The sequence below is a fragment of the Sphingomonas sp. P2_B6 genome, from assembly GCF_056404755.1.
In genome coordinates this window covers 171032-227828 of record NZ_JBFUDK010000005.1, presented here as the reverse complement: position 1 = coordinate 227828, position 56797 = coordinate 171032, and the positions used below count along the sequence as shown (strand labels likewise).

At 67.0% G+C, this 56797-nt stretch carries 53 protein-coding genes (1 of these 53 only partly in view); 28 read left to right on the top strand and 25 right to left on the bottom strand.

Translation table 11 applies throughout. The features are described 5' to 3' along the window. Positions 1–280: 280 nt before the first annotated feature. The 7 genes from AC1DX5_RS09855 to AC1DX5_RS09825 form a co-directional block, all read right to left on the bottom strand. On the bottom strand, positions 281–937 hold the full coding sequence (locus AC1DX5_RS09855; RefSeq protein ID WP_478015147.1) for a peptidylprolyl isomerase: 657 nt from the start codon (positions 935–937) through the stop codon (positions 281–283). A gap of 71 nt (positions 938–1008) precedes the next feature. Then, a complete protein-coding gene (locus tag AC1DX5_RS09850; protein ID WP_465170718.1) occupies positions 1009–1341 on the bottom strand; it encodes a GIY-YIG nuclease family protein in 333 nt (110 codons plus the stop codon). 72 nt (positions 1342–1413) lie between these two features. After that, positions 1414–2832 (bottom strand): efflux transporter outer membrane subunit, encoded by a 1419-nt coding sequence (locus AC1DX5_RS09845; protein ID WP_465174882.1) that lies wholly within the window; start codon positions 2830–2832, stop codon positions 1414–1416. A gap of 12 nt (positions 2833–2844) precedes the next feature. Continuing rightward, a complete protein-coding gene (locus tag AC1DX5_RS09840; protein ID WP_478015145.1) occupies positions 2845–6021 on the bottom strand; it encodes an efflux RND transporter permease subunit in 3177 nt (1058 codons plus the stop codon). 133 nt (positions 6022–6154) lie between these two features. Then, positions 6155–7423 (bottom strand): efflux RND transporter periplasmic adaptor subunit, encoded by a 1269-nt coding sequence (locus AC1DX5_RS09835; RefSeq protein WP_465170715.1) that lies wholly within the window; start codon positions 7421–7423, stop codon positions 6155–6157. Further along, positions 7420–7836: a hypothetical protein gene (locus AC1DX5_RS09830; protein WP_478015144.1), complete on the bottom strand. Its 417-nt coding sequence runs from the start codon at positions 7834–7836 to the stop codon at positions 7420–7422. Before AC1DX5_RS09830 ends, AC1DX5_RS09835 begins: the two co-directional genes overlap by 4 nt. Before the next feature lie 313 nt (positions 7837–8149). After that, positions 8150–8764 (bottom strand): TetR/AcrR family transcriptional regulator, encoded by a 615-nt coding sequence (locus tag AC1DX5_RS09825; RefSeq protein WP_465170713.1) that lies wholly within the window; start codon positions 8762–8764, stop codon positions 8150–8152. A gap of 184 nt (positions 8765–8948) precedes the next feature. On the opposite strand from AC1DX5_RS09825, the gene AC1DX5_RS09820 reads away from it, so the two are divergent. Together AC1DX5_RS09820 and AC1DX5_RS09815 are read left to right on the top strand one after the other, a co-directional pair. Then, a complete protein-coding gene (locus AC1DX5_RS09820) occupies positions 8949–11183 on the top strand; it encodes a TonB-dependent hemoglobin/transferrin/lactoferrin family receptor (protein ID WP_478015142.1) in 2235 nt (744 codons plus the stop codon). 121 nt (positions 11184–11304) lie between these two features. Continuing rightward, complete coding sequence (locus AC1DX5_RS09815) at positions 11305–12291, top strand: DUF6607 family protein (protein ID WP_478015140.1); 987 nt, start codon at positions 11305–11307, stop codon at positions 12289–12291. A gap of 141 nt (positions 12292–12432) precedes the next feature. Here AC1DX5_RS09815 and AC1DX5_RS09810 read toward each other — a convergent pair whose 3' ends face one another. From AC1DX5_RS09810 to epsC, 3 genes are all read right to left on the bottom strand, one after another. Beyond that, positions 12433–12738: a ribosomal protein L7/L12 gene (locus AC1DX5_RS09810; protein ID WP_465170710.1), complete on the bottom strand. Its 306-nt coding sequence runs from the start codon at positions 12736–12738 to the stop codon at positions 12433–12435. Position 12739: 1 nt separating this feature from the next. Next, positions 12740–13636, bottom strand: a complete 897-nt coding sequence (locus AC1DX5_RS09805) for a TauD/TfdA dioxygenase family protein (protein ID WP_465170709.1) — start codon at positions 13634–13636, stop codon at positions 12740–12742. A gap of 163 nt (positions 13637–13799) precedes the next feature. Continuing rightward, positions 13800–14720 (bottom strand): serine O-acetyltransferase EpsC, encoded by a 921-nt coding sequence (epsC, locus tag AC1DX5_RS09800; protein ID WP_465170708.1) that lies wholly within the window; start codon positions 14718–14720, stop codon positions 13800–13802. A 257-nt stretch (positions 14721–14977) separates the two neighbouring features. Between epsC and AC1DX5_RS09795 the strand changes: the two genes are divergently transcribed. The 4 genes from AC1DX5_RS09795 (at position 14978) to AC1DX5_RS09780 (ending at position 19132) form a co-directional block, all read left to right on the top strand. After that, positions 14978–15742 (top strand): AcvB/VirJ family lysyl-phosphatidylglycerol hydrolase, encoded by a 765-nt coding sequence (locus AC1DX5_RS09795; RefSeq protein ID WP_465170707.1) that lies wholly within the window; start codon positions 14978–14980, stop codon positions 15740–15742. Next, positions 15739–16140 carry a DUF2147 domain-containing protein gene (locus tag AC1DX5_RS09790; protein ID WP_478015138.1) on the top strand — a complete coding sequence of 134 codons (402 nt, stop codon included), beginning with the start codon at positions 15739–15741 and terminating at the stop codon, positions 16138–16140. Before AC1DX5_RS09795 ends, AC1DX5_RS09790 begins: the two co-directional genes overlap by 4 nt. Then, positions 16110–18698 carry a bifunctional lysylphosphatidylglycerol flippase/synthetase MprF gene (mprF, locus tag AC1DX5_RS09785; RefSeq protein WP_478015136.1) on the top strand — a complete coding sequence of 863 codons (2589 nt, stop codon included), beginning with the start codon at positions 16110–16112 and terminating at the stop codon, positions 18696–18698. Before AC1DX5_RS09790 ends, mprF begins: the two co-directional genes overlap by 31 nt. 224 nt (positions 18699–18922) lie before the next feature. Continuing rightward, positions 18923–19132: a hypothetical protein gene (locus AC1DX5_RS09780; RefSeq protein ID WP_465170704.1), complete on the top strand. Its 210-nt coding sequence runs from the start codon at positions 18923–18925 to the stop codon at positions 19130–19132. Between the two features lie 37 nt (positions 19133–19169). Here AC1DX5_RS09780 and AC1DX5_RS09775 read toward each other — a convergent pair whose 3' ends face one another. From AC1DX5_RS09775 to AC1DX5_RS09765, 3 genes are read right to left on the bottom strand one after another with little or no spacing between them, the layout of a single operon-like run. Further along, the gene (locus AC1DX5_RS09775; RefSeq protein ID WP_478015134.1) at positions 19170–20093 is read right to left on the bottom strand and encodes an alpha/beta hydrolase family protein; all 924 of its coding nucleotides are present in this window, start codon (positions 20091–20093) and stop codon (positions 19170–19172) included. A 40-nt stretch (positions 20094–20133) separates the two neighbouring features. Continuing rightward, positions 20134–20577: an EF-hand domain-containing protein gene (locus AC1DX5_RS09770; RefSeq protein ID WP_478015132.1), complete on the bottom strand. Its 444-nt coding sequence runs from the start codon at positions 20575–20577 to the stop codon at positions 20134–20136. A gap of 54 nt (positions 20578–20631) precedes the next feature. Continuing rightward, positions 20632–21114, bottom strand: a complete 483-nt coding sequence (locus AC1DX5_RS09765) for a hypothetical protein (protein ID WP_478015130.1) — start codon at positions 21112–21114, stop codon at positions 20632–20634. A 158-nt stretch (positions 21115–21272) separates the two neighbouring features. On the opposite strand from AC1DX5_RS09765, the gene AC1DX5_RS09760 reads away from it, so the two are divergent. Together AC1DX5_RS09760 and AC1DX5_RS09755 are read left to right on the top strand one after the other, a co-directional pair. After that, positions 21273–21989 carry a response regulator gene (locus AC1DX5_RS09760; RefSeq protein ID WP_465173994.1) on the top strand — a complete coding sequence of 239 codons (717 nt, stop codon included), beginning with the start codon at positions 21273–21275 and terminating at the stop codon, positions 21987–21989. Continuing rightward, positions 21986–23323, top strand: a complete 1338-nt coding sequence (locus AC1DX5_RS09755; protein WP_478015129.1) for an ATP-binding protein — start codon at positions 21986–21988, stop codon at positions 23321–23323. Before AC1DX5_RS09760 ends, AC1DX5_RS09755 begins: the two co-directional genes overlap by 4 nt. A 229-nt stretch (positions 23324–23552) precedes the next feature. On the opposite strand, the gene AC1DX5_RS09750 is transcribed toward AC1DX5_RS09755, so the two are convergent. After that, entirely contained in the window at positions 23553–24008 is a 456-nt protein-coding gene (locus AC1DX5_RS09750; RefSeq protein WP_478015127.1) for a hypothetical protein, read from the bottom strand. Between the two features lie 149 nt (positions 24009–24157). On the opposite strand from AC1DX5_RS09750, the gene AC1DX5_RS09745 reads away from it, so the two are divergent. Together AC1DX5_RS09745 and AC1DX5_RS09740 are read left to right on the top strand one after the other, a co-directional pair. After that, positions 24158–25246 (top strand): sensor histidine kinase, encoded by a 1089-nt coding sequence (locus AC1DX5_RS09745; protein WP_465174868.1) that lies wholly within the window; start codon positions 24158–24160, stop codon positions 25244–25246. 4 nt (positions 25247–25250) lie between these two features. Further along, positions 25251–26048 carry a LytR/AlgR family response regulator transcription factor gene (locus AC1DX5_RS09740; protein ID WP_465174867.1) on the top strand — a complete coding sequence of 266 codons (798 nt, stop codon included), beginning with the start codon at positions 25251–25253 and terminating at the stop codon, positions 26046–26048. A 157-nt stretch (positions 26049–26205) separates the two neighbouring features. On the opposite strand, the gene AC1DX5_RS09735 is transcribed toward AC1DX5_RS09740, so the two are convergent. The 4 genes from AC1DX5_RS09735 to AC1DX5_RS09720 all read right to left on the bottom strand — a co-directional run bounded on the left by AC1DX5_RS09735 (position 26206) and on the right by AC1DX5_RS09720 (position 30446). Next, positions 26206–26757, bottom strand: coding sequence for a hypothetical protein (locus AC1DX5_RS09735; protein WP_478015125.1), 552 nt, complete (start codon positions 26755–26757; stop codon positions 26206–26208). A gap of 123 nt (positions 26758–26880) precedes the next feature. Next, positions 26881–28245 (bottom strand): MFS transporter, encoded by a 1365-nt coding sequence (locus AC1DX5_RS09730; protein ID WP_478015223.1) that lies wholly within the window; start codon positions 28243–28245, stop codon positions 26881–26883. 2 nt (positions 28246–28247) lie between these two features. Continuing rightward, positions 28248–29438, bottom strand: coding sequence for a mandelate racemase/muconate lactonizing enzyme family protein (locus AC1DX5_RS09725; RefSeq protein WP_465170694.1), 1191 nt, complete (start codon positions 29436–29438; stop codon positions 28248–28250). Between the two features lie 72 nt (positions 29439–29510). After that, complete coding sequence (locus tag AC1DX5_RS09720) at positions 29511–30446, bottom strand: dihydrodipicolinate synthase family protein (RefSeq protein WP_478015123.1); 936 nt, start codon at positions 30444–30446, stop codon at positions 29511–29513. 125 nt (positions 30447–30571) lie between these two features. On the opposite strand from AC1DX5_RS09720, the gene AC1DX5_RS09715 reads away from it, so the two are divergent. The 6 genes from AC1DX5_RS09715 to AC1DX5_RS09690 all read left to right on the top strand — a co-directional run bounded on the left by AC1DX5_RS09715 (position 30572) and on the right by AC1DX5_RS09690 (position 40012). Further along, positions 30572–31288 carry a FadR/GntR family transcriptional regulator gene (locus AC1DX5_RS09715; RefSeq protein ID WP_465170692.1) on the top strand — a complete coding sequence of 239 codons (717 nt, stop codon included), beginning with the start codon at positions 30572–30574 and terminating at the stop codon, positions 31286–31288. Between the two features lie 211 nt (positions 31289–31499). Continuing rightward, entirely contained in the window at positions 31500–34394 is a 2895-nt protein-coding gene (locus tag AC1DX5_RS09710; protein WP_478015121.1) for a TonB-dependent receptor domain-containing protein, read from the top strand. Between the two features lie 884 nt (positions 34395–35278). After that, on the top strand, positions 35279–38272 hold the full coding sequence (locus AC1DX5_RS09705) for a TonB-dependent receptor domain-containing protein (RefSeq protein WP_478015119.1): 2994 nt from the start codon (positions 35279–35281) through the stop codon (positions 38270–38272). Positions 38273–38364: 92 nt separating this feature from the next. After that, on the top strand, positions 38365–38814 hold the full coding sequence (locus AC1DX5_RS09700) for a VOC family protein (RefSeq protein ID WP_478015117.1): 450 nt from the start codon (positions 38365–38367) through the stop codon (positions 38812–38814). Positions 38815–38938: 124 nt separating this feature from the next. Further along, positions 38939–39307, top strand: coding sequence for a YciI family protein (locus tag AC1DX5_RS09695; protein ID WP_465170688.1), 369 nt, complete (start codon positions 38939–38941; stop codon positions 39305–39307). A 54-nt stretch (positions 39308–39361) separates the two neighbouring features. Beyond that, positions 39362–40012 carry a glutathione S-transferase family protein gene (locus AC1DX5_RS09690; protein ID WP_478015115.1) on the top strand — a complete coding sequence of 217 codons (651 nt, stop codon included), beginning with the start codon at positions 39362–39364 and terminating at the stop codon, positions 40010–40012. Positions 40013–40028: 16 nt separating this feature from the next. Here the strand turns inward: AC1DX5_RS09690 and AC1DX5_RS09685 are convergent, their stop codons facing one another. The 3 genes from AC1DX5_RS09685 to AC1DX5_RS09675 form a co-directional block, all read right to left on the bottom strand. Then, positions 40029–40970: a 3-keto-disaccharide hydrolase gene (locus AC1DX5_RS09685; RefSeq protein WP_478015113.1), complete on the bottom strand. Its 942-nt coding sequence runs from the start codon at positions 40968–40970 to the stop codon at positions 40029–40031. Positions 40971–41098: 128 nt separating this feature from the next. Further along, complete coding sequence (locus tag AC1DX5_RS09680; RefSeq protein WP_478015111.1) at positions 41099–41881, bottom strand: carbonic anhydrase; 783 nt, start codon at positions 41879–41881, stop codon at positions 41099–41101. Between the two features lie 222 nt (positions 41882–42103). Next, entirely contained in the window at positions 42104–42286 is a 183-nt protein-coding gene (locus AC1DX5_RS09675; protein WP_478015109.1) for an alpha/beta fold hydrolase, read from the bottom strand. A gap of 321 nt (positions 42287–42607) precedes the next feature. On the opposite strand from AC1DX5_RS09675, the gene AC1DX5_RS09670 reads away from it, so the two are divergent. The 3 genes from AC1DX5_RS09670 to AC1DX5_RS09660 are packed head-to-tail and all read left to right on the top strand — an operon-like array spanning position 42608 to position 44562. Beyond that, positions 42608–43405, top strand: coding sequence for a type 1 glutamine amidotransferase domain-containing protein (locus AC1DX5_RS09670; RefSeq protein WP_478015107.1), 798 nt, complete (start codon positions 42608–42610; stop codon positions 43403–43405). 49 nt (positions 43406–43454) lie between these two features. Continuing rightward, a complete protein-coding gene (locus AC1DX5_RS09665) occupies positions 43455–43751 on the top strand; it encodes a putative quinol monooxygenase (protein ID WP_465170683.1) in 297 nt (98 codons plus the stop codon). A 49-nt stretch (positions 43752–43800) separates the two neighbouring features. Beyond that, positions 43801–44562 (top strand): alpha/beta hydrolase, encoded by a 762-nt coding sequence (locus AC1DX5_RS09660; protein WP_465174854.1) that lies wholly within the window; start codon positions 43801–43803, stop codon positions 44560–44562. A gap of 78 nt (positions 44563–44640) precedes the next feature. Here the strand turns inward: AC1DX5_RS09660 and AC1DX5_RS09655 are convergent, their stop codons facing one another. After that, the gene (locus AC1DX5_RS09655; protein WP_478015105.1) at positions 44641–45363 is read right to left on the bottom strand and encodes an SDR family oxidoreductase; all 723 of its coding nucleotides are present in this window, start codon (positions 45361–45363) and stop codon (positions 44641–44643) included. Positions 45364–45513: 150 nt separating this feature from the next. On the opposite strand from AC1DX5_RS09655, the gene AC1DX5_RS09650 reads away from it, so the two are divergent. The 6 genes from AC1DX5_RS09650 (at position 45514) to AC1DX5_RS09625 (ending at position 52331) form a co-directional block, all read left to right on the top strand. Further along, the gene (locus tag AC1DX5_RS09650; RefSeq protein WP_478015103.1) at positions 45514–46410 is read left to right on the top strand and encodes an AraC family transcriptional regulator; all 897 of its coding nucleotides are present in this window, start codon (positions 45514–45516) and stop codon (positions 46408–46410) included. 92 nt (positions 46411–46502) lie between these two features. Then, positions 46503–46889, top strand: a complete 387-nt coding sequence (locus AC1DX5_RS09645) for a BlaI/MecI/CopY family transcriptional regulator (protein WP_465170679.1) — start codon at positions 46503–46505, stop codon at positions 46887–46889. Next, positions 46886–48538 (top strand): M56 family metallopeptidase, encoded by a 1653-nt coding sequence (locus AC1DX5_RS09640; RefSeq protein ID WP_478015102.1) that lies wholly within the window; start codon positions 46886–46888, stop codon positions 48536–48538. The genes AC1DX5_RS09645 and AC1DX5_RS09640 overlap by 4 nt, the downstream gene beginning before the upstream one ends. A 121-nt stretch (positions 48539–48659) precedes the next feature. Continuing rightward, positions 48660–49094, top strand: coding sequence for an excisionase family DNA-binding protein (locus AC1DX5_RS09635; RefSeq protein WP_478015100.1), 435 nt, complete (start codon positions 48660–48662; stop codon positions 49092–49094). Between the two features lie 222 nt (positions 49095–49316). After that, positions 49317–50606, top strand: coding sequence for a glycerate kinase type-2 family protein (locus AC1DX5_RS09630; protein ID WP_478015098.1), 1290 nt, complete (start codon positions 49317–49319; stop codon positions 50604–50606). Between the two features lie 33 nt (positions 50607–50639). Continuing rightward, positions 50640–52331: an L-lactate permease gene (locus tag AC1DX5_RS09625; protein WP_478015096.1), complete on the top strand. Its 1692-nt coding sequence runs from the start codon at positions 50640–50642 to the stop codon at positions 52329–52331. On the opposite strand, the gene AC1DX5_RS09620 is transcribed toward AC1DX5_RS09625, so the two are convergent. The 3 genes from AC1DX5_RS09620 to AC1DX5_RS09610 are packed head-to-tail and all read right to left on the bottom strand — an operon-like array spanning position 52312 to position 54672. Further along, on the bottom strand, positions 52312–53679 hold the full coding sequence (locus AC1DX5_RS09620; protein WP_478015094.1) for a HAMP domain-containing sensor histidine kinase: 1368 nt from the start codon (positions 53677–53679) through the stop codon (positions 52312–52314). The two genes, AC1DX5_RS09625 and AC1DX5_RS09620, sit on opposite strands and share 20 nt — an antisense overlap. Continuing rightward, positions 53672–54349: a response regulator transcription factor gene (locus AC1DX5_RS09615; RefSeq protein WP_478015092.1), complete on the bottom strand. Its 678-nt coding sequence runs from the start codon at positions 54347–54349 to the stop codon at positions 53672–53674. The genes AC1DX5_RS09620 and AC1DX5_RS09615 overlap by 8 nt, the downstream gene beginning before the upstream one ends. A gap of 35 nt (positions 54350–54384) precedes the next feature. Beyond that, positions 54385–54672: a PepSY domain-containing protein gene (locus tag AC1DX5_RS09610; RefSeq protein ID WP_478015091.1), complete on the bottom strand. Its 288-nt coding sequence runs from the start codon at positions 54670–54672 to the stop codon at positions 54385–54387. A 249-nt stretch (positions 54673–54921) separates the two neighbouring features. Between AC1DX5_RS09610 and AC1DX5_RS09605 the strand changes: the two genes are divergently transcribed. The 3 genes from AC1DX5_RS09605 to AC1DX5_RS09595 form a co-directional block, all read left to right on the top strand. Further along, entirely contained in the window at positions 54922–55926 is a 1005-nt protein-coding gene (locus tag AC1DX5_RS09605) for a YncE family protein (protein WP_465174845.1), read from the top strand. Between the two features lie 266 nt (positions 55927–56192). Continuing rightward, positions 56193–56687 carry a hypothetical protein gene (locus AC1DX5_RS09600; RefSeq protein WP_465174844.1) on the top strand — a complete coding sequence of 165 codons (495 nt, stop codon included), beginning with the start codon at positions 56193–56195 and terminating at the stop codon, positions 56685–56687. Positions 56688–56713: 26 nt separating this feature from the next. Beyond that, positions 56714–56797: the 5' end (the start) of a RiPP maturation radical SAM C-methyltransferase gene (locus AC1DX5_RS09595; RefSeq protein WP_478015089.1), read on the top strand. 1836 nt of this gene lie beyond the right edge of the window; the window shows 84 of its 1920 coding nt (coding positions 1–84); its start codon is at positions 56714–56716; the stop codon falls past the right edge of the window.

Below are 56797 nucleotides of genomic sequence, written 5' to 3'. Positions count from 1 at the left end.
AGTCGTCATTCGAGCAAAGAACCTTGTGTCCCCGCGAAGGCGGGGACCCAGCCTGGGCTCCCGCCTTCGCGGGAGCACAATAAGGCGCGAGGCGCTCTATCGTCGATTCAACTATTCGCTGGTCTGGGACAGTGTACCGATCAGGCGCGTGAAACCCGCCCCGCTGTTTCTCATAATGGCCGATTGCTTACGCTTCGATCCGTCCCCGTTCCCCGACCGAGCCGCCCTGGTCCGCGGGAAATTCACCCTGTTATGAGCACGGAACAGGGAGGCGCCGCCGCTATTTCACCCCGATCAGCCAGGGCTGCACCACGCCGGTGGGCCTGGGTGTGCCGTCGATCCGTTCGGCGCGGATCAGCGGGATCGGCTTCAGGATCATCTGCCCCTTCATCGGGCCCGATCCGCCGCCGATGGGCTGGGCGAGGATCTTGCGCACCACGTCCATGCCCTCCACGACATGGCCGAACGCGGCATAGCCTGTGTAACCCGCCTTCGCGTCCATGCTCGGATGCGCGCCGAGCATGATCGCGAAATTGCCGGTCGCGCCATTCTCGTCGCGACCATGCGCCATCGAGATCACCGTATCGACATGGCGGATGCCGGTGCGGCTGGTCGGCTCCAGCGGCACCGGCGACGGCAGCATGCGCCGCGCATCGGTGCCGATCCCGCCCTGGACGAAGCCGTAAGTCGGGTCAGCCTTGCTCCGCGCCGACCGGTAGAAGCTGGTATTGTCCAGCCGCTTGTCGTCGACATAAGCGAGGAAGTTCGCGGTGGTCTTCGGCGCGCGCCTCGCGTCGAGCGCAATCACGATCGGGCCGAGCGCGGTGACGATCCGCACGCGCACCAGGCCGGGTGCGGGCCTGCTGTGCTGCTGCGCCGTGGCGGGTGCCGCCAGCGCGAGGAAGGCGAGGGCGAGGAAGGAGAGAATCGGGCGCATCGGGCTCGCTCGAAGGGGGTGAAGCCCCTGCGCGCTAGGGGCTGGGCGAGGGGGACGCAAGCGGCGCAACGTTAGAGTTGGGGCGGATCCCACTCCTCCGTTCGTCCTGAGCTTGTCGAAGGACTGTTCTTCCCTTTCGCCAGTCGTGAAATGAGATCCCAATCGCCACGGATCAGCGCCAGCTTCTTGGCACGGCTCCACCCTTTGATCCGCCGTTCGGCCTCAAGTGCCTCGATCCGGCTCGGAAATTCCTGCGACCACACAAGCGTCACCGGACCATAGTCTCGCGTGTAACCAGGGATCAGTCCGCTTTGATGCTGACCGATTCTGGCTTCAAGATTGTCGGTGTGGCCGACGTACAATCGGCCGGCCCGGCAGTGCAGCATATAGGCCCAGAAGCTCATTGGGCGAGCCTAAGGGGAAGAACAGCCCTTCGACAAGCTCAGGGCGAACGGATGGTGGGGGGTTCCCTCCCCCTACCGCGCCGCGATCACCGGCCTTTGCCACCCGCCGCCGAGCGAGCGGAACAGGTCGATCTGCGCGCCGGCGATCCGCGCGTCCGACGCCGCCAGATCGGCGTCCGCATCGGCGAAGGTGCGCTCGGCATCCAGTACTTCGAGGAAGTCGATCTGTCCCTCGCGCTGGCGGGCGCGGGTGATACGGGCGGCCGCTTCCGCCCCGTCGCGCGCGGCCTGCAGGGCGGCGCGGCGCTTCAGTTCGCCCTGATAGGTGGCCAGCGCGGTCTCGGTCTCTTCCAGCGCCTGGAGCACCGTCCCGTCGAACTGGGCAAGCGCCTCGCGGCTGCCTGCTTCGCTCTCGGCGATGCGCGCCCGCGCCGCTTCCTGGTTGGGGAAGGACCAGCTGATCAGCGGCCCGAGCAGGAAGCGCAGCGCGCCGCCGCCGAACAGATCGCCGATGCTCGCGCTGCTCGACCCGACCGATCCGCCCAGCGTGATGCGCGGATAGAGCTCTGCCGTCGCCACGCCGATGCGCGCCGTCGCCGCCGCCAGCCGCTGCTCGGCCGCGCGCACGTCCGGCCGCCGCGCCAGCAGCGCCTGGCCGTCGCCGACCGGGATCGGCTGGTCGAGATGCGGCGTGTCGGTCCGCGCCGCGGCGATCTCGGGCAGTTCCTGCGGCGTCCGCCCGGTCAGGGTCGCCAGCCGGAACAACGCCGCCTGGCGCTCCGCCTCGATCGCGGGGACGAGCGCAGCGCGCTGGTCGCGCAGGGTGGTGATGCGCACCTGGTCGAGCTTGGCCGCGCGACCCGCTTCGACCCGCTTGCCGGTCAGGGTCGCGGACTTGTCGAGCAGCTCGACGATGCGCTTCGCCACGCCCAGCCGTTCGGCCGAGGACGCGGCATCGACATAGGCGCGGGTGGTCGCGGCGACCACCGCGACGCGCACCGCATCGGCATCGGCATCCGCCGCCCGGACATCGCCGCGCGCTGCCTCGATGTTGCGGCGGACGCGACCGGCCAGGTCTACCTCATAGGAGACGCTCAGCCCGACATCATAGGATTCGCCCTCGGCGGCCGAGCCCGGCAGGCGCTGGCTGTCGGGGGTGCGGCCATAGCCGCCGGTCGCGCCGATCGAGGTCTGGGGCAGCCGGTCGGAGCGAACGCCGCGCAGCGACGCGCGCGCCTTGTCGAGCCGCGCCACCGCCACGCGGATGTCGGTGTTGGCGGCGAGCGCCTCGGCGACGAACTGGTCGAGCGCGGGGTCGCGGTAGAGCTGCCACCAATGGTCGTCCGCCGGGGCGGTCGAGACGCTGGGGCTGGCGCTGCCGATGAACTGCCCCGCCGCCTTGGGCGGGGCGACCGGCGCGACGAAGTCGGGGCCGGCGGCGCAGGCTGACAGCGCCAGCGCTGAGATCGAGGCAAGCAATAGCTGTTTCATGACGGCCGCTCCTTATTCGGCGGGCTGAAGAGTCGCCGGCAGCTGGTGCTCGCGACGGCGGGTGAACCGCATCGCGAGCGCCCGGCAGACGACATAGAAGGTCGGCGTGAAGAGCAGGCCGAAGCCGGTGACGCCGATCATCCCGAAGAACACCGCGGTGCCCAGCGCCTGGCGGAGCTCGGCGCCCGCGCCGGTCGCGATCACCAGCGGCACCGAGCCGAGGATGAAGGCGAAGCTGGTCATCAGGATCGGGCGGAGACGCGTCTGCGCCGCCCGCACCGCCGCCTCGATTGGCGACAGGCCTTCCTGCTCCTCGGCCTGCTTGGCGAACTCGACCACGAGGATCGCGTTCTTCGCGGCCAGCGCGATCAGCACGACCAGACCGATCTGGGTCAGGACGTTATTGTCCATGCCGCGCAGGTTCACGCCGGTCATCGCCGCGAGCAGACACATCGGCACGATCAGCACGATCGCCAGCGGCAGGGTGACGCTCTCGTATTGCGCTGCCAGCACCAGGAAGACGAACACCACCGCCATCAGGAAGACGAGGCCGGCCGTGCTGCCCGCTGCCTTTTGCTGATAGGCGATGCCGGTCCACTCATGGGAATAGCCGGCGGGCAGGGTCTTGTCGGCGAGCTTCTCCATCGTCACCAGCGACTGGCCCGAGGAGAATCCGGGTGCCGTGTCGCCGTCCACCTCGACCGCGGGGAAGAGGTTGTAGCGGACGACGCGGTACGGCCCGGTCTTGTCCTGGAAGGTCGCGACCGACCCGATCGGTACCATCTGGCCCGAATTGGAGCGGGTCTTCAGGTTGGCGATATCGGCGGTGGTGTTGCGGAACGGCGCATCGGCCTGGGCGGTGACGCGATAGGTGCGCCCGAGCAGGTTGAAGTCGTTCACGAATGCCGAGCCGAGATAGACTTGCAGCGCCTCGAACACCCGCTCGGGCGGCACGCCGAGCATGTTCGCCTTGGTCCGGTCGACATCGGTGAAGATGCGCGGCGTCGCGGTGTCGAAGAAGGTGTAGATCTGGGCGAGGCCGCTGGTCTGGTTGGCCTTGCCGATCAGGTCATAGGAATTCTTGCCCAGATCGGCGTAACCGCGTCCCTCGGTATCCTGCACCATCATCCGGTATCCGCCGGCCGAGCCGATGCCCTGGATCAGCGGCGGCGGCACGATCAGCAGCCGCGCCTCGTTCACGTCGGCGGTCGCCTTGCGTGCCTCGGCCATGATGCCCTGGAAGGTGACGCCGAGCTTCCTGCGTTCCTCGAAGCTCTGCAGCGGGAAATAGGCCGCCGCCGAATTGGGCGCGAGCGTCTGGGATGGGCCGTCGAAGCCGGCCAGCATGACCGAGCCCTTGATGCCCTTGAGCGGCAGGATCTTGGCCGCGACCTTGCGCATCACCGCGTCGGTCCGCTCGATCGAGGAGCCTGGCGGCAGCTGGATCACGGTCAGGAAGTAACCCTGGTCCTGCGCCGGCACGAAGCCGGTCGGCGTGATCCAGAACACCCCGCCGGTCAGCGCGATGAGGCCCGCATAAGCGAACATCATCTTCTTCGGCGCGCTGACCAGCCGGCGGGTCAGCGCGGCATAGCCAAGGCTCATCCGCTCGAAGCCGCGGTTGAACGCGTCGCCGGCGCGGTTGACGATCCGCTGGAAGCGGTTCTCGCTCCCGGTCGTCTCCTTGTGGCGGAGCAGCAGGGCGGCGAGCGCGGGCGACAGGGTCAGCGACAGGACGAGCGAGATGATCGTCGCGGTCGAGATGGTCACCGCGAACTGGCGGTAGAAGGCGCCCGACAGGCCGGTCAGGAACACCGTCGGCACGAACACCGCGCAGAGCACGAGCACGATCGCGACCAGCGCGCCCGACACTTCGTCCATCGAGGTACGCGCCGCCTCGAGCGGGGAGAGCCCGCGCTCGAGGTTGCGCTCGACATTCTCGACGACGACGATCGCGTCGTCGACGACCACGCCGATCGCCAGCACCAGCCCGAACAGCGACAGGTTGTTGAGCGAATATCCGAATGCCGCCAGCACCGCGAAGGTACCGATCAGCGACACGGGAATCGCGACCACCGGGATGATCGCCGCGCGCCACTTCTGCAGGAACACCAGGATGACGAGCACGACGAGCACGATCGCCTCGAGCAAGGTGTCCTTCACCGCGTCGATCGACTGCGCGATGAACTCGGTCGGGTTGTAGATGACCTTGTATTCGAGCCCCTTGGGGAAGCGGGCGGACATGGACTTCATCTCGGCGGAGACGCCCTCCGCCGCGGCGAGCGCGTTGGAGCCGGGGCGCTGGAACACCGCGACGATCACGGTCGGCTTGCCCGAGAGATAGGTGTTGGAGCCGTAATCCTGCGCGCCGAGCTCGACCCGGGCGACGTCCGACACCTTGACCTGGCGGCCATCGGGATCGGTACGGATCACCACGTCGGCGAACTGTTTGGGGTCGGTCAGGCGGCCCTGAGTCTCGACGTTGAGCTGGAAGGCGTTGCCGCTGGCATAAGGCGGCTGGCCCAGGGTGCCGGCGGCGACCTGCACGTTCTGCGCGCGCAGCGCCGCGACGATCTCGCCGGCGGTCAGGTCGAGCGCGGCGGCGCGGCCGGGATCGATCCAGACGCGCATCGAATAGTCGCGCGACCCGAACAGCTGCACGTCGCCCACGCCGTCGATGCGGCTGAGGCGGTCGCGCACCTGGGTCAGCGCGTAATTGGAGATATAGCCGCGATCGAGCGAGTTGTCGGGCGAGATCAGGTTCACGACCATCAGGAAGTCGGGCGAGGTCTTGCGCGTCACCACGCCGAGCCGCTGCACTTCCTCAGGCAGGCGCGGCACCGCGATGGCGACGCGGTTCTGCACCAGCACCTGCGCGGCATCGAGATCGGTGCCCTGCTTGAAGGTGACGGTGATGACGACCTTGCCGTCACCGGTCGATTGCGACGACTGGTAAAGCATGTTGTCGACGCCGTTGATCTCCTGCTCGATCGGCGCGGCCACGGTCTCCGCGACCGTCTCGGCCGAGGCGCCCGGATAGGCAGCGCTGACCGTCACGGTCGGCGGCACGATGTCGGGATATTGCGACACCGGCAGGGTCATATAGGCGATCGCACCGACAAGCGTGATGACGACCGCGATCACCGCGGCGAAGATCGGCCGCGTGATGAAGAAGCGCGAAAAGCGCATGGATTTCGTCCTTCAGAGAGGAAATATCTTCACCACCGTTCGTGCTGAGCTTGTCGAAGCACTGTTCTTCCTTCTCACCGTCGAGAAGAAGAGCAGCCCTTCGACAAGCTCAGGGCGAACGGGGTGGTTGGTATCAGTTCGCGATGGTCGCCTCGCCGGCGACGGGCAGCGACACCGCCGGTGCGGCCGACGCCGTCGTCGCGGCGGCGATGCGGCCTGCCGTGGGGGCGACCTTGGCGCCGGGCATCGCCATCTGGTTGCCGGCGATGATCACCCGGTCCTTCGGCCCGATGCCCGAGCGGATCACGCGCAGGCCGTCGACCACCGGACCCAGTTCGACCGGCTTGGCCGAAACCTGGTTCTGCGCGTCGACCGTCAACACGATCTTGCGCGCCTGGTCGGTCTGGATGGCCGTGTCGGGCACCAGCAGGGCCGGGGCCTTGCCGCCGCTCGCCAGCCGCATGTTGCCGAACATGCCGGGCGTCAGGAAATAGCCCGGGTTGGACAGCACCGCGCGACCGCGGATCGTGCCGCTGCGCTGGTCCAGGCCATTGTCGGTGAAGTCGAGGCGGCCCTTCCAGCGATGCTCGGTCTCGTCCTGCAGCTGGATCTCGACCGCCGCCGGCTCGGCGCCGGGCTGACGGGCGCGCTGCGTCTTCAGGTACAGCGCCTCCGACCCGTCGAAGGTGAAGTAGATCGGGTCGAGCGCGTTGATCGTGGTCAGCACCGTGCCGTTGGTGCCCTCGCCGCCCGCGACCTGGTTGCCGGCATCGACCTTGCGGTCGGAGATGCGGCCGGCGATCGGCGCGCGGACCTGGGTGAACTCGATGTCGAGCGCCCGGACCCGGACGCGCGCATCGGCGGCGGCAAGTGCGGCCTGCGCTGCCTGCACCTTGGCACGCAGCGAATCCACTTCACCCGCCGACACCGCCTCATCGGCGATCAGCCGGGTCGCGCGGCCGAGATCGGCCTGGGCCAGCGCCAGCGCGCTGCGCGCGCTCGCCGCATTGGCACGCGCCTCGGCCAGAGCCGCGGCGAACGGGCGGGGATCGATGGTGAAGAGCAGCTGGCCCTTCTGCACGATCTCGCCGTCGCGGAAATGGATGCCGGTCACTTCGCCCGCCACGCGCGGACGGATCTCGACCGTGCGGCTCGGCGCGAAGCGGCCGACATAGTCGTCCCACTCGTTGACCTCGCGCACCAGAGGTGCCGCGACCGTTACCGCCGCCGGGGGAGGAGCGGCGGCAACGGCCGGGGACTCACCGGCCAGCTTGGTGCCGGCCGCGGCGACGATCGCCAGGGGGATGAGGACGATCGCCGCACGCCGCGTTCGCGACATGCGGTTGAAACCGTCGACCAGCGGTCGCGCGGTCGTGCTCTCGATGGGGGTGATCATGTTCATGCGGCGATCCTTGGATTGGCGTAGATCTGGACGAGGCCGACCCGGTCGCCGGTGACGCTGGCCACCAGGGTCTCGGCCTGGGAAAGGGTGAAGCCGGCGTCGAGGAACCGGTCGATCTCGGCCTGGGCGATGGCATAGCCGCGGCGCCAGGCATGGACGGCGAGCCGGCGCAGCGCCTCGAGCCTGGTGTCGGCCAGCCGCGAGCGGGTGCCGATGCCGAACAGGCCGCCCAGCGCGCGGGAGACCCGGCCGGGCTCCTCCAGGCTGGACAAGGTGTCGCGGCGCGAGACCGCGATCACGCTCCATTCGAGCGCCGAGAAGCTGCCGGTCTCGCCGTCCGGCGCGACCGAGACCTCCATCGCGCGGCTGCGGACGGGGGCGGCGAACATATTGTCGATGTCGAGATAGGCCATGGCTATTCCCCTTGAAGTGATTGGCCACGGGGCGCCGAGCGCGACGACACCATGTCTCGCGGGCGGATGCGCTCGGGGCGTAAAAAGACCAGCACGGACGGCCTCATGCCATCCGCTCCCCGATCCTCGAAAATGATGATGCGCGAGTGGCCTCAGGCCGCTCGCAGGTGGTTCAGCAGTCCGACTTGGTCATGGGCGTTTCCCTCCGCCATGGCGAGCCGGTGAAGGACCCGCATTCAATACCAATCGGTATATAACGCCATGCTGCGGCGCGTCAAGCGCCTTTCATACCGGTGGGTACAATTAATTTCAATCATCGAGTGGGCCAGACCGAGAGGCTGGTTTCGACCAGCTGGCTCAGCTCCTGGCAGGTCGCGCCCGAACCCGCCTGAACCGATAGTCCCTGCAGCAGCGCGGTGAGATAGCGCACCAGTGCGACCGGCTCGATCGTCTCGGGCAAGTCGCCCTCTTCCCTGGCACGCTCGAAGCGCGCGATCATCGCGGCTTCGGAGGAGGCGCGGCGCTTGACCACCTCGGCCTTGATCGATTCGGCCTCGAGGCCGCACGCGCTCATGCTGATCACGCCGAGGCAGCCCTTGGGGTCGCAATTGCTCATCTGGATTTCGAGCGCGCCGCGCAGCAGCTTCTCCGCCACCCCGCGCGCGGTCGGCGCGTCGAGTGCGTAGCGCATATAAGCGAGCTTTTCGCGCTCATAGAGGTCGAGCGCCTTGTGGAACAACGCTTCCTTGTTACCGAACGCGGCGTAGAGACTCGGCTTGGTGATGCCCATCTCGGCGGTCAGCTCGGACATGGACGCGCCTTCATAGCCACGGCTCCAGAAAACCCGGAGGGCGGAGGCGAGCGCGCTTTCCACGCAGAATTCCCGGGGCCGTCCCTTGGTGGGTGCCGGGGCAAGATCCTGTTCCATACCGATCGGTATATAGCGCGCTTTCCGTAAACGTCCAGTACCCGCAATTTCCGTCCTAGTTCCTCCCCGTGCCGGGGAGGAATGCGAGCTTCTTCGTCGGCGAATTGACACCCGCCCCCATCACTCCTAGCAGATGCAAACGCGAATCACTCGCATTAGCATTACGTGTCACTTCGGGGGTATCATGATCGACCACATCACCACGCCGCGCGCGCCCATCCGCACCGGCGCCGCCGCGCTCGCGATCGCCTGGGCGCTGGCCGTCGGCGTCGCGCACGCCGACGAGGCTCGCCCCGCCGACGAGGACAAGGACCTCGTCACGGTCACCGCGACGCGCACGCCGCTGCTGATCTCCGACGTGCCCGCCACCGTCACCGTGATCACCGCCGAGACGATCGCCGACCAGCTCGCGAGCGACATCAAGGATCTGGTCCGCTTCGAACCCGGCGTCAGCGTTCGCCGTGCGCCGACCCGTTTCGGCGCGGCGCAGGGCGTCACCGGACGCGACGGTAATGCCGGCTTCAACATCCGCGGGCTCGAGGGCAATCGCGTGCTGATCCAGGTCGATGGCGTGCGCGTGCCCGACGGGTTCGAATTCGGCGCTCAGTCGGCCGGGCGCGGCGACTATGTCGATCTCGGCGTGGTCAAGTCGGTCGAGATTCTGCGCGGCCCGGCCTCGGCGCTCTATGGCAGCGACGGCCTGGCCGGGGCGGTCAGCTTCGTGACCAGCGATCCGCAGGATTTCCTCACCGGCGGCAAGAGCTTTGGCGGCATCGCCCGTGCAGGCTTCGATTCGGCTGACGACCAGTTCTCCGAAACGGGCATCGTCGCCGGGGCGATCGGCAACTGGTCGGCGATGATCGCCTATACCGGCCGCGACGGGCATGAGCTCGAGAACATGGGCACCAACGGATCGCCCAACGCGAACCGCACCGCGCCCAACCCGCAGGACACCAGCTCGAATTCGGTGCTGGCCAAGCTCGTCTGGTCGCCCGATGACCATAACCGTGTCCGCCTGACCTATGATCATCTCGATGGCCATGTGCGCACGACCGTGTTGAGCGGCATCTCCGCCGCCGTGCCGGTCCCGGCGACCGGCGTGATCGGCCTCACCGCAAGCGACCGCACCAAGCGCGACCGCGTGGCGCTCGACTGGCTCTATACCGGCACCGGCGCGATCGCCTCGGCGCATGTGACGGGCTGGTACCAGGACGGCGAGAACCGCCAGTTCACCGCCGAGGATCGCAACACCGCGGCGGACCGCACGCGCCTCAACACCTTCGCGAATCGCGTCTATGGCGCAAGCGTCGAACTGCGCAGCGACTTCGCGACCGGCGCGTTGACGCACAAGCTGGTCTATGGCGGCGATGTCAGCGTCACCCGGCAGGAGGGCATCCGCGGCGGCACCGTGCCGACCGCGCCCGACGTCTTCCCGACCCGCGCCTTCCCGATCACTGATTATACCCTGGTCGGCGGCTATATCTCGGATGAGATCGGCCTTGCCGATGGGGCCTTCACCTTGTTCCCGGCGCTGCGCTTCGATCATTATGCGCTGACGCCCAAGCCCGACGCGCTCGTCCCCACGGCCTCGGCGCCCCCCGGCAAGCAGAGCGGGTCGCGGGTCTCGCCCAAGCTCGCCGCGCTGGCGACCTTTGGCCCGATCCGGCTGTTCGCCAATTATGCGCGCGGCTTCAAGGCGCCGTCGCCGACTCAGGTCAACCAGTTCTTCGACAACCCGACCTCGCCGCAATTCGCCTATCGCTCGATCCCCAATCCCGATCTCCGGCCCGAGACCAGCGAAAGCTTCGAGGGCGGCGCGCGCATCGTCACGCCCGTGGTGAGCGCCGGCGTGACTGGCTTCACCGGCAAGTACCGCAACTTCATCAGCCAGGAGATGGTCGGCACTCATGCGGGCACTCCCGCCGATCCGATCATCTTCCAGTTCATCAACCTTGCCCGTGCCCGCATCAGCGGCGTGGAAGGCAAGATCGACGTGACCCCGGTCGCGGGCGTCACCGCGCGGTTCGCGGCCAGCTATACCAAGGGCACCAGCACGGGCGCCAATGGCGTGAAATCGCCGCTGGTGACGGTCGATCCGGTCAAGCTGGTCGGCGGTATCGGGTATGACGCGCCCGACCGGCGCTTCGGCGGCCAGATCGTCGCGACCTATTCGGCGCGCAAGCCCAAGTCCGACGCTGCGTCCACTGCCTATCGCCCGGACAGCTTCACCATCGTCGATGCGACCGCCTATGTCCGGGTCGCCGATGTGCTCACCCTGCGGGCGGGCATCTTCAACGTCTTCGACCGCAAATATGCCTGGTGGAGCGATGTGCGCGGGCTCGCCGCCAGCTCGACCGTCACGGACGCCTATACCCAGCCCGGCCGCAACGCGAGCGTGTCGCTGACCGCGAAGTTCTGACCGTTTCCCCTCCCTACCTCTCCGGGAGGGGCTGGGGAGGGAAGCAGTCGCACCCACCGGATTTGCCCCCCGGGACTGTTTCTCTCCCCCTCTTGTCCGATCATCACGAGGAACCATGCTTATGAAGACATTCCCGTTCCGTCTGGCGCTCGTCGCAGGCCTGCTCACTCTTCCGCTCGCGGCGCCCGTACTCGCCGACGGTCCTGTCGCGCCGCGCAGCGCCGCCGAGGAAAGGGCGGCGTTCGAAGCGGATCGCGCCGCGATCCTCGCCATGGCGGGCAATTACAAGGTGACCTTCGACATGAAGGAAACCACGCCCTGGCGCGCCGACTATACCCCGATCCCGGCCAAGATCTCGGGCGGTCATGAAAGCGTCCGCGTGATCGAAGATACGGGCCGCCACATCGTGCTGCAGCATATGCTCGTCGTCACCGGCGAAGGCGGCAAGACCATGGTGATCAAGCACTGGCGCCAGGACTGGAGCTTCGAGCCGGCGTCGTTCCTCGCTTATGCCGGCAATGGCCGCTGGAATGTCGAAGCGATCCCGGAGCGGATGCGCAAGAGCCGCTGGTCGCAGACCGTGTGGCAGACCGACGATTCCCCGCGTTACGGTGGCTGGGGCGAATGGACTGACGATGGCGGCGTCCGGCGCTGGCGCAGCAGCTGGACCTGGCGTCCGCTCGCCCGCCGCGATGCGGTGCGGCATCCGCGCTACGATCGCTATCTCGGCATCAACCGCCACTCGCCCTCGCCCGCGGGCTGGATCCACTGGCAGGACAATATCAAGATGGGCCCGGTCGACGGGAAGATCGTGCCCTTCGTCCAGGAATCGGTGCTCAACACCTATGCCAGGGACGACGCCTATGACGTGAAGGCGGCCGACGATTACTGGACCGCGACGAAGGACTATTGGGCAGCGATCCGCGCCGCCTGGGACGCGGCGATCGCGAAGGACAAGGGCGTCTCGGTCGCCGAAGTCGCCGAGACCGGCTCGGCCTCGGGCGAGCGGCTGATGGATTATGCCGATCAGGTGCAGGCAGGAAAGCTGACCACCGCGGCGGCGATCGACCAGGGCAAGGCAGTGATCGCCGAGGTGACGAAGCGCTGAGGCAGGCGCGACATCTCAACCGTCATGCCGGACTTGTTCCGGCATCCATCGTTCCGCAAGAGCTGCGGCGTTCGGTTTGCGGCACGATGGACCCCGGAACAAGTCCGGGGTGACGGGGGCGATTGATCCGCTCGACCCGCCTCACTCCAGCGATTCCACCAGATCCTTGGTTTCCTTCAGCCCCAGATGCGTCGCATCCCGCGCCAGCTTGATCGCGTCGATCTTCCGCCCCGCCGCGAGCAGCGCGCGAACCTGTTCCTCCACCTCGGGCGGCAGGGAGGTAGCAAGTGCCTCGGCCGGAAGGCGAGGCGCAGCCGGCGCGCGATAGACCGGCGCCTGTCCGCCCCCCATCAACGGATCGCGGCTGCGCGCCGACCGCAGGGCCAATGCAAGCAGCACCAGAAAGACGACGCCGGCCGCGATCAGCACCGGGACGGGAACGAACATTCTAGCGCGTCACCACGTCGCCGGAGACCGTCACCCGCTCCAGCACACGGTCGGCGGGCCAGTAATCGCCGACGGCATAATGCTGAGTCGATCGATTGTCCCAGATGCCGATCGCGTTTGGGGTCCAGCGGAAGCGGACCTGATATTCGGGCACCTTGATCCGATCGTAGAGCAGGCGCAGCAGCTCCTTGCTCTCCGCCTCGGGGATGCCGAGGATCCGCGTCGTGAAAGTGTAGTTGACGTAGAGGATCTTCTCGCCGGTCTCGGGATGGGTGCGTACCACCGGATGCGCCACCGCCGGGAAATCGCGGGCGAGCTGCGCCTTTTTCTCCTCGCTCACGCGCCCGCCGAAGCTGGCGACGATGTCATGCTCGGCATCGAGGTTCGCGATGCGGTCCTTCACCGGCTGGGGCAGGCCCTCATAGGCCGCCGCCGTATCCGACCAGATCGTGTCGCCGCCCAGCGCCGGCAACAGCCGGGCGCGCAGCACCGAAGCGATCGACGGCCGCTCGCGGAAGGTCACGTCGGTGTGCCATTTGTTATAGGCCTTGAATGGGGTGAAGGCGTCGGCGGTGAGCTGCACGCCCTCGACGCCGCGGATCACCAGCACTTCCGGATAGCCCTCGACATGCGGGATGACCGGATGGCCCTCCAGCTCGCCGAACAGCCGGCCGAGGCGGAGATGGCTTTCATAATCCACGTCCTGGTCGCGGAAGAAGATCACCTTGTGGGTGAGCCAGGCCTCGCGGACGATCTCGGCCACGCTGTCGTCGAGCGGCTGGTTCAGGCCGATGCCCGATATCTCGGCGCCGATCGTCGGGGTCGAGGGCATGATGACGATCCCGCGCGAGGCGGCGCGTTCCTGCAGGTCGGTCCGGATGTTCAAAGCGGTCGCCATGGCGATCTCCTCTCCATGCTCAATGTCTGCCCTTGCACAAGGTTGCGCAACCTTTGCCGTTCGGCCCCGGATTCGATCCGGGGTTGTCGAAGCCCTGTTCTTCTCTTCGCAGGCAGAAAGAACAGCCCTTCGACGAGCTCAGGGCGAACGGGAGAGGGGGCGCTTAAGTCTCCGGAAACAGCGCCGGCCCTTCTCCCTCGGCGAAGGACAAGGCCGGCGGCTGCATCACCAGCGCGCCGGGGGCGACATCCCCGGTCACCCATACATTGCCGCCGATCGTCGCACCGCGCCCGATCCTGACCCGGCCGAGGATCGTCGCCCCGGCATAGACCACTACATCGTCCTCGACGATCGGGTGGCGGGCGAAGCGCTCGCGCACGCTGTGCCCGTCCTCGGGCGGCAGGCGCCGCGCGCCGAGCGTGACATGCTGGTACAGCCGCACGCGCGCGCCGATGATCGCGGTCTCGCCGATCACCACGCCGGTGCCATGGTCGATGAAGAAGCTCGGCCCGATCGTCGCGCCCGGATGGATGTCGATGCCGGTGCGGGTATTGGCGATCTCGGAGATGACGCGCGCGACGAGCGGCGCGCCCAGTTCGAACAGCTGGTGCGCCAGCCGGTGGTACATCACCGCCACCGCGCAGGGGTAGCAGATCAATATCTCGTCGACGCTGCGCGCGGCGGGGTCGCCCTGAAAGGCAGCGGCGACATCGCTGTCGATCAGCCGGCGGATCTCGGGCAGGGCGGCGGCGAACAGGCGGACGATGGTGTCGCCATGGTCGCAATCGAACCGGTCGCCGGTTTCTGCTTCCCAGTAACGCAGCTCGCGCCCAATCTCCGCCTCGAGCAGGCCGAGTGCCTGATCGAGGCGGAGCCGGACGAAGACGTCCTCGGTCGTGCCCTCGAAATGGCCGAGCCGCTGCGGGAACAGTGCCGCTTCGAGATGCTCGAGCATGAACTCCAGCGCCACGCGCGACGGGAAGCGCGCGGTGCCGGCATTGGCGTGGCGCTGGTGCGCGGCGCGCCAGTCCCGCCGCGCCGCAGCGAGGCCCAGGACCACGCCGTCGATCGAATCATTGGCCATCAACATGTCGCACCTTACCTGCTTTCGCGGATATTCCTATCATTTGGATAGGATATAAAAAGGCAAGTTCGGCTTGCCGACCCGAAAGCGCGACTAACGGCACCGGCAGGCCACCTCCCCGGAGATAAACCTTAGTCTGTGTTATCGTCCCCACCGCTCGGCACTATCTCAGGACAACGAGCGGCAAGGCGCCTGGATGACGGGTTTTTCATGTTCCATCCATCACGGCGTCAGGCGGCCCGGCATAGGAGCGGGCGATGAAAATGACCTTCCAGGACCGCGCGAGGCGGCGCGGTTCCTCTTCCAGGGCGCTGCACTGGGCTGGCGGCATCGCGCTCGCGATTGCTGCCGCGCTGTTGGCTTTGGCAGCGATGGCCGGCTTCTTCGATCGCGATCCGATCCGCCTGTTCGGCGATTTCGGTCGCGGACGCGTGCCGGTCGTCGCCTTGTTCTTCTCGGGTGATCTCGGCCTGCGCTTCGGCATGGGGCCGCATGTCACGCAAGCGCTGGCGGTGCGCGGCATCCCGGTGATGGGGGTGAATTCCCCCACGGTCTTCGGCCGGCACCGCAGCCGGGCCGAGGTCGACGGGCTGGTCGCCGATGCCGTGCGCGGCGCGCTCGCGCGGGCGCATGCCGACCGGGTCGTGCTGATCGGCCAGTCCTTCGGGTCGGATGTGCTCGGCACCGGTGCTGCCCGCCTGCCGGCCGACCTGCGCACGAAGGTCGCGGCGATCGTGCTGGTGGTGCCGGGCCAGACCGTGTTCTTCCGCGCCGACCCGACCGATCTTTCCTATCGCGGCACACCCGACGCCCGCGCGCTCGATGCGGCGCGTACTCTCTCCTGGGCGCCGCTGACCTGCATCTATGGCGTCCGCGAGACCGACAGCCTGTGTCCGTTGCTCCCCGCACCAGTGACGCGGATCGCATTGCCGGGCGGGCATTTCCTGAACAACGACCCGCACCGGCTGATCGCGACGATCGTCGCAGCGCTTCGTCCCGTGCTGCCGGGAATCCACGCATGATCGCCGCGCTCCTGTTGATGCTCGCCGGCGCTCCGGCCGGGGGCGGCGGCATGACCGCGACCCGCGACCTGCCGGTCGGCCTGTGGCAGAATCCGAAGGCGACGCTGCGGGTGCGGACCGCGCCGTGCGGCGATGCGCTGTGCGGCGCGATTGCCGCCGCGACCCCGACGGCCGAGGCCGATGCGCGCGATGCCGGGATCGACCATCTCATCGGTATCGAGCTGCTCAAGGACTATCGCCGGGTCGGGCGCGATCGCTGGGCCGGCACCGTCTATGTGCCCGACATGGGGCATAGCTTCTCCTCGCGGATCGAGCGGCTTTCGCCCGATACGCTGAAGATCTCCGGCTGCCTGATCGGAGGGTTTCTGTGCAAGTCGCAGATCTGGAAACGCGTCTGATCCGGTCCCCGGCGCGGTCGGGCGCGGCGCAGTGGATGCTGCGCCGCCGCCGCTGGCTGGTCGCGCTGGCCGTGCTGGTCGTCGCCCTGCTCGGCTTCGCAGCGCTCCATGCCCTGCTCGCCGAGGTGCGGCTGAAGGATGTGCGCGCCGCGTTGCACGCCATTCCGGACGCACGGATCGGGCTGGCGCTGGCGCTGACCATCGGCAGCTATCTCTGCCTGACGCTCTACGACCTGCTGGCGCTTCGGGCGATCGGCCGGCCGCTGCCGTGGCGGACGGCGGCGCTCGCCTCGTTCACCAGCTACACCGTCAGCCATAATCTCGGCCTGTCGCTGCTGACCGGCGGATCGGCGCGCTACCGCGTCTACGCCAATGCCGGGCTGGAGCTGGGCGATGTCGCGCGCGTCACTCTGCTCGCCTCGGCGACGTTCTGGGGCGGGGTGGCAGTGGTCGGCGCGGCAGCGCTGTTTTCCGTGGGGGTGCCGATCGACCTCGGCATCGTCACCATCGCGCCGCTCGCCGGGCATGTTGCGGGTGCAGCCATGCTGGTGGCCGTTGTCCTGCTGTTCGTCGCACGCGCCGCCGGGCGCGACCGGATCGGCCGGGGCGATTTCGCGCTGCCGGTGCCGGCGCTGCCGATCATGGGCGCGCAGATCGGCGTGGCGGCGCTCGACCTGCTGCTCGCCGCCGCCACGCTCTATGTCCTGATCCCCGCGCCCTCCGCGCCGCCGCTCGACCTGTTCCTGGTCGCCTATGCGGTGGGTCTGGTCGCGGTGCTGGTCACGCATGTGCCGGGCGGCATCGGCGTGTTCGAGGCAGTGATGCTGGCGATCGTCCCGGGCGACCGGCCCGGCCTGTTCGCCGCGCTGCTGCTTTACCGCATCGTCTATTATCTTCTGCCGCTCGCCGCGGCGGCGGGACTGCTCGGTGTGCTCGAGGGACGGCGGCTGCGCCGGCCGATCGCGGCCGGCGTGTCGATGGTCGAGCAGGCCAGCCGCGCCCTGGCGCCGCCGCTGCTGGCCGCGCTGGTGTTCACCGGCGGGCTGGTGCTGCTCGTATCGGGCGCGCTGCCGGCGGTGCATGACCGCATCTTCTGGCTGGCCGACATCGTGCCGCTGCCGTTCATCGAGGCATCGCATTTCTCGGCGAGCCTGGCGGGTACCGCGCTGATCCTCGTCTCGCCGGCGATCAATGCCCGACTGCGCAGCGGCTTCATCGCCGCGCGGCTGCTACTGGTCGGCGGCGCGATCTTCTCGATCCTGAAGGGCGTGGATTATGAGGAAGCGGCGATCCTGGCGGTGATCGCCGGCATCCTGCAATATTGCCGCCCGGCATTCTACCGCCGCGCCGGGGTGTTCGACGCGCCGTTCCAGCGGCTCTGGCTGGCCGCGGCGATGGTGGCGCTCGCGCTCAGCCTCTGGGCCGGCTTCTTCGCCTACAAGCATGTGCCCTATTCGACCGATCTCTGGTGGGAGTTCGCGTGGAAGGGCAATGCCCCGCGTTTCCTGCGCGCGAGCGTTGGCGCGGTGGTCGTCCTCGTCGCCGTGGCGATGTGGCGGCTGCTTGTCGCGCCGGTGCGCGCGCATGGCGAAAGCGTCCTGCCGCGCGACCTGGCCGATCGCGCGCTGGCAGTCGCGTCACGGGCCGATGCGGCGCTGGCCTTCACCGGCGACAAGCATTTCATCGTCTCGGCCTCGGCCGACGCTTTCCTGATGTACCGCGTACAGGGCCGCACCTGGGTCGTGATGGGCGATCCCGTCGGCCCCGCTGCCGCCTGGTCCGAGCTTGTATGGCGGATCCGCGCCGAATGCGATGCGGCGCATGGCCGGCTGTGTTTCTACCAGGCAAGCACCGAGATGCTGCCGCTGCTGGTCGAACTCGGTCTGCAGGTGATGAAATATGGCGAGGAAGCGCATGTGCCGCTCGATCGCTTCACGCTCGACGGCCCGGCGGCCAAGTCGCTGCGCCATTCGGTGCGGCGCGCCGATGCCGCTGGCCTGCGTTTCGAAATCCTGTCGGCAGCCGACGTCGCGGCACATGGCCCCGCGCTGAAAACCGTGTCGGACGACTGGTTGCGCGGCAAGGCGGGGGTAGAGAAGCGCTTCAGCATCGGTCGATTCGATCCCGATTACATCACCCGCTTCGACTGCGCCGTGCTGTGGCAGGATGACCGGATCGTCGCCTTCGCCAATATCTGGGCGACGCGGAACCGGTGCGAGCTATCGGTCGACCTGATGCGGCATCTGCCCGATACGCCTTATGGCACGATGGATTTCCTGCTCGTGTCGTTGATGCAATGGGGCGCGGCGCACGGGTACAAACGCTTCAACCTGGGCATGGCGCCGCTGTCGGGGCTGGGCGGCGGGCGTCTCGCGCCCGGCTGGTCGCGGATCGGCCATGCGATCTATGGCCATGCCGAGGCGCTGTACGGCTTCGCCGGCCTCCGCTCGTTCAAGGCGAAGTTCCACCCCGACTGGCAACCGCGCTATGTCGCGACCCCGCCCGGCCTGCCTGCGGCGCGCGCGATGATCGACCTGATCGCGCTGATCGGCGGCTGAGCGAACGGCGTTTTCCGGGACAGCGCCCTTGCCACCGGCGGCAATAGCGCCCACACGCCCCTTGCTGGCACTCCTTCGGGGAGCGCCAAATCGCAAATCGGCGGCGCTGGCTTCCCGCTTGTGAAAGCGGCGTCGTCGCGACCCAGCGACCGATCGGCCATCTCATGACCATTCGATCGCCCGAAAACCGGTCCTTGTTCGCGGCCCATTTCTGAGGAGTATCTATGTCCAGAATCCCCGTTCGCCCCTTCCTCGTCGCCAAGGACGAGGACGGCGTATTCCGCGTCACCGTGCGGACCACGCGCTATAATTCGCAAGGCTATCCGCTCGTGTCGGCCGAGCTGCTCGAGGACACCTTCCGTACGCAGACCGCCGCGCGCGCCTTTGTGCGGGAAACCTACAAGGCCGAGACGGGCGACATCGCCAGCAAATAGGCCGGGCTGACCGGCTGTCGCAGGGCAGCCGCCAGGTTCAGCGTTTTTCGAAGCGATCCGGCGGCGGGAGAGTCGCGCCCAGCCGATCCAGCTCGGCCTTCGCCGACATGTCGCCACGCAGGGTCCAGCGCCAGAACAAGGTGGTCGCCCGTGCCACCACCTCGCGCACATGCGGCACCGGGCTACTGTCGGGCAGCGGGATATTGTCCTGCCCGCTGAACATGCGGTGGTTAGCGCCTTCCATCACCAGCAGATATTTGCCGCCCGGTGCCATGGCACGGAACGGGCGTTCGCGGTCCTTCGGCGTGACCGTGTTGAGCCAGGCGACCTGGTCCTTCGTGCCCGTGATCGAGAAGAAGGGCATGCTGATGCCGCCGAACGCGCTCGTATCGCGCGCGGCGACGGGCGGCTGCGGACTGAATGCGATCGCTGCCGTCACCCGGCCGTCGCCGAAATTCATGCCGGCCACCGGATAATGCTGCCCCGCGATCGACAATGTCGTCTGCGCGCCGAAGCTGTGGCCCGACATGCCGATGCGATGAAGGTCGAGCCTTGTCAGGTCGCACGCGCCCTCGCGCCTGTGTTTCGCCAATGCGTCGATCGCGAAATGCACGTCGTCCGCCCGCGCGCGAAGCTGCTCGATCGACATGGCGGCGCGAAGGCCGCCACTGCCGATGATGCCGCTGTCGCTGCCCGCATGCTGCAGGTGGATCACCGCGTCGCCATCGCGCACCCAGGCCTCGGCCCAGAGCGTCCCGGCGTCGAGCGAGCCACCCAATCCATGGCTGAACAGGATGACGGGCACCTTGCCGGTGCCGGCGGGCATGCGGATGCGCACCGGCACGATACGGTTGCGCGCGGCATCCCGCCATTGCGCCTCGCAGACCGCGCCGCTTGGCTGCGGCGACGGGGCGGCCGCGATCGAGGTCGCCGCGATGGCGGCAAGGAACAGGCTTTTCATAATGTCTCCACGGCGCCCGGTGGGGAAAGCCCGAGCGGCATCAGCCTTTCCGCTGCGCCTTCAGCGTCTCCAGAAGCTGTTTTGCCGCGGCGAGCTCGGCCTGGTCGACCTTGTCGTCATTGTTCGCGTCGGCGCGGTCGAACATCAGGGTCGGGGCGCCGGCGAATTCCTCGCGGCTCACCCGGCCGTCGCCATTCTTGTCCATCTGCGCGATCAGCGCGTTCAGGCGCTCGCCCGCCTGGGGGCGAAGCTTGAGCAGCCGGCCGAAATCGTCGCGCGCGACGGCGCCGTCGCCATTGCGGTCCATCTTCGCGAAGCGGGCGCTGCGCGCGGCGAGGAATTCGGCGCGGGTGATGACGCCGTCGCCATTGGCATCGGCATTGGCGAACGGGTCCATCGCATCGCCCGCGCCGAACATCTGCGCGCCGGCGGGCGCGGTGATGGTGGTGGCAAGCAGGGCGGCAATCAGGAATGTCTTGGTCATCTCGGGCCCTTCGGAAAAGCGGCGGCCGCGCCGGAGGGGGCGGCCGCCGGGGTGTCAGGGGCGGGGGACGGTGCCGCTGACGGTGCGGGTGTTGCCGTTGAGGCGAGTCACGGTGCTGCTGTAGCTCGCCGTGCCGTCGCCATTGGTGGTCGCGCTGGTCGAGCGGCCGGCGGTGCGGCCGTCGCCGGTCGTGGTGGTGCGGCCGCCGCTATAGCCGCCATTGCCCCAGCTCGCGTCGCGCGAAGTATCGTAGCCGCGGCCGTTATTGGCGTGGACGCTGCGGTCGCTCGAATAATGGCCGGGGCCGTATTCCCGGCTGCGCGATGCCTCATAGCCGCGGCCGCTATTGGTCTGCAGGCCGCGATGGACCGAAGCCGCGCCGCGCTGGCGGTTGACCGAGCGGGTCTGGACCAGGCCACGCCCATGCGCGCCCTGGATGCTGAGGACATGCCCGCGCGAACGGGCCTCGGCGGGCGTCGCCGATGCCGTGCCCAGGGCGGCGGCGAGGGCGGCGAAACCCAGCATATGCTTGTACATGATGACTCCTTGCACTGGCGGCGATCCGGCCGCCGCGCCCCGGCTTATGCAGCCATAGCGTAAGCGGTTGGCGTCGATCAGGTGTCACTTGGTTACAGAGTGTAACAGCCGGGCCGCCCCTCTTTCGCGCGGGCGTGGGGCAGGGCAATCTGGCGACGATGGAAAATAGCTGCATTGCCGTGGTCGAGGACGACCGGGAGATTCGCTCGATGGTGGTCGATCTGCTCGCGCGTGAGGGATTCCGCGCGATCGGCTGCCGTACGGCCGCCGAGTTCGACCAGCTGCATGAACGCCAGCGCGTCGATCTCGCGGTGCTCGACGTGATGCTGCCCGGCGAGGACGGCTTCTCGCTGTGCCGTCGCTTGCGCGCGGCGGGCGACGTCTCGATCGTGATGGTCACCGCGCGCGGCGACGATATCGACCGGATCGTCGGGCTGGAGATCGGTGCCGACGATTATCTGCCCAAGCCGTTCAACCCGCGCGAACTGGTCGCGCGCGTTCGCGCCGTGCTGCGCCGGACGCGCGAGCAGCACCGGGTGACGGCGGCCCTGCCGGTCGAGCGCTACCGCTTCGCCGGCTGGGCGATCGATGCCGGCGCGCGGTGCGTAACCTGTCCGGAGGGCGAGGAGGTCGATCTGACCGCGGGCGAGTTCGACCTGCTGCTGTGCTTCGTCACGCACCCTCAGCGTGTACTCAACCGAGATCAGCTGCTCGACTGGACCCGCGGCCGCAACGCCGCCGCGTTCGACCGCGCGGTCGACGTCCAGCTCAGCCGGTTGCGGCGCAAGCTCGCCGACCGCCCGAGCGGGGCTGCGCTGATCAAGACGGTGCGCGGCGGCGGCTATCAGTTCACGGTCGGCGTGGAACGGGCATGACGATCGCATCGAACCTCTCGCTGCGCATCACCGCGATCCTGCTCGCAGGCTTCGTCGCGCTGCAATTGCTGATCGTCGCGGCGACCAGCCTGCCGACGCGCGGCGACGATCGGCGGCCCTATAATCTGCCGCTTCCTGCTGAAGCCCGCGCGATGGCCGATGCGCTCGATCGCGCGCCGGCCGGCCAGCGCCAGGCATTGCTCGATGCCTTTAACGGCGGCCTCTACACCGTGGCGCTCGCGCCCGACCTGCCCGCTATCACCGCCACGCCCACCCCCGATCTGGAACTGCTGTCGCTCTATTATGCTCGTGCGCTGCCCCGGCGGGATATCGCGGTTAACGACCGGCATTCCGGGTTCGGCCGGCTGATCGGAACGCATCCGCGCCCCGCGCGCTTCTTCGCGCCCGTTACCGTGGCGATCGGGTTGCACGAAGGCGGCGCGATGGTGCTGACCAGCCGGCCCTCGCCCTCGATGCGCGGCTATTTCCGCTCGCGCTCCTGGCTGGGCGCGATCGGCGGGTTGATCGTGCTGGCCGCGCTGGCGCTTGCGGTGCGCCAGACGACCCGGCCGCTGGTTCGCCTGTCGCGCGAGGTTCGGCGGTTCGGCACAAGCCTCGATGCGCCCGACCTGCCCGTCGCGGGTCCGCGCGAAGTGCGCGACCTGTCGTCGTCGTTCAACGAGATGAAGGGACGCATCCGCGACCTGATGGGGGAGCGGACCAGGGTGCTCGCGGCCATCGCCCATGACATGCGCACCTATCTGACGCGGCTTCGCCTGCGCGCCGAATTCATCGACGATCCGCGCCACCGCGACGGCGCGGTGCGCGACCTGGACGAGATGTCGGCGCTGCTCGACGATACCCTGTTCCTGGCACGCGGCGAGGCGGAAGCGGTGCCGCCGATCGAGATCGATCTCCACGCGGCGGCAGCCGCGCTCGTCGCGGTGCGGCGCGATCTGGGCGAGGCGGTGACGATCGAGCCGGCCGGGCCGATCCGGGTGCGCGCGACGCCGCTGTCGCTGCGACGCATCCTCGGCAATCTGATCGACAACGGCCTGCGCTACGGCACCGCCGTCACGGTGCGCTTTGCGACCGGAGCGGGGACGATCGACCTGATCGTCGAGGATGACGGGCCGGGCGTACCGCCCGAGGTGCTCGCGCGGCTGGGTGAGCCGTTCAACCGGATCGACACCTCGCGCAATCGCGAGACCGGCGGTGCGGGGCTTGGCCTCGCGATCGTCCGCGCGCTGGCGGGTCGCGACGGAGCCGACGTGATCTTCGCCAACCGCGCCGAGGGCGGGTTGCGGGTGACCGTGCGCTATCCGGCGGCCTAGGCCAGCGCTTCCCGATGGTCCATCGTGTCCGGCGTCCATTTCTGCAGGATTGCACAGGGCGGGCGCTTGTCCTCCTTCGCGCGCGGGGCTGCCGGCGCCGGGCGACGTGCGTCCGGCTGCGCCGACGCGAGTCGCGTCATCGGATGAGTGCAAGGCCTGGCCAGCGCGGGCTCGGACGCACAGCTGGCGATCAGGGCAAGGGCGAGAGCGTATCGCATGGCGCCATTATTCACACTCCGGCCGACCAGTCCATAACCTCGGTCGCGCCGATCCATAGCGAGCGCGATCCCCGGGCGTCACGCTCGACATGCAGGCGCAGGCCCCAGCCGCGGATCGTCTCGATCGGGTTGCTCGCGCCCATCGCGGCGAACTTGCGGCGGATGCGGAACACCAGCACTTCGCAGGTGTCGGGCCGCGCATTGCTCTCCGCGAGCAGGCCGCGCAGGTCGGACCAGGGCGCGCGCTCGCGCTTGATCAGCCGGGCCATGATCGCGGCTTCGAGCGGGGAGAGCGGCACGCGGCTGCCGTTCCAGCAGATTTCGAGCGGATCGAACGTCGCGGTCAGCGCACCCCGCTTGATCAGCGGACGGCGTCCTTCCGCACCTATCATCGGCGGCGCGACCGGTGCGCGCGATACGATGTCGGAACGGGGTGCGGTGCCGTGCATGCGGTGTATGATAGCCATGCAACACGGCGTCTCACCCGGGATGCCGCGAACAGCGCCGAGGCCCCGACGAACGGCATAAATGGTGCGAACGGCACGCTGAGGCCGACCAACGTCACGGTGGCGCTGTTTACCCGTCAAGGTGTCGCTCGCTACGATGGCGGATGCACGTGAAGATCGAAAACCTGCCGGAAGAGACTGACAGCATCCGGGCGATCCGTCGCACGATGACCTGGTTCATCCTGCTGTTCTGGACGACTCAATTCTCCATGCTGACGCTGATGCGGCGGCTCAACATGGGCGAAGAGGAGAAGCTGTCCTATCTGCTGCCACGCTTCTGCGTGACGGTGGTGGCGATCGGCCTGTCCTTCCTGATCGCGCAGCAATTGCGGCGGCTGGCGAGCCGATCGATGCGGGTCAAGCTGAGCGCGGCGGCGGCGATGGCGGTCGTGGGCTGCATCATCCATGGCGCCGCGAACCTCACGATCTTCGAATTGCTCGTGCCCGAATCGAACATGGAGTCCTTTTCGGTCGGGCTCTACCTCGCGGCATTGCTGCAATGGTTCTGGTCCTATGCGGCACTCTGCGCGCTGCTGCTCGCCGTCACGTCGAGCCTGGAACTGAGCGATCGCGAACGGCGCATCGCGCATCTGCAGCGCGTCGCGCATGCGGCGCAGCTCCGCGCGCTGCGCTATCAGCTCAACCCGCATTTCATGTTCAACACGCTCAATTCGATCGCCGCGCTGATCTCGCGGCGCGAGGCGGAGCGCGCCGAGGCGATGGTCGAGAATCTCGCCGACTTCCTGCGCGCGGGCCTGTCGCTCGATCCGCATGAGGACATCCCGCTCGCAAAGGAGATCGAGCTCCAGTCGCTTTATCTGTCGATCGAGGAACTGCGCTTCCCCGACCGGCTGAAGGTCGAGATCGACGTGCCCGAGCAGGTCCGCGCGGCGCTGGTACCGAGCCTGGTCACTCAGCCCCTGGTCGAGAATGTCGTGCGCCATGCGGTCGCGACCAGCCTCGAGCCGATCCTGTTGTCGATCGTCGCGCGGCATGAGGGCGAGAGGCTGCGCATCACCGTGCGCAACAGCGCGCCGATCGGCGGCGCGCCGGTCAGCAAGGGCACTGGCGTTGGCCTCGCCAATATCGCTGACCGGCTGCGCGCGCGCTTCGGGCAGGACTGCCTGTTCCTGGCCGAGCGGCAGGGCGATGGCGGCTTCCTCGTGGTGATCGAACTTCCCTGGTCGACGATGGGCTGAGGCGATGATCAGACTTCTTCTGTGCGATGACGAATTGCTCGCGATCCAGCGCTTGCAGGACCTGCTAGGCCGGATCGACGGGATCGAGGTGGTCGGCACCGCCGCCAACGGTACCGCCGCGCTGGCCGAGATCGCGGCGCTCGCCCCCGATGCGGTGCTGCTCGATGTCGAAATGCCCGCGCTCGACGGGTTCGACGTGGTCGAGGAACTGGCGCGCGCCGGCGAATCCGCGCCGTTGATCGTGTTCGTCACCGCCTATCCGCATTTCGCGGCGACCGCGTTCGAGACGGGGGCGATCGATTTCCTGACCAAGCCGATCCGGCTCGGGCGGTTGCAGATCGCGATCGACCGCATCCGCCGGTCGATCGAGGACCGCAGTGCCCGCGCGCGCCTCACCGAATTGGCCGGCCAGCTCGACGCGCTGCGCCGCGAACGGACCGGCGGCGACATCGCCGAAGCCCGCCATATCTGGGTTCAGCGGCGCGGCGAGACGGTGCGGGTCGATCTCGACCGGGTCGACTGGGTCGCTGCGGAGGGCGAATATGTGCGGCTCCATGTCGGCGACGCCAATTACCTGCACCGGGAGTCGCTGACCGCGTTACTCGAGCAACTCGATCCGCAACGCTTCACCCGCATCCACCGCTCCTACATCGTCAACCGGGACCGCATCGCCTCGGTCAAAAGGATGGCGACGGGGAGCTACCAGCTCGGCACGGACGCAGGAAACAAGCTGCCGGTCGGGCGCAGCTATCGCCGCGTCGTGCGCGACATGATCGCCAATGGCCGGATTCCGTCGGATTGACCTTCTACAGCCTCCCTAAATCCTTCCCCGGCGAAGGCCGGGGCCCAGTCGGGGGACGATTCTGATTGGCGTTGCGCTCTGTTACTTCAACCTTTCCGACTGGACCCCGGCCTGCGCCGGGGAAGGAAGAAGGGGCGGCCTTAAGAAGGGGCGGCCCTCAATCAGCCCCCATATCGCCGCGCAGCAAATGGTTCAGCATGGAATCGAGCCACGCGATCCGTGCCCGGATCGATCGCACCGCATTGTCGTGGACGAATGCCTTGAACGGCACCGAGACGCCTTGCTCATAGCGTTCGAGCCGCTCGATCTGCGCGGCGAGCTGGTCCTTCGCGCCCAGGATCCAGTCGATCCGCTCTGCCTCGCCGAGCAGGCCGAAGGACTGGACCTTGGTGCGCAGCGGATCCTCGAGCAGCAAATGGCTCGGCCGGATCTCCTTGACCCAGGCGCGCACTGCTTCTTCGCCCGCGGGCGTGCAGCTCAGCTGCTCGGTCCCCCGCGCATCGCCTTCGACGACCTGCTTGTCGAGCAGCCCGCGCTCCGCCAGTCGCCGGATCAGCGGGTAGATCTTGCCCTTGCTGGTGTTGAAGTTGCTGACCGGCGATCCGTCATAGATTTTGGAGACGAGATAAGCCGTGACCGGCTGAATCCGCAGCACCAGCGCAAGGAAGGTGCCCTCATGATCGGTAAGGCTGAGGTCGCGATCAACCAACGGCATTCCCCATGCTGTGAACGGGGCTTAGCAGGTGCGCGACGCCGCCAGCAAGACGCTGGCCGATCCGCGCTTGCCGCGGTGCCGGTGATCGGGTTCAGCCGCGGCATGGGGATGCCTGACCTACCGGGCGGTGCGCTCGCTGGCGGCGGGCGCGTCCAGCACATAGCGCTCGATCCGCCCGACGATCAGCCAATAGGCCGCGACGGCCGCCAGGACGTGGAAGCCCACATAGAGCAGCGCCCCGTCATAGGATCCGGTGCGTGCGACGATCATGCCGATCGCGATCGGCGTGATGATGCCGCCGATGCTGCCTGCCGCGTTGAACAGGGCGCCCGTCACGCCGATCGCCGCCGCGGGCGCGGTGTCAGCGATCACCGTCCAGCCGAGCGCACCGAAGCCTTTGCCGAAAAAGGCGGCGCACATGATGACGACGACGACCATGTTCGCGTCGGTGTAGTTGCACAGGATGATCGTCGCACTGAGGCAGAGGCCGATCGTGATCGGCACCTTGCGTGCGATGGTCAGCGATCCGGTGCGCCTGAGCAGCGCATCCGAGAAGAATCCGGCGGAGACGCCGCCGATACAGCCGCAGATCGCCGGCAGCGCCGCGACGAATCCGGCCTGCAGCATGCTGAAATGCCGGGCCTCGACCAGATAGCTCGGGAACCAGGAGATGAAGAAGGTGGACAGCGACGCGATGCAATATTGCGCGAAGAAGATGCCGACCAGCATACGGTTGGAAAGGATTCGCAGCACTGTCGTGCCCGCGCCCGGCTCGGGGCTCGCCCCGGCGCGGGGCGCAATGTCGCCCAGCTGAGTCAGCGCCCCGCGCGCGGTGATATCGTCAAGTTCGCCCGGGGTCAGCCGCCGGTCGCGGCGGGGCGAGTTATATTGCCCGATCCACACCAGAGCGAGCGCGATGCCGATCGCGCCCATCACCGAGAAGATGTGTTCCCAGCCGAAATAATGGAACAGAAAGCCCATCAACGGGGTGAAGACCGCGAGCGAGAGATATTGGGCCGAGTTGAAGATGGCGCCGGCAACGCCGCGTTCGTCCGGCGGGAACCAGGCGGCAATGACGCGCGCACAGGCCGGCGTTACCGGCGATTCCAATACGCCCAATAGAATGCGTAGCGCATAGATGGCGAGGATCGGCGCCGCGAAATAGCCGACGCCGGTGGTGAGCAGGGTGGCGATCGACCAGCCCAGCACGGCGACGAAGATGGTGATCCGCGCGCCGATCCGGTCGACGAGATAGCCCGCCGGCACCTGGGCGAGGAAATAGCTCCAGGAGAAAGCGGAAAAAAGCCAGCCCATCTCGACCGGGCCGATGCCGAGATCGCGCGAGATGCCCGGTGCCGCGACCGACAGGGTCGCCCGGTCGCCCGTGCTGACCGCAAGCACTGCGGTGATCAGCGCAAGGACGAGGAAGCGGCGCCCGGGCCTGCGGGAGGAGGGGGCTGCACCGCCGGATACGCCGTTCATACTCACGCGAACGCGATCGAGCCGTCCGGGCGCTTCGGCAGCTTGCGCTCCCACCGGACATAATTGTCCGTGGCGAGATGCGCCTCGTCGATCTCGACGCCCCAGCCCGGCCGGTCGGGGCGCAGGTCGAGGTAACCGTCGCGCGGCAGATAGGGATCGCGGACATAATGCGCGTCGCCGACCGCTTCGCCCTTCATCCCCTCGCGTCCGCCGGGCAGGACGTCCGGGTTGGGCAAGCGATATTCCAGGATCTTGAAGTTCTGCTGCGCCGCGCAGAAATGCACGTTCACCGCGGTCGCGAGCGGTCCCATCGGATTATGCGGCGCGACCGTGACATAATGCGCCTCGGCAATGGCGGCGATCTTGCGCATCTCCAGCAGCCCGCCGACCACGCAGATATCCGGCTGGATGATGTCGCACCCGCCGACTTGCAGCAGGCGCAGGAATTCGTATCGGCTGTAGAGCGATTCACCGGTGGCAAGCACGCAGGTGAGGCTGCGGTTCAGTTCCCCCCATTTCTCGACATTCTCCGGACGGATCGGCTCCTCGAAGAACAAGGGATCATAGGGCGCGAGCGCATTGCCGAGCTGGGCGGCCAGGCGCGGCTCGAAGATCTTGGCATGCGCGTCGAACGCGATGTCGATATCGGGCGCGGCATGCTCGCGCAGCGACCGGAAATAGTCCGCGCTGGTGCGCACCACTTCGCCCCAGCGATTGGCATGGATATCGATCCGGTAGGGGCTGAGCTTGAAGGCCGTGAAGCCCCAATCCTCGCGCAGCATCGCCATCGTGTCGGCCGCCGCCTGCGGATCCGGGGCAGTGTAGATGCCCGAATAGGTGCGGACTCGGTCGCGCGCATTGCCGCCGAGCAGCATATAGACCGGCACGCCGAGCGCCTTCGCGGAAATGTCCCACAGGCAATGATCGATCGCGGAAATCGCGGCGAGGCCGAGCGCACCCGGCGGGAAGCGCGCCTGCTGCATCAGCAGCTGCATCAGATATTCGATGCGGCGCGGATCCTGCCCGGCGATGAACTCGGCGAGATAGTCGAGGATCGGCGGTAAGGCGCGGTCCGGCCCATGATTATAGCATTCGCCCCAGCCGGTGATGCCGGCATCGGTATCGATCGCGACGATCACGCGCGGCCGTCCGCCATCACGGGTCATGAAGGCACGGAGGCGATCTATTCTCATCGGGTCGTCCTCGTCCTTGGTTGCGCCTGCGTCACGGACATCTGCCGTCACGGCGGCGATTGTTTGCCGGCGTCAGCTTTCGGCCAGCGCCGCAGCGTTATCGGCGGCCACGTCCCGCAGCAAATCCGCAAGGACCTGCCGGGCATGATCGGACAGCGGCCAGGCTGCGGGCGGACGCGGCGGGCCGCAATCATTGCCGAGCAGCTGGAGCGCCGCCTTGACCACCGAAACGTTCGCGCCGTTGCGCTCTTCGGAGCGCAGCGCCTCGAACGGGGCGATGCTCTCGACCAGGGATCGCGCGCCGGCATAGTCGCCCTTTTCCAGCAGCCGGCTGATCGCGACCGAACGCTCCGGCCACACATTGATCAGGCCCGAGGTGAAACCGCGTGCGCCGACCGCGTAGAAGATCGGCGCCCAGGTCTCGGCCAGGCCGCCACTCCATACGAGCGACGGATCGTTCGCCCTGATCGCCTCGGCCAGGCGCAGCGGCGTGGGGCTGGCCCATTTGACGCCGACAACGTTCGGAATGGCGCAGAGATCGCTGATGGCGTCCATGCCGATACCGTCATCACGCAGGTATAGAAGGACGGGCAGGCCCTGTCCGGTCTCGGCGATGCGCGCGACATAGTCGACGATTCCGCGCGGCGCGGCGAAGGGATCGGGCGGCTGGTGCACCATCAGGCCGGCGGCGCCCGCCGCGCGCGACGCGCGCGTCAGTGCCAGCGCATCGCCGATGCTGCGGCCGATACCGGCGATCAGGGGGACACGGTCAGCGACGAGCTCGGCACCGGCATGCACCATCGCCTCCGCCTCGGCGGTGGTCAGCGCGTAGAATTCGCCGGTATTGCCGTTGGAGACCAGCACATCGACGCCGGCGCCGATCGCGCGGTCGATCACCGGGGCGAGGCGGGCGGGTGCGAGCCGGTCGTCGGCATCGAACGGGGTCGTGAGAATGCCCGAGACGCCACGCAGGGCGCTCCTCAGCCGATCATCCGGCTTGCTCGCCATTCACCCGTCTCCCCGTCGCGTTTTGTGCTGCTACCTTGTCATTTATATTTACATGTTAAGAGCGATGTCAACCGTACGCGATCATGCTAGCCTTTGGCGCAGGGATGTTCCCGGAGAAGGCCGATTTGACCAACCTGATTGCGATACCGGAAAAAAAGGAGCGCCTGGGCGACCGGCTCTACGGGCAGATCCTCGAACAGATCGTCTCGGGAACATTGCGGCCGGGCGACAAGCTTCCTTCCGAAAACCAGCTCTGTGGTCTGTTCAACGTATCCCGGCCGGTCGTGCGCCAGGCGCTGGTCCGGCTCCAGGCGGACGGCCTGGTGATCACGCGCAAGGGCCTTGGCACGGTCGTGCAGAATGCCCCGCCGGAAGGGCTGACGCGGTTTTCCCAGCCGAGCGATGTCGCGCACATGCTGCGGTGCCTCGAGCTGCGCCTGGCGCTGGAGGGCCAGGCGGCGGCATGGGCCGCGACGCGCCACACCGCGGCGGAGCTGCGCCGGCTCGGCCGGGCGATGGAGGCCTTTGAAGACCAGATGCGCATCGGCGGCGTCACCGCGTCGGCCGATTTCGCCTTTCATCAGGCGGTCGCGGCGGCCAGCGGCAATATGTTGTTCGAACAGGTGTTGCAGTCGCTCGATGACGCGATTCGCCGCGGCATGGTGATCGCGCTCGGCCTGACGAAGGAGCGCAGCCCCGAACGGGCGCAGCGGGTGATGGACGAACATCGCGCGATCTACGATGCGATCGCCCGGCGCGACGGGCAGGGGGCGGAACTGGCGATGCGCTATCATCTCGATCGCGTACGCCAGCGCGTGACCGACGGAAGGCGCGACCAATAATCGGCTATTGACGTTCGTCACCTGTTAGTTCAATTTACAAGTAGAGACGAGCAAAGACGCTTGCCCGATTCCGTTGGGGTCATGGCAGACGACCACGCCGTCGCTCAACACCCCGACAGGTCCAGCCTGGAGGCCGTGGCCCCGCGCCGCGGAAAGGTGGCGTGCAACAAATGAGCCGGTCGATGAAACCGGACGATCAGGAAGGATGCCGATGCGGAAGGGCCTTATCGCCACGTTGTTGACGGGCAGTGCGATTGTTCCGGTGCTGGCGATTGGCGCACAGCCGGCCAGCGCGCAGGTCGTCAAGGAACCGCCGGCGCAAACTGCCCAGGAGGATGCCGCGCAAGCTGTGGCGGCAGCCGAAACGTCCGAGGACGCAAGCCAGGATATCGTCGTCACGGGCAGCCGTGTGGCGCGTGCCGGTTACTCGGCGCCGACACCCGTCACCATGCTTCAGGCGGATTCGCTTACCGCAAAGGCGCCGGCCAGCCTGTCCGACGGGCTCAACCAGCTCCCCGTATTCACCGGCTCGATCAGCAATGCGCAGGACCGCAACTCCAATGCTGGCCGCGTGCGCACGGGCAATTATCTCAATCTGCGCTCGCTCGGTGCGCAACGCGTGCTCGTGCTTCAGGACGGCCAGCGCCTGCCGCCGACCGGCAACGCCGGCGGCACCGATGCGAACATGATCCCGCAGTTGCTGATCGAGCGGATCGATGTCGTGACCGGCGGCGCCTCGGCCGCTTATGGGTCGGATGCCGTTTCGGGCGTGGTCAATTTCATCCTGGACAAGAAATTCACTGGCCTGAAGCTGCAGGCGCAGGGTGGCATCTCGTCGCGCGGCGACAATGGTTCCACGCGCCTCGGCGCCGCGTTCGGCCACAGCTTCCTTGACGACCGCCTCCACATCATCGGCAGTGCCGAACGCTATCAGTCGGACGGTATCGCGCAGCGCTCGTCGCGCGCCGGCGTGAACGAGAATTACGCCGTGATCGGCGCCGGCACGGTGGCCGACCCCTTCTCCAACGTCTCCGGCGTGCGCTTCAACAACGTCACGGATGGCGGCTATATTCTCGATGGTCCGTTGCGCGGCCAGCAATTCCTGTCGAACGGCCGCGTCGGCGCGTTCAACGCGGGCACGCCGACGGGGCGCTCGGGCCTGAGCTATGGCGGCGAAGGGGCTGTGTTTCCCGCATCGAAGAGCTCGCTCAGTGCTGCGGCGACGACCGAGCAATATCTCGGCCGGGTATCGTTCGATCTCGGCAGCGGCACGTCGGTCCACCTGCAGGGCACGTACAATCATGCGGTGAATTCGGATCACCAATTGCCGGTGACGCGCAGCTCCTCGACGACGGGCATGCGCATCTTCGCGGAAAATGCCTATCTCGATCCGGCAGATCGTGCTGCGCTCGGCGCGACGCCGAGCTTCGGCCTGACCCGCTTCTTCTCCGACTTCCCCTTTTACACCGCGAAGCAGGAAACACGCGCGACGGTGCTGAACGCCGGTATCGAGGGCGGTCTCGGCAGCTTCAAATGGGGCGTCAACTACACCTATGGCCGGACCCGGCTCGATTCCTCGGCGCTCGATCTCGACATGGAGCGTTTTTATGCCGCGGTCGATGCGGTCCGTAACCCCGCGGGGCAGATCGTGTGCCGCGTCACCATCACCAATCCGGGCGTACAGGATGGCTGCGTCCCGCTGAACGTGTTCGGCGTCGGCAATGCGTCGCCCGAGGCGATCGGCTATGTCATGCGCCGCACGACGTGGCGCGCGATCAACACGATGCACGATGTCGAGGGCAGCATTTCGGGCGAGCCCTTCTCGACCTGGGCCGGCCCGGTTTCAGTGGTGGTGGGCGCTGAATATCGCCGCCAGACGCTCGACCAGGTCACCAACAGCAACCCCGCGACCCCGCCCTCCTTCACCGGCATTCGCGGTGTGCCGACCAATACTTTCGCCTTCTCGTTCACCAACGTCACCGCCGCGACCGGCGCCTATTCGATCAAGGAAGGCTTTGGCGAGGTCGTCGTGCCGCTGGCCAAGGACTCGGTGATCGGCAAGTCGCTCGAGCTGAACGGCGCCTTCCGCTACACCGATTATTCGACGTCCGGCTCAGTCCAGACCTGGAAGGCCGGCGGCACTTATGAGCCCGGCTTCGGCCTCAAGGCCCGCGTCACCGTCTCCCGCGATATCCGCGCACCCACGCTGTACGAGCTTTTCGCCGGCCCCACGCAGCGCGTGCAATCCTATTCGGACAAGCTCACCAACCAGCTCGCGCAATATACCGAGGTCAGCCAGGGCAATCCCAACCTGCGGCCCGAAGTGGGTTCGACGCTGACCGGCGGCCTGGTGTTCCAGCCCGGCTTCCTGCGCGGCTTCGCCTTCTCGGTCGATTATTACCGGATCAAGATCCGCGACGCGATCGCAAGCCAATATTCCAGCATCCAGGTGCTCGATCTCTGCGCGAACAGCAATTATACCAGCCCGGTCTGCAGCCAGATCATTCGCCCGTTGGGGCCGACCAACACGACCACGGCCAACTTCCCGAGCCGGGTGAACATCTTCCAGAGCAATGTGGCGAGCGCTCGCACCGAGGGGCTCGACATGGAAGCCTCGTATCGCACGTCGCTGTTCGGCGGGACCTTGTCGAGCCGCCTGCTCGCGACCCGCCTGATCAGCTACACGGTGCAGGGATCGGCTACCGCCGCTGCGGTCGAATATGCCGGCACCGCCGACTTCGCCGATTCCGGCAACCAGCCCTTCCCGATGCCCAAATGGCGCGGCAATCTGGACCTGTCCTACGCCCAGGGCGGCTTCACCATCGGCGCACAGGGCCGCTACATCGGCGGCTACAAGCGGTCGAACCTGTTCGTGTACAAGAACAACGCCATCGGCTCCGTGTTCTACACCGACCTGAATCTCAGCTACGACATCAGGACGCCGCACGGGGATTTCCAGATCTTCACGACGGTGAACAACCTGTTCGATCGCGGTTATCCGATCACCCCGATCGGCTCCAACCCCGGGCTCGCGGTTTCCACCTTCCGGTCGATCTACGATGTGACCGGCCGCTACTTCACTACCGGGGTGCGCGTCCGCTTCTGACCAGATTCCGTATCCGTCGCCTCTCCAGGGGCGACGGATGCTGATCTTGTCGATCGTCGGCCCGGTTACCGGCGCGGCCAAGGCTCTCAATGCGCACGGGCGAACCTTCAATAGAGCCCTGGCGGAAGTTCCGTTCGTGGCCGCGCGGATTCCTTCATGGGTCGTGGCGCCTTGTTTGTCGGCCGCCGGGCGGCTTCCCACCGGGTATCGCCTGTGGCTGCAGGCACGAGGTAGCGGGCGTCCATCCGCCACGCCTATCGCGGTAACAGGCCCGGCCCGGATGAAATGCGCCGAGCGTCCGGCCTCGTGTCGCCACCGTCGCCCCATGCCGCCGAGTGGCACGGTTTTTCGGCCGAACGGCATGCGCAGACCAGAATCCATCGCCTGAAGGCTGCAAACGCCGCAGGTCCAGCCGCGTCATCATGCTGATCCAATGGGACGGCTGAACCTCACCGAAGTTATCGCAACCATTGCTGCCCTGGCGAGGGCAGAGCGGTAAACGCATCTGATCGCGACAATGACGGAAATCCCGCTCCTTTGGTGCCCCGCGCGCCAGAGTGGCTGGAGATGTGTGCGGTAACATTACTGCGCACCAGCTGGAAGTAGTCGAAATTTGTTGCGGTTTTTCGACCGTGTATGCAAGTTTCCACTATCCTATATCATATTTGCCATTCTATTTAATCCGTGAACGTCGATTCGGTCCTTCGAAACCGAGCGACGAAAAGGGGAGAGGAGACGCGCGGGGCAGGCAGGCCGCCGCCCATATTTCCGTGACAAAACAAGAAGCTTCAGCGCCCGCAGAGGCGTGGGGGTCCGGGAGGCGTGCGCGCGGTGGAGCTTTGCCGATCCGCGATGCGCGCGATGCACCATCAGGGGAGACTGAAATGATCCAACCGATGCGATGGCTGATCCACAGGATATCAGCCCTATTGCTGATCATGGCGTCCATGATCGCCCTACCACAATCCATATCGGCACCCGCCTGGGCACAATCCACGGCGGCGCCCACGGCGCCGGCTCAGGTCACCGAACAACTGCCGCAGGACGATGCCGGACTGAGCAGCGAGGACATCGTCGTCACCGGCACCAGCATCCGCGGCGTCGCGCCCGTCGGTGCCAACCTCGTCTCGGTCGGCCGCGAAGCGATCGAGCAGACCGGCTCGGTCAACGTGCAGCAGATATTGAAGACCGTGCCCTCGATCACGGGCCTTGGCGGCGCGGGTGTCGGGCAGACGGCGGGCAACAGCTATTATGCCCCGACCATCCATAGCCTCGGCTCGTCGGCGTCCAACTCGACCCTGACCCTGATCGACGGCCACCGCCTCCCGCTCGGCGGCACCAACCATGCGCTGGCTGATCCGTCGATGCTGCCGACCATCGCGATCGAGCGCGTCGAAGTCCTCGCCGAGGGCGCGTCCTCCACCTATGGCTCGGACGCGGTCGCCGGCGTGGTCAACTTCATCACGCGCAAGAACTACAAGGGCTTCCAGGCCAATGGCCAGCTCGGCTTCGCCGATGGCGGCTATCGCACCTATAGCGCCGGCCTGCTTTACGGGAACCGCTGGGATACCGGATCGGTGCTGGTCGCCTATGGCTTCTCGCAGGCCGGGCCGCTGGTGAACGACTATGCCGCGCGCCCCTTCCTGCAGCCCAATCACCTCGACGAAGGCGGCTCGAACTTCCAGAGCTTCAACTGTTCTCCGGCCACTATCCAGATGGGGACCGCCGGCTCGGCGCCGGTCTATCTCTCGCCGACCGCGACCTCGACGGTCGCCAATGCCGGTGCCAATGCGCCGTGCGACACGACGCTCTTTTCGGACCGGCTCGGCAAGGAAACCCGTCATACCGGCTATGTGAAGATCACGCAGGATGTCGGCGACAATCTGAGTTTCACGGGCGACTTCAACTATTCGAAGCGCAAGAATCTGTCGCGCGTCGCCCGCGGCGGCATCACTGCCCGCGTGTTCCAGACCGACGCCGCGAATAGCGGTGGCGATCCGACCAATGCGATCGGCCAGGCCAATCCTTTCTATACCAACCCGCCGGGGCAGACGGGCACGACACAGACGATCCGCTGGAACGCGGACCAGCTGCTCGGTCCGGGCGCGACCAGTGAGAATTCGGCGCAGACCTGGTTCGCCACGCTCAACGCCGAATATCGCCTGGGCGAGAATTTCCGCATCACCGCACTCGGCATGATCGGCCAGGACGAGACGCTGGCGCTCACGCAGGGCACGCTCTGCACCGCCTGTGCGCTGCTCGCGCTCAACGGCACGACCAATGCGAACGGTGTCGCCAACCAGTCCAACCCCGGTCGCACCGACGTCGTTCAGCAAAGCCTGACCGGCGCCAATGCGCTCGATGTGTGGAACGGCCCAAGCGGCAACCGCACCTCGGCGGCAGTGCTCGCGCGCCTCATCGACAGCCGCTCGGCGCAGCGCGGCAAGAACGTCATCAAGCAGGGCCGCATCGGCATCGACGGATCGGTTTTCGAACTGCCCGCCGGCAAGGTGCGGATCGCCGTCGGCGGCGAACTGCTCAGCTACACGCTCGACACAGCGGTCGATCGCCCCAACGGCACCGGCCCGTCGAGCCTAGCCAATCAGAGCTTCTTCTTCCCGACCAGCCGGTCGGTGCAGTCGGCTTATGGCGAATTGCTGGTGCCGGTCATCGGCGCGGATATGGGCGTGCCGCTGGTGCGCCAGTTCGATATCAGCGTGTCCGGCCGGTACGATCATTACAACGATTTCGGCAGCACCTCGAACCCCAAGGTCGCCGCGAACTGGGAAGTGTTCGACGGCCTCAAGATCCGCGGCAACTGGTCCAAGTCGTTCGTGGCGCCGTCGCTCCGCTCGCTCGGCGATCCCAATGCCAACGGCCTCTACAATGAATCGGCCGTCGTCCAGCTGAGCGATACGCAGCAGGTACCAGTCTCGTCCTTCCCGGACGTCGCGCTGATCCCTGGCATTCCGTGCTCGAACGGATTCTGCCAGATCAGCGGCACCACCCCGGGCATCCGCATCCAGACGGGCAATCCGGGCCTCAACCCGCAAAAGGGCACGACCTGGTCGATCGGCTTCGATTTCGCGCCGAAAGACTTTCTGAACGGGCTGCGCATCTCCACCACCCTGTTCAACAACAAGCTGCGCGGCGGCATCACCTCGCCTCCGCTCTCGGCGATCATCAACTCGGCCTCGATCAACAATTTGCTGGTCTTCTATCCACAGGGCCTGTCGCCGACCGACCCGATCGTCGCGGCGGCGATCGGCAATGTTCCGATCACCACCGGGCTGCCGACGCGCATTTATTACATCTACGACTTCCGTCAGCGGAACACGTTGAACCTGACGATTCAGGGCCTCGACATCGCCGCAAGCTGGCGCATCCCGACCGGCATCGGCACGTTCACGCCGGGGGGCTCCGTCACCCAGTTCCTGAAATACGACCAGAATTTTTCCGGCGGCCGTACCTTCAGCGTGCTCGGCACGACGGGCTTCAACACCACCTTCCCGTCGATCCGCACTCAGGGCCGCGCCTATCTGATGTGGGAGTATCAGGGCATCTCGGCCAGCATCTTCGCCAATCATGTCGGTGGATATCGCAACTGGTCGGGCTCCACGATCAGCCCGGTGGTGATTGCCGGCGGCGCCCCCACTGGCGCCGGCGGCGACCGGGTCCGCCCGAACACGACGATCGACACGCATCTCGCCTGGAACTTCTCCAAGGGCGGTCTGCTCGGCGACAGCGAAGTCTATGTCGATGTCGAGAATCTGTTCGATCGCGATCCGCCTTTCTACAACGGGTCGCCGGGCTATGACTCCTACGGCGCCAGCCCGCTGGGCCGGGTGATCAGTATGGGCCTCCGCGCGAAGTTCTGAAGGCATCTGCGCCGCCTCCGCTTCCGGGCGGAGGCGGCGCTTCTTTTCCATCTCATGCTACAGAAGGGCCGACTCGAAGCAGGGAGAAAGCGATGCTGCGCGGAATCGGGGTGATGGCGATACTGATGATGTCGGGCGCGCCCGATATGGCACAGGCTCAACAGGCCGGACGGATCACCGGCGTCGGCGGGATCTTCGTCAAGAGCAAGGACCCGAAGGCGCTCGCCGCCTGGTACCGCGACGTGCTGGGCATTCAGGTGGAAGCGTTCGGCGGCGCGGTGCTTCGCTACGATGCGCCCGGTCATCCCCCGGTTCTCGCCTGGAACGCGTTCCGGCAGGGCACCAGCTATATGGAACCCTCCACCCGGGAGTTCATGATCGATTTCGCGGTCGACGATCTGGACGCCTTCATCGCGCGCCTGACGGCAAAAGGGGTCGAGATCCTCAAGCGCGACGATAGCGACCCGAGCGGCCGGTTCGCCTGGATCCTCGATCCGGACGGCACCAAGATCGAGCTGTGGCAGCCAAAGGCGGATCGCTAGGACCGCAACGCCGACGCGCCCGGCGGCACGAAAAAATATCGCAGGACCTTGTCGATTCCCGACAGCCCCGTTCGTCGTTCCAATGTCGGGCAGCTGAGCCCGGCTCGAACAAGGGAGACAGCCAGTGCATGTGATGGTGTTCGTGAAGGCGACCGAAGACAGCGAAAAGGGCTTTGTCCTCACGCCCGAGACGGCGGAGATGATGGAGGCGATGGGCAAGTTCAACGACGAGCTGCGTGATGCCGGCATCCTGCGCACCGCTGATGGCCTCAAGCCCACTTCCGAGGCCAAGCGCGTCGCGTTCGATGGACCCGGCCGCACGGTCATCGACGGGCCTTTCGCCGAAACCCGGGAACTGGTCGCCGGCTTCTGGCTCTGGGAAGTCAAGGACATGGACGAGGCGGTCGCCTGGGTGAAGCGCTGCCCCAACCCCATGCCGGGGCCAAGCGAGATCGAAATCCGGCCGCTGTACGAGGCGAGCGATTTCCAGTGAGGTGCCGACGCGGGCTCGGTCCCGGCGCACCTTGCCATCGACCGGAGCGTGAAGATGACCATTACCATCACCGCGTTTGAAACATCCCCCGATCGCGGCAGGGGCCTCGCGCGCGACATGCGCGTCCGCTGGGCGCTCGAGGAAGTCGGCCAGCCCTATGACGTCCGCCTCGTCTCGTTCGCCGAAATGAAGGAGCCCGCGCACCGGGCGCTCCATCCGTTCGGGCAGATCCCGACCTATGAGGACAATGGTCTCGTCCTGTTCGAATCCGGGGCGATCATCTTCCATCTCGCGGATCGCTATCCCGGCCTGTTGCCGGACGAGCCCGATGCCCGGGCACGCGCGATCACCTGGATGTTTGCTGCGCTCAGCACGGTGGAGCCGCCGATCCTCGATCTCGTCGTCGTCAAGTTCATGGAAGGCGACAAGCCCTGGGCGGAGGAACGCCTGTCATTGGTGCAGGATCGCATCCGGGACCGGCTGGGCGACCTTTCGCGCCGGCTTGGCGATGCCGACTGGCTCGACGGGGCGTTCAGCGCGGGCGACCTGATGATGGTGGAGGTGCTGCGCCGGTTGAGCGCATCGGGGTTGCTGGACGAATATCAGAACCTCGCGGCCTATGTCGCCCGCGCCGAAGCGCGGCCCGCATTCAAGCGGGCGTTTGCCGCCCAGTTGGCGGTCTTCACCGCCGCTTCGGGCGGCTGACGAGAGGCCGGCACCGCTAGCCGCCCGCCACAACGAGTCGGGGCAGGGTGCGGATCGGCTCGATGGTGATCGCCCGGAACCAGGTCTCGGCGCCCTCGGACTGGAGCTGGATATGGCCATGAGTCAGCGGCACCCGCGTCCCGTCGGGCGCCAGGGTCGCCAGACCGCGCACCTCGGCCACAGGCACGCCGTTGACGACGTGAATGGCACGGTCGCCAAGCACATAGAGATCGAGCGTGTTCCAGGCGCCGACTGGCCGTTCCGCATCGCTTGCGCCCTCGACGTTCCAGGTCGGGGTGCCGTTGATCATGTCGATCTCCGTGCCCCCCATGCGAAAGCGTAGGTGCGGCGCGATCAGCGAGGGATCGAACGCCACGTTTGTCCGTGCCCGCACCCTGGTGCCGACGGTGACGACCATGCCGGTCGACCCCTTCATGATCTCGAATTCCACCGACGGCCGCCATGTCCCGAACACCTCGCCGGGCGTTCCGTGGGTGTGGTAGAGCAGGCCGTTGTTCTGCGGCAGGCGCTCGCGCGGCGGCCATGTCCGTGCGCCCCATTTATACTGGAGCCGGAGATGATAGTCGCGGAGGTCGGCATGGTGGACGAGGCTGCCCCACGTCTCGCCCTTCACCCGGATCGCCGGCGCGCCGTCGACCTGCCGGACGGCGAAATCGCCGCTGGTGTCGCGGCTGGCGCCGATCGGCGCGCTGCCGGGATTGGCTTTGTAGGTCACCGCCGGGTCGGCATAGCCGAGCCATGGCTGCCATCCGGCGAGGCTGCGGCCGTCGAACAGCGCGATTCGCTTGCCCACCGGTTTCGGGAGGTCAGCGAGGATGAGGCGCTGCGTGGTGGCAGGCGGGTCACCCGCGATGGCGCGCGCCCGCTCGGCTGAATCCTGTGCCAGTGCGGCGGCCGGCATCAGGAATAGGGTCAGCAACGCTCGGTTCACCACCATGATCTTCTCCCTCGTCACGTCGCCGTGCCCGGCGTGCCCGCGAGTCAGCGGACGGCACTCACCGCGGGAGCTTGCGTCAGCAAGTGGCGACGGACAATGGCGGACGATACCCGGCGGGTCGACGTCGGCTAGCCGAGATCGAAGAAATCCACCTCGCCCCGGGCGAGGCTGTAGGTGCCGCCAACGATGCGCAGGCTCTTTTCGGCGATCGGCGTCATCAGCATCGGCTCGGAGGCATGGCGAAGCTGGCTGACGATGCGCGACACGTTGCGCCTCGTGGATGCTTCGAGCAGATCGGTTGCGCCCGCCCGCTGCGCCTGGAGCACAGCCGGCACGATCGGTTCGATCATCCGGCCGATCGATCCGGGATAGTCCTTTCCTTTCAGGACCACCGACACCGCGGCATCCACCGCGCCGCAACGCTCGTGCCCGAGCACCAGGATCAGCGGAACCTTCAGCACGGCGACGCCATATTCAATCGAGCCCATCGCCACCGTGTCGACGACGTTGCCGGCGTTGCGGACGACGAACAACTCCCCGAGGCCGCGCCCGAACAGGAGCTCGGGCGGCACGCGCGAATCCGAACAGCAGACCAGGGCCGCGAACGGGCTTTGCGACTCCACCAGGGAAAGCCGGCGCTTCTCGCTCTTGTCGCGATCGGGCGCCTTCCCGGCGGCATAGTCACGATTGCCGTCTTGCAGCAACGCCAGTGCTTCGTCGGGCGTCTTGCCCGAAACCGGGGGAACCATCTCCTGGGCGGCGGCGGCCCAGGCGAAACCCGACATCAAGGGGAGGGTGACGGGGGCAGCAATCATGGTGCGACGTGAAATCATCCGATCAACTCCCACCCGAATGTTCGTATTCGACAGAGATTCTTTATGATCCGGGCGAAAGCATTCTGTCCAACGCATTCGCGACACTCAGGCGGACTCTTGCCCGGTGTTGCCGCCACGGTGCGCCAAATGGCATGGAAACTGTTCAAGTTGCGGCAAACTCCTGACAAGTGACAGATAGATCGGAAATAGTTCTATCTGGTGATAATGCGATGTCGGCGGACCGATCGCATTGGGGCCGGAAGCAGCTGATCCGCTCCCGGCCCCATGATCATCCTCTTCGTTGCGCCGAAGCTGTACTCAGCTCCGGATGAACGCGAGCGGATCGCGGTTGATGATGTCGGCATGCGTGGTCGGCGTCCCGTGCCAAAGACCGGGATAGGAGATCAGCGCGCCGTTCTTCAGCAGCTTGACCGATCTCGCGCCGGTGGTGGTGAACGGACAGATCTGATCGTCCTCGCCGTGCAGCACCAGCACCGGCACGTCGATCGCGACCAGGTCGTCGTAGAATTTGGTCTCGGACAGCGCGCTCGCGTCGCGGATACGTGATCGTTACCTTGAGACTGGTTTCCCGGACGAAGTTGGTCCGGCCATGCCGCGAGGAACAGCTCCTTGCTTGCTGTGCCTCGCTCGCCTGCTCCCATCGTTGCGAAGCAGCCTAAAACTGTCGAAATTTAACGTTGTTTAACCTGCGCTGGTCTGCGCGCCAGGCTATTCCGGCTCCGCCGGCACGGGGATGCGCGCTCTTGTCACAAGTCACCGTCGACCGGCACGCATCAATGTCGACCGAAGGGAGAACCGATCATGTCCATGGGGAAAGTGCTCGTTGTTGGCTCCAATGCTACCCGGATCGAGATTCAGGGCGGCGGCACCGGGCCGACCGGCCAGTATCTGAACGAGCTGGTCGTGCCGGTGATGGCGCTGGTCGAGGCAGGCTATGACATCGTCTTTGCCACGCCGAACGGCACCAAGCCGTTTATCGATCCGGTTTCCGACCAGACGATGCATTTCGACAATGACGAGGCGGCGCACAGGCGTGGCCGGCAGTTCTTCGACACGCATCCGGCGATGAACAATGTCTCGACCCTGCGCGCGATCATCGACGGCGGGCTGGATCCCTATCTCGCCTTCTTCACGCCCGGCGGTCAGGCGCCGGTGGTCGATCTGATGCAGGATGGCGATCTGGGCGAGATCCTGCGCCACTTCCACACCCAGGGCAAACCCACTGCCTTTCTCTGTCACGGCCCGATGGCGTCCGTTTCCGCCATGCCGCGCGCCAGGGAATTCCGTGCAGCCCTCATCGCCGGCGACAAGACCAAGGCGGCCGAGCTTGCCACGGACTGGCAATATGCCGGCTACACCATGACGGTCTATTCAGCGAGCGAGGAGAAGCCGATCGAGGACAATATCCTCCACGGCAAGCTCTATTTCCACATGCCCGAGGCGCTGACGATCGCGGGCGCCCATGTGGAGACCGGCCCGGATTTCGCCCCCAAAGTGATCGAGGACCGCGAAGTGATCACCGGCCAGAATCCGCGTTCGGACCATCCGATCGCCAAGGCGCTCATCGCGGCACTGGCGCGCACGAGCGTCGAAGCATGAGCGGCAGCGCGCGCGATCACGGCGCCGTTTCCGATCCGGGGAGAGCGCAATGCCTGGTCCAGTGAAACTCATGGCGATTCTCGTCGCGCGCCCCGGCAAGGTAGCGGCGTTGCGGGCGCTGCTCGACACCATGATCGCGCCAAGTCGGGCTGAGCCAGGCAACCTGCGATGGGATATCTGGCAGGATCAGGCCGACAGCGACCGCTTCGTCCTCGACGAGCTCTACACCGACATGGCTGCCGCGGTCGCACACCGTGAATCGCCGCACTTCCGTCACTATGCCGGCAGCGTCGGCGACCTCGCCGACCGAACGCCGCTGACGCTCGATCCCGTGGCGATCGGCTGATCGCTCGATCCGCCTGCGCCGCCGCGCACCGACCAACTGGAGACCTTCGATGAAACGCATGATCTGGAGTTTGTTCGCCATGATGGCCATCGCCGCCCCGTCCGCCACACCCGCCGCCGCCCCTGAGAAGCCGGTTTCGATCGTCCTGGTGCACGGCGCCTTCGCCGACGCATCCGGCTGGAAGCAGGTCTACGACATCCTGTCGCGCGACGGCTACGAAGTCCTGATGGTCCAGAATCCCACCATCACCCTTCAGGGAGATGTCGATGCAACGCGCCAGGTCATCGCCAGGGCAAGGCATCCCGTGGTGCTGGTCGGCCATTCCTATGGCGGGGCCGTCATCACTGAAGCCGGCACTGACCCCAAGGTCCAGAAGCTGGTCTATTTCGCGGCCTTCGCGCCCGATGTCGGTGAATCGGTGTTCGATCTTGCGACCAGGCCGACGCCCGGCGAGGATTCCGCCCCGCTGCTGCCGCCGAGCGAGGGCTTCCTCATGGTAGATCCGGAGAAATTCCCGAACGCGTTCGCCGCGGATATCGACCCGTCGGTGTCACGCTTCATGGCAGCCGCGCAGGTGCCCTGGGGGCTTGGCGCGGTGCAGCCGAAGATCGTCAACGCCGCGTGGAAGACGAAGCCTTCCTTCTACATGCTGACGCTCAAGGACCATATGGTGGCGCCGAGCACGCAACGCCTGATGGCGACCCGGGCTAAGGCGACGATCGCCGAGATACAGAGCAGCCATGCGGTAATGCTGTCGCATCCTCAGCAGGTCGCCGCCTTTATCGAAACCGCGGCAGGCGCGGCTAAATAGCTCCTGGATGCAAGGAACTGCCGGACTTTCGGAGGAGCGTGGCAGCTCGTCCGAAAGCCAGCAGGCAGCTGCCGCGCCTTACATATTGGCGGCGGTCGGCCGCACGATGACTTCGTTGATATCGACGCCCTCGGGCTGTTCCAGCGCGTAGCGGATCGCGCGCGCGATCGCGTCCGGTGTCAGCGATTTCTGGCGCCAGTCCTTCAGCGCCGCCGCGATCTGCGGATCGCTGATGTCGTCGCCTAGTTCGGTTGCGGTCACGCCGGGGGAAATGACGGTGGCGCGGATGTCGTCATGCTCTTGCCGCAGCCCTTCGGTGATCGCCCACACCGCATATTTGGTGGCGCAATAGACCGCCGCCGTCGGCAGGACGAAGTGCGCGCCGACCGAGGCGACGTTGACGACATGCCCGCTGCGCTGCGCGACGAAGCGCGGCAGCACCGCCGCGATGCCGTTGAGCACGCCGTGGATATTGACGTCGATCATCCGGGTCCATTCGTCGGTCTTCAGCGCGGCGAGCGGCGACAGCGGCATGACGCCGGCATTGTTGATCAGCACGTCGATCCGCCCGAATTTCTGCTCGGCGGCATCGGCGAACGCAGCGAAGTCGGCTGCGTCGGTGACGTCGAGTTCGCGCCACGCGACATTGGCACCGAGTTCGGCGGCCAGCGCCTGGAGCCGCTCGCCGCGACGCGCGCCGATGAACAGCCGCGCGCCCGTGGCGGCCAGTTCGCGCACAGTCGCTTCGCCGATGCCGCTCGATGCGCCGGTGATGAGGATGGTCTTGTCGAGGCTCGTCATGGTCATGTCCTTCTTGCCCTGAGGTGGTGACGGAGAAATGGGGCGAGCGGGGTGGCGAGTGGTAGAGTGATCGCCCGCAGGCTTTGCACGATCCTCCAAAAATGACGGTCGAACCTTGCGCGGCTGCGTAGGATCGTGTCTCACCGCGCCATGCACCGTATCGCAGACCTGACCGACCTCATCGCACGTCACGCGCCACAATCCGGGATTTCCGCCACGGCGGTCCCCAGGCTGTCGCTGATCCGCGCGGATGTTCCATCGGTACCGGTGCCGGCGGTGTATGAGGCATCGCTTTGCCTGATCGCCCAGGGGTCGAAGCGCGTGTCGCTGGGCGATCACAGCGTGATCTATGATGCGTCACGCTATCTGCTGGTCTCGGTCGACCTGCCGCTGGTCGGCCATGTGCTCGAAGCGAGCCCGGATGCACCCTATCTGTGCTGCAAGATCGATCTCGATCCCGCCATGCTCGCCGACCTGGTGATCGCCGATGGCGGCACGCCTGCCAGGAGCGCGCTGCCCGCGCTCGCGGTCTATCCGGGCGATCCCGACCTGATCGACGCCGCGTGCCGGCTGGTGCGGCTGCTCGACCGGCCCGACACGGTGGCCGCGCTCGCGCCGCTGATCGAGCGGGAGATCGCCTATCGCCTGCTGACCGGGCCGCATGGCGCGATGCTGCGCCACATGGCGACTGCGGACAGCCATCTGAACCAGATCAGCCGTGCCATCGCGCGCATCCGCCACGGCTTTCACGAACAGCTGCGGATCGACGAGGTCGCCGCGGCGGCCGGGATGAGCGCGTCGTCGCTGCACGCGCATTTCAAGGCAGTGACGCGCATGACCCCGCTCGAATATCAAAAGCAGCTGCGCCTGCAGGAAGCGCGCCGGCTGATGCTCGCAGCGGGCACCAGCGCGGGCGCGGCCGGCTTCGCGGTCGGCTACGACAGCCCGTCCCAGTTCAGCCGGGAATATCGCCGCCTGTTCGGCGCCCCGCCGCGCCAGGATATCGAGGGCTTGCAGGCGGCGCAGAATTACGGCGCGGGCGTCTGAAGCCGTTCTGCTCAATGGCGTACGGCCGTCGCCAAACCACCTACGAAAGTCTTCGTTGACACCTACGAAGTTCTTCGTATAGAGAGTCGGCCATGACGCGGACCGATCTTCCCAAGCCGACCGAGGCCGAGCTGGAGCTGCTCGCGGCGCTATGGGCAAAGGGCGAGGCGACAGTGCGCGAGCTGTTCGACGGCCTCGGCCAGGATCGCCCGCGCGGCTATACCTCGGTGCTCAAGACGCTGCAGATCATGACCGAGAAGGGGCTGGTCGAGCGGACCGAGCAGGGCAAGGCGCATCTCTACCGCGCCGCCGCCAGCCAGAGCGACACCCAGAGCCAGCTGCTGCGTGACCTCACCACGCGGTTGTTCGCCGGGTCGGCGGCACAGCTCGCGATGCACGCGCTGTCGATGGAAGCGGTCGATGCCGACGAGCTCGGCGAGATCCGCAAGCTGATCGACGCGAAAAGGCCGAAGCCGTGACCCTGCACGCCGACGCTCTCGCCTGGACCCTGATCCATTTCTCCTGGCAGGCGGCGGCGATCGCGTTCGTCTATGGCGTTGTCGACCGGGCGCTGTCCGGCCTGAGCAGCCGGGCGCGCTACGGCCTGGCGCTGGCGGCGCTGCTGGCGATGGTCGCTGTGGCGATCGCCACCCTGATCCACCAGGAGGCGCTGGCGCGGGTCGCCGCGCAATCCCTGGCCATCCCGATTGCCGACGAGGATGTGCCCTTGGCGCTCGCGGCGATGAAGGACGGTACGGCGTTCCGGTCTGCCTGGTCGCCAGCGCACGACGCGTTGCTGTTCTGGCTCGACCTGGCATGGCTTGCCGGCGTGTCGCTGCTGTCGGTCCGCGCGATCGGCGGCTGGATCCTGCTGCGCCGTCTCGTACGCGCGGCCGATATCGAAGTCCCGGCGCCCCTGGCGGCGATGGTCGAACAGCTGCGCCTCCGCATGACGCTGCGCCCGGTATCGTTGCGGCTGTCCTGGCAGGCGTCGGGGCCCTTCGTCATGGGCCTGTTCCGCTCGGTCGTGGTGGTGCCGGTTTCGGCGCTGGCCGCGCTGACGCCCGATCAGCTCGAAGCGGTGCTGGCGCATGAACTCGCGCATATCCGCCGCGCCGATTATTTCTGGAACCTGCTGCAGACCCTGGTCGAAACCTTGTTCTTCTTCCATCCCGCCGTGTGGTGGATCGGCCGGCGGCTGCGTGAAGAGCGCGAGCATTGCTGCGACGATCTCGCGCTCGTGGCGTGCGGCGATCCGCTGGCCTTCGCCACCGCGCTGTGCACGCTCGAAGCGGCGCGCATTCCAGCGCCCACCCTTGCGCTGGCGCTTGACGGGCATCGGCCGGCCTCGGCACTGCGCTTGCGGGTCGCGCACATACTGGGCGAGGCGCTGCCCGCGCCGCGTCGTGCGGCGCCGTTGATGCTGGCGGGCATCGCCGCGCTCGGCCTGTGCGCCGTCACGATCCTGCCGCGCGCGCGCGCCGCCGTCGTTCAGCCCGTCCGGCCGAAGCACGCCCCGATGATCCGGATCGCCGGCGGGGCGACCTTCACGGCCACCACCATCGCTACGGAAGCGCCCGTGCCGGCAAGGGTACCCGAGCCGCTGCCGGCGGCGGCCGTCGAGAAGGGGGACGCCGTCGATTCGGCTCCGCCCGCACCGGCCGCCGAATCCTATGAGGCGGCGATGCTCCGAGCAGGTTATGGCGGGGATCTGCGCGCGCTGCCGATGCTGGAGAAGCTTGGCATCACGCCCGACTATCTGCGCTCGATCACGGCGCTCGGGCTTGGCCTGCCCAATGCGAAGCAGCTCCAGATCCTCTGGTCGCACGGCGCCCGCGCCAGCGATGTCGAAGCCTTCCGTGCCGTGGGCGCGGCACCGCCCAACCTTTATGATTTCGTCGGCTACCACCTTTATGGAGTCACCCCGGCGCTGGTCACCGGCATGCGCGCGGCCGGGTTCGACGGCATCCCGTCGAGGAAGCTCGTCCAGCTTGCCAAACTCGGCGTCACCCCGGCCTATGCCGCCGCGGCGAGGCGGGCGCGGCCGGAGATCGATCTCTGGCACCTGATCGGCCAGCGCATGGAAGAACGCGACAGGCAACACCAGGCCGGCGACGGGGCGGGTTAGCCGCAACCCATCACAGCAGCCGAAAAATCACCAACCGTGTGACGGTGGACGCCCCAGGCTCGTCCGCGAGTCAAGGAGCAGCGATGAGACGTGAGACTCACTTTTCCAAAGACGCCTGCTGATGACCTCGGGCAGAAGCGCGATGGCCGAATGGGCGCTGAACATGGCTGATGTCCGTCCGCCCAGCGGCGCCGAGATCGATGCGGCGCGCGCCGCGGCAGACCAGTTGTCCAAGCTGGATCGCGGCGACGACCTGGTCAGCCTGCCTGCCGGTGTCGGTCGGGACGCGATCATGCTGCCGGCAACGGTGTTCCGCGCGCTGCTGCGCATGGTGGCGGAAACCGGCAAGGGCAATGCCGTGGCGGTGGTGCCGTTCGAGGCCGAGCTGACCACGCAGCAGGCGGCCGATCTGCTCAACATGTCGCGCCCGCACCTCGTCAAGCTGCTCACCCGGGGCGAGCTGCCTTATCGCATGGTCGGCACCCACCGGAAGCTGCCGGTGCGCGAGGTGCTCGATTACCGCGCGGCCCGCGCCGCCGCGCAGCAAGGCGTGTGATGTGATCGGGCCGTTCGGGCGGCGCCATCCATGCTGCGTCCGGCGGCTGAAGGCGTCGCGGGAATAGCGCTCCTCGCCAACACTGACATTGCAGTCGCCGGCCCTTTCACCGAAGGTGCCGACCGGTCCGTCCCCGAAAGGCGAGGCGGAGACGGCAGGACAGGGGAGGGTAAGGTTGCGGCCATCAAGGTCATGTCCGGATTCTGCGCGGACGCGCCACCGGTGACGGCTGTGTCCGATGCGATGCCGCCGCGCCAGTTGCTCCGGGCCCTGTTCGACACGGCGGTCGATGCCGTTACTGCCGATCGCTGCATCCCGGCCGATGTCGTTGGAGAGCCCGTCGCCGGCCGCACGCTGATCGTCGCGGTGGGCAAGGGCGCAGCGGCGATGGCCTCGGTCGCGGCGGATATGGTTCAGGGGCCGCTGTCCGGGCTGATCATCACCCGCCACGGCCATTCCGGCCCGCCGCACCATCTCCCGTCCGATTTCGAGCTGATTGAGGCCGGGCACCCCGTGCCCGATGCCGACAGCCTCGCCGCGGCGGCCCGCGCGCTTGAATTGGTACGGCGGCTCGGGGCCGAGGACCGGCTGCTTGCGCTGATCTCGGGCGGCGGATCGGCCCTGCTCACCCTGCCGGTGCCCGGCGTGGCGCTTGCCGACAAGCAGGCCGTGACTCGGGCGCTGCTCCGCTCGCGTGCAACCATCGCCGAGATCAACAGCGTGCGGAAGCATCTCTCGATGGTGAAGGGCGGCCGCCTCGCCGTCGCCGCCGCGCCGGCGCGAGCCACCACGCTGGTCATCTCCGACGTGCCCGGCGACGACCCGAGCTTCGTCGCCAGCGGCCCGACCGTGGCCGATCACACCACACTGGAAACGGCGCGCGAGATTCTCGCCCGCCACCGCATCGCGCTGCCCGCGACCGTCGTCGCCGCGCTCGAGGATCCCGCCAATGAGACCCCCGCGCCCGCCATGGTCACCGGCGAGTTGCTGGTCGTGGCCCGCGCCCGCGACGCGCTGGCGGCGGCAACCCGCCTTGCCGAAGCCCAGGGCTATGCCGTCACCGATCTCGGCGATGGTCTGGAAGGCGAAGCCCGGCAGCTCGGTGCGGAGCACGCCGCGCTCGCTCTCCGGCGCGCGGCGGATGGCCGGGCGCAGGTCATCCTCTCGGGCGGCGAGACCACGGTGCGCGTCGCCAACCCGGACGGTCGGGGCGGGCGCAACCTGGAATATCTGCTCGGCCTCGCGATTGCGCTCGATGGTGCGCCGGGCCTCCACGCGATCGCCTGCGATACCGATGGCATCGACGGCACCGAGGATAATGCCGGCGCGATCGTCACGCCCGACACGCTCGCCCGCGCCCGCGCGCTGGGCTTCGATGCGCAGGCGATGCTCGACGCGAACCTGTCCTATCCCTTTTTCGAGGCGCTTGGCGACCTGGTCGTCACCGGGCCGACCCGTACCAACGTCAATGATCTGCGCGCGATTCTGATCGCGCCGGCGGGGGTCGACTGACAACACGACAAGATTCAGCGAGGGGATGCATCGATGACCTGGTCACAAGACTATCATCCATTGGGGAGCTGGCTTTCGGTCGTGCTCGCTGCGGCGCCTCTGGTCGTCCTGCTCGGCTGTATCGGTCTGTTCCATGTCCGCGCCCATATCGCGGCGCTGCTCGGTCTCGCCGCCGCCCTGCTGATCGCGGTCGCCGCCTTCGGCATGCCCGCCGATCTGGCTGCTCGCGCGGCGGGCTATGGCGCGGCCTATGGCCTGTTGCCGATCGGCTGGATCGTACTCAACATCATCTTCCTCTACCAGCTGACCAACGAGCAGGGGCAGTTCCAGATATTGCGCGATTCGATCGCGACGGTGACCGAGGACAGCCGGCTCCAGCTGCTGCTGATCGCCTTTTGCCTCGGTGCCTTTTTCGAGGGCGCGGCAGGGTTCGGTACCCCGGTCGCGGTGACCGGCGCGATGCTGATCGGGCTCGGTTTCACCCGGCTCCAGGCATCCGGCCTGTCGCTGATCGCCAATACCGCGCCCGTCGCGTTCGGCGCGCTCGGCACCCCGCTCGTCACGCTCGCGACCGTCACCGGGCTGCCGCTCGAGGATCTGTCGGCGATGGTTGGGCGGCAGATGCTGCCCTTTTGCCTGATGGTGCCTTTCTGGCTGCTGGTGGCCTATTGCGGCTGGCGGCGGACACTGGCGATCTGGCCCGCGGTACTGCTGGTCGGTGTGGTGTTCGGCTTCACCCAACTGCTCATTTCCAATCTGCACGGGCCATGGCTCGCGGCGATTGGCTCGGCTCTGGTTACGCTCGTCGTGCTGGTCGGCTTTCTGCGCGTGTGGAAGCCGCGCGACATCATGCACGTGAACGAAGCTCCGCTTGCCAGGGGCGACGAGCGGGTGCCGACCACTGACGCGGCGCATGTCACTGAGCATGAGGACGCGGTGGTCACCCAGGCAGGTCCGGTCAGCGCGGCGGCGATGCGCAAGGCGTGGATGCCCTGGCTGATCCTGACGGTGATCGTTTTCCTGTGGGGCGTGCCCGCAGTGAAGGCAGCGCTCGACGGCGTCTTCAAGCTCGCCATCCATGTGCCGGGGCTCGACATGGTCATCATGCGCGTGCCGCCGGTGGTGGCGACCGCCGCGGCGGAGCCCGCGATCTTCAACTTCAATCCCTTGTCGGCGACGGGATCGGCGATTCTGCTCGCGGGCGTGATCAGCGGCTTCCTACTCGGGCTCAACCCGGCCGGTATCGCCAGAAGCTATGGCCGCGCCTTCGTGATGGTCATTCCCTCGCTGCTGACCATCGCCGCGATGCTCGCGCTGGGCAACGTCACGCGCTTCTCGGGGCTGGATGCGACCATGGGCCTCGCATTCGCCGCGACGGGCGTGATGTATCCCTTCTTCGGCACGATGCTCGGCTGGCTGGGCGTCGCGGTGACCGGATCGGACACTGCCTCCAACGTGCTGTTCGGCGGTTTGCAGAAGGTGACGTCGGAACAGCTCCATCTCTCGCCGACCTTGATGGCGGCGGCGAACAGCGCGGGTGGGGTGATGGGCAAGATGATCGATGCGCAGAGCATCGTCGTCGCCTCCACCGCGACTCAGTGGTTCGGGCAGGAGGGGCGGATTCTGCGCTATGTTTTCCTGCACAGCATCGTGCTGGCGTCTCTGGTCGGCGTGGTGGTAATGCTGATGGCCTATGTGCCGCCCTTCACCTTGCTGGTGCGGTAAAGGGCCGACGCGGCAAGGTGACGGTCACGCGCAGGCCGGGCTTGTTGTCGCCGATCGTTACTTCGCCGCCATGCGCGGCGGCGACCGCCGCGACCAGGTTGAGGCCAAGCCCGTGTCCTGGCGTCGTCCGGCTCGCATCCAGCCGGGCGAAGCGGCGAATGATCCGCGGCCGGTCCTCGGCCGACACGCCGGGCCCATTGTCCGCGACGGACAGTCGCGCCCATTCCTGGTCGGCATTGGCCGCGACGACGATATGGGTGCCCGCCGGCGTATGGCGCTGCGCATTGTCGAGCAGGTTGATCACTGCCTGGGCGATCAGCTCCCGGTCGCCGTTCACGGCGATGTCCGGGTCGATCTCGCACCCCAGGCTGCGGCCGCCATCGCTGATCGCGGGAGCATAGCTGTCGCACAGATCATGCAGCAAATCGCTGAGGTCGAGCGGTGCGAAGGTCCGGGCGAGCGCGCCGGCCTCGACCTCGGAGATGCGCAGGATCGCCGCGAACAGCGACAGCAAATGATCGCTCTGCTCGATCGCCTGTTCCAGCGCGGCGCGCGTGGCGGCGGGGTCCTCGGCATCGTCGAGTGAACCGGCGAGCTGGTTGCGCAACCGGGCGAGCGGCGTGCGCAGATCGTGCGCCACGTCGCTCGATACCTGGCGAAGATTGTCGAGCAGCTGTTCGATCCGGTTGAGCATCGCGTTGAGCGCCAGGGCGAGCTCGTCGAACTCGTCGCCGCGCGCGCCGACCGGCATACGCCGGGTCAGGTCGCCCGACATGATCGCCTGCGCGGTGCCGCTGATCCGGCCGAGCCGCCGGCGCAGATAGCTGCCCAGGATCAGCGCCCCGACCATGCCGACTAGGACGACCAGCACGAACGCCCCGGAGAACAGGCCCAATATCGTCTGGTCGATCTGCTCCAGCGCCTCGGTGTCGGCCGCCACCACCAGCCGGGGCCCGCCGGGCAGGTCGCTGGCCAACGCGCGGGCCGGGTCCCGCCCCTCTCTCGGGTCGAGAAAGTTGATATCGTGCCAGCCGGGCGGTGGCCGCGGCGTATCGAGCAGGCCCGCGATGCGGTTGCCATCGCGATCGAACAGCGCATAGCCAAAGGCATGAGTCGACGCGACGGCTTCGCGCGCGCGGATCTCATTGGTCAGCTCGTCCGCCCCTTCCTTACGAAACGCCCGCACCAGCCCGGCGCGTTCATCAGCGATAGCCACGTCCTGCTGGCGCCGGAAATCGGCGTCCGCCGCGACATAGACGGCCATGCCCAGCGCGACGATCGCCAGCGCCAGCGCCAGCGAATAGGTGAAGGCGATGCGGTACGCAGCGCTGGCCGCGACTCTAGCCATCCACACGCATCCGGTATCCGATGCCGCGCAGGGTCTCGATCGGATCCGTCGCGAAGCCTTCCTTCAGCTTCGACCGCATGCGGCTCAGATGGCTCTCGACGATGTTGGTCTGGGGGTCGAAATGGAAGCCCCAGACCGATTCGAGGAACATGGTGCGGGTCACCACCTTGCCGGCGTGCCGCATCAGCTGCTCGAGCAGCGCGAACTCGCGCGGTTGCAGATGGATCTCGCGCCCGTCGCGCCGCACCTCGCGTTTGAGCAGGTCGAGCGTGATGCCCCCATTCTCGAACCGCGTCGGCACCTCGTTGATCGGCGGCCGGCGCAGCAGGGCAGCCAGCCGCGCCGCCAGCTCGGCAAAGGCGAACGGCTTGACCAGATAATCGTCCGCGCCCGCCTCCAGCCCGTCGACCCGGTCAGTGATCCCGCCGAGCGCGGTGAGCATCAACACCGGCGCATTCACCCCGACCGCACGCCATCGCCGCAATATCTCGAGCCCGTCGATGGTGGGGAGCATGCGATCGAGCACGATGACGTCGAACATCTCGACTGTGCCGAGATGCAGGGCATCCTCGCCGTCCGCGGCGACCGTGACGACATGGCCGCGTTCGGTTAGGCCGCGCGCGACGAACCGGACCGTTTCCGCGTCATCCTCCGCGATCAGGATGCGCATCTTGCCGATCCTGTCCGTCGCGCGTGGGTCACCAGTCAGTCCTTGTCGTTCAGGGCTTCGTACTTGTTCTCGACGATATGCCCGTTATTGGCGTCGACGCCGATCTCATGGATGCGCTTGCCCTGGCGGATGTCGAACGAATAGCGCCAGCCGCCGCCTTCTTTCTCATATTCGGCGTCGGCGATCTTCCCCGGCGCGATACGCAGCGCGATCGTGCGGGCCTGAGCCATGGTCAGCTTCGCCTTGGGGGCATGGGGCGTCGCGACGGCGGTCTGGGCGAGGACTGCGGCGAGGCCGACGGCGGTGATCGAAACGAGCTTCATGATACTACTCCTGTACCGGGCACCCGACATGGGGCCATGTCCCTTCCTTACGCCGTCCTCCATTGCGCCGCGGTGGCGCCCCGTTCCGTTGATCCCAATGTACATGAACGACCGCGGGTGGACATGCCCGGCAGGCCGTCAGGACCTATATAAAATCCCAATGTTGGGCGCAGGCGGCCGGCGTGGCTCGCCCTGCGGGCGTAGGACTGACAAAAAGGCTGCGCCCTCTTCCCCCTCGAAAGGCCGGTCATGACGTCCCTGCTGTCGCGTATCCTGCTCGTTTCCGCCGCCATCCTCCCCGCGGCTGCGTCCGCCTCCGACTATAAGGTCGTGCGATCGATCGCCGTTCCCGATGGCAGCTGGGACTATGCCCGGGTCGATGATGCCGCGGGGCGGCTCTATGTCGCGCGCAACGAGAACGTCACGGTCGTCGACCTGAAGGACGGCACGGTCTCGTCGATCGGCGCACTTGTCCATGGCCATGCGGTCCTGCCCATCCCCGGCAGGCCGACGCTGCTGGTCACCAGCGGGCGGGACGATAGCGTCCGTCTGTTCGACACCGGTACCGGCAAGGAGACGGCGAAGATCGCGGTCGGCAGCGATCCCGATGCGGCGCTTTACGATCCCACGACCGGCGATGCCGTGGTGATGAACGCAAAGGCGGGCACGGTCTCGATCGTCGATCCGGCCAGCGGCGCGATCGTGCGGACGATCGCACTGAAGGAAGGCCTGGAATATGGCGCGATCAAGGGCAGCACGCTCTATGTGAACAATGAGGATGCGAACGAAGTCGAGACGGCGGACATCGTCTCGGGTGCGGTCGGGAAGGCCATCCCACTCGCCGGCTGCACCAGCCCGAGCGGTCTCGGCTACGATACCGCGCATGATCGCCTGATCTCGGCCTGCGCCAATGGCAAGGCGGCGGTCGTCGATCTCGCCACCGGGCACGTCGCCCTGCTGTCGATCGGTCTTGGTCCCGACGCGGTGATCATGGACGAGGGCCGCGGCAAGGCATTCATTCCCTGCGGTCGTGACGGCACGCTCGCCGTCATCGATATTTCGGGCAAGACCGCGACGGTCGAGGCGACGATCAAGACCGAGCAGGGCGCACGCACCGGCGCGCTCGATCCGCGCGATGGCTCGCTCTATCTGCCGACCGCGACGTTCGCGCCGGCGGCGACCCCGGGCGCACGCCCCATGGCCGTCCCGGGAACCGCCCATGTGCTGGTAATCGGCGAAGGTCGGGGCATCTAGGGCGCCAGATGCCGGAAGTGCCGCGGTTGTTGAGGGCGTGAAAGCGCCGAGTCATCATCTGCTGCCGTATAAGTAGTTCCCATGTTGCCTTTCGCCCTGGTATCGATCTCCTTTCAGGGCGTCCCATCGGTTTTCGATACTTTGAAAATTCGGCCGAATACTGTGCGGAGTGGTGGCATCTACTTATTGCCGTAAAATGCGAAAAGAGGCAGCCTCTTGCCTGCGTCGCTTGGCGCTCCCGCTTTAAGCGACTCGGAGTAATCGTCATGGCTGCTGCTGTTTCGACCCGACCCGATATCGTCTTCCAGCAATCCATCTTCGGACGGGACAAGCTCGTGCGCGGTGGCCGGCAATTCGAAAGGCTTATCTCCAGCGGCGAACAACTGGGCGCGGCCTTCGAAAAGGCTCAGGCGCACCCGATGTGGAAACGAGACCCGCGCCTCGGCAAGATTCCCCGCGAGGTGGCGGACGAGGTGCTCGCGCTCTACAATGCGGTGATCGCCGATGGTCGCCACATCCGGGATTTCGTCCATGATCCGCGCAAGGCGGCGGAAGCGCTGAAGATCAAGCTGTCGGACCGGGCGTTCGAGACGATCCGTGTGGTCGGCTCCAATCTGGGCAATGCGGAAAATCCCGCCGGCGCCATCGCGGTGATCTCGATCTCGGTGGTGGCGATCGCGGTGACGACGGCGATCGTGAGCTCGGCCGCCGATCCGCGCAGCCGCATCGTCATCGACGAATCCGGCATCGTGAAGGTCTGACACGCCCCTCTTTCGGAGACCCTCCGATGGCCAGAACGCCCAGGGTCGTGCTGGTGAGCATGCCATGGACCGCCATTTCCGAGCCGTCGCTCGGGCTCGCGATCCTTAAG

Coding starts and splice junctions, on each gene's coding strand:
- AC1DX5_RS09855 (WP_478015147.1), bottom strand. CDS start 937: ATGCGCCCGATTCTCTCCTTCCTCGCCCTCGCCTTCCTCGCGCTGGCG.
- AC1DX5_RS09850 (WP_465170718.1), bottom strand. CDS start 1,341: ATGAGCTTCTGGGCCTATATGCTGCACTGCCGGGCCGGCCGATTGTAC.
- AC1DX5_RS09845 (WP_465174882.1), bottom strand. CDS start 2,832: ATGAAACAGCTATTGCTTGCCTCGATCTCAGCGCTGGCGCTGTCAGCC.
- AC1DX5_RS09840 (WP_478015145.1), bottom strand. CDS start 6,021: ATGCGCTTTTCGCGCTTCTTCATCACGCGGCCGATCTTCGCCGCGGTG.
- AC1DX5_RS09835 (WP_465170715.1), bottom strand. CDS start 7,423: ATGAACATGATCACCCCCATCGAGAGCACGACCGCGCGACCGCTGGTC.
- AC1DX5_RS09830 (WP_478015144.1), bottom strand. CDS start 7,836: ATGGCCTATCTCGACATCGACAATATGTTCGCCGCCCCCGTCCGCAGC.
- AC1DX5_RS09825 (WP_465170713.1), bottom strand. CDS start 8,764: ATGGAACAGGATCTTGCCCCGGCACCCACCAAGGGACGGCCCCGGGAA.
- AC1DX5_RS09820 (WP_478015142.1), top strand. CDS start 8,949: ATGATCGACCACATCACCACGCCGCGCGCGCCCATCCGCACCGGCGCC.
- AC1DX5_RS09815 (WP_478015140.1), top strand. CDS start 11,305: ATGAAGACATTCCCGTTCCGTCTGGCGCTCGTCGCAGGCCTGCTCACT.
- AC1DX5_RS09810 (WP_465170710.1), bottom strand. CDS start 12,738: ATGTTCGTTCCCGTCCCGGTGCTGATCGCGGCCGGCGTCGTCTTTCTG.
- AC1DX5_RS09805 (WP_465170709.1), bottom strand. CDS start 13,636: ATGGCGACCGCTTTGAACATCCGGACCGACCTGCAGGAACGCGCCGCC.
- epsC (WP_465170708.1), bottom strand. CDS start 14,720: ATGGCCAATGATTCGATCGACGGCGTGGTCCTGGGCCTCGCTGCGGCG.
- AC1DX5_RS09795 (WP_465170707.1), top strand. CDS start 14,978: ATGAAAATGACCTTCCAGGACCGCGCGAGGCGGCGCGGTTCCTCTTCC.
- AC1DX5_RS09790 (WP_478015138.1), top strand. CDS start 15,739: ATGATCGCCGCGCTCCTGTTGATGCTCGCCGGCGCTCCGGCCGGGGGC.
- AC1DX5_RS09780 (WP_465170704.1), top strand. CDS start 18,923: ATGTCCAGAATCCCCGTTCGCCCCTTCCTCGTCGCCAAGGACGAGGAC.
- AC1DX5_RS09775 (WP_478015134.1), bottom strand. CDS start 20,093: ATGAAAAGCCTGTTCCTTGCCGCCATCGCGGCGACCTCGATCGCGGCC.
- AC1DX5_RS09770 (WP_478015132.1), bottom strand. CDS start 20,577: ATGACCAAGACATTCCTGATTGCCGCCCTGCTTGCCACCACCATCACC.
- AC1DX5_RS09765 (WP_478015130.1), bottom strand. CDS start 21,114: ATGTACAAGCATATGCTGGGTTTCGCCGCCCTCGCCGCCGCCCTGGGC.
- AC1DX5_RS09760 (WP_465173994.1), top strand. CDS start 21,273: ATGGAAAATAGCTGCATTGCCGTGGTCGAGGACGACCGGGAGATTCGC.
- AC1DX5_RS09755 (WP_478015129.1), top strand. CDS start 21,986: ATGACGATCGCATCGAACCTCTCGCTGCGCATCACCGCGATCCTGCTC.
- AC1DX5_RS09750 (WP_478015127.1), bottom strand. CDS start 24,008: ATGGCTATCATACACCGCATGCACGGCACCGCACCCCGTTCCGACATC.
- AC1DX5_RS09740 (WP_465174867.1), top strand. CDS start 25,251: ATGATCAGACTTCTTCTGTGCGATGACGAATTGCTCGCGATCCAGCGC.
- AC1DX5_RS09730 (WP_478015223.1), bottom strand. CDS start 28,245: ATGAACGGCGTATCCGGCGGTGCAGCCCCCTCCTCCCGCAGGCCCGGG.
- AC1DX5_RS09725 (WP_465170694.1), bottom strand. CDS start 29,438: ATGAGAATAGATCGCCTCCGTGCCTTCATGACCCGTGATGGCGGACGG.
- AC1DX5_RS09720 (WP_478015123.1), bottom strand. CDS start 30,446: ATGGCGAGCAAGCCGGATGATCGGCTGAGGAGCGCCCTGCGTGGCGTC.
- AC1DX5_RS09710 (WP_478015121.1), top strand. CDS start 31,500: ATGCGGAAGGGCCTTATCGCCACGTTGTTGACGGGCAGTGCGATTGTT.
- AC1DX5_RS09705 (WP_478015119.1), top strand. CDS start 35,279: ATGATCCAACCGATGCGATGGCTGATCCACAGGATATCAGCCCTATTG.
- AC1DX5_RS09700 (WP_478015117.1), top strand. CDS start 38,365: ATGCTGCGCGGAATCGGGGTGATGGCGATACTGATGATGTCGGGCGCG.
- AC1DX5_RS09690 (WP_478015115.1), top strand. CDS start 39,362: ATGACCATTACCATCACCGCGTTTGAAACATCCCCCGATCGCGGCAGG.
- AC1DX5_RS09685 (WP_478015113.1), bottom strand. CDS start 40,970: ATGGTGGTGAACCGAGCGTTGCTGACCCTATTCCTGATGCCGGCCGCC.
- AC1DX5_RS09680 (WP_478015111.1), bottom strand. CDS start 41,881: ATGCGTTGGACAGAATGCTTTCGCCCGGATCATAAAGAATCTCTGTCG.
- AC1DX5_RS09670 (WP_478015107.1), top strand. CDS start 42,608: ATGTCCATGGGGAAAGTGCTCGTTGTTGGCTCCAATGCTACCCGGATC.
- AC1DX5_RS09665 (WP_465170683.1), top strand. CDS start 43,455: ATGCCTGGTCCAGTGAAACTCATGGCGATTCTCGTCGCGCGCCCCGGC.
- AC1DX5_RS09660 (WP_465174854.1), top strand. CDS start 43,801: ATGAAACGCATGATCTGGAGTTTGTTCGCCATGATGGCCATCGCCGCC.
- AC1DX5_RS09655 (WP_478015105.1), bottom strand. CDS start 45,363: ATGACGAGCCTCGACAAGACCATCCTCATCACCGGCGCATCGAGCGGC.
- AC1DX5_RS09650 (WP_478015103.1), top strand. CDS start 45,514: ATGCACCGTATCGCAGACCTGACCGACCTCATCGCACGTCACGCGCCA.
- AC1DX5_RS09645 (WP_465170679.1), top strand. CDS start 46,503: ATGACGCGGACCGATCTTCCCAAGCCGACCGAGGCCGAGCTGGAGCTG.
- AC1DX5_RS09635 (WP_478015100.1), top strand. CDS start 48,660: ATGACCTCGGGCAGAAGCGCGATGGCCGAATGGGCGCTGAACATGGCT.
- AC1DX5_RS09625 (WP_478015096.1), top strand. CDS start 50,640: ATGACCTGGTCACAAGACTATCATCCATTGGGGAGCTGGCTTTCGGTC.
- AC1DX5_RS09620 (WP_478015094.1), bottom strand. CDS start 53,679: ATGGCTAGAGTCGCGGCCAGCGCTGCGTACCGCATCGCCTTCACCTAT.
- AC1DX5_RS09615 (WP_478015092.1), bottom strand. CDS start 54,349: ATGCGCATCCTGATCGCGGAGGATGACGCGGAAACGGTCCGGTTCGTC.
- AC1DX5_RS09610 (WP_478015091.1), bottom strand. CDS start 54,672: ATGAAGCTCGTTTCGATCACCGCCGTCGGCCTCGCCGCAGTCCTCGCC.
- AC1DX5_RS09605 (WP_465174845.1), top strand. CDS start 54,922: ATGACGTCCCTGCTGTCGCGTATCCTGCTCGTTTCCGCCGCCATCCTC.
- AC1DX5_RS09600 (WP_465174844.1), top strand. CDS start 56,193: ATGGCTGCTGCTGTTTCGACCCGACCCGATATCGTCTTCCAGCAATCC.